Origin of the sequence: Pseudomonas sp. I2 (assembly GCF_040984075.1) — a bacterium.
GTDB classification, from domain to species: domain Bacteria; phylum Pseudomonadota; class Gammaproteobacteria; order Pseudomonadales; family Pseudomonadaceae; genus Aquipseudomonas; species Aquipseudomonas guariconensis_B.
This window is the reverse complement of sequence record NZ_JBCGFQ010000013.1, coordinates 57672-111021: the sequence shown is the minus strand read 5'-3', so window position 1 is coordinate 111021 and position 53350 is coordinate 57672. Positions and strand designations below refer to the sequence as shown.

The following is a 53350-nucleotide window of genomic DNA, read 5'->3' as shown; positions in this document are numbered from 1 at the left end:
GGCTCGAGCCGGGGGTTTGCTATCGCTTGTGGTCCGAAGCCCAGCACGAGCAACTGGCGGGCTTTGGTTCGCCGGAGATTCAACAGGCCGACCTGGCGGGATTGGCCCTGCAGCTCGCGCGGTGGGGCGTTGGGCCGGACGAGCTCAAGTGGCTCGATGCTCCCCCGGCTGCGGCCTTTGCCCAAGCATGCGATCTATTGCGCCGGCTCCGGGCCCTGCAACCGGATGGACAATTGACCCGGCATGGCCAGGCGATGGCCGAGATGCCCGCTCATCCGCGTCTGGCCCACCTGCTATTGCGTGGTCATGAGCTGGGTTTGACGAATCTGGCATGCGATATCGCGGCCTTGCTGAGCGAGCGGGATATCCAGCGCGGCGGCGGGGCCGACCTGCACGCTCGGTTGGCTGTCTTGTCTGGAGAGCAACGCGCCCAGCGTGGCGGGCAGGGGAGCGCCCAGCGAGCGAAGCAGTTGGCCAGGCAATACCGTTCGTTCTTGCGCGGGCCCACGGCTGACCGCGTGCCGGACCCTGCAAACCCGAAATGGGTGGGCTGCCTGCTAGCGCTTGCCTACCCTGATCGCATTGCACGACAGCGGCGCGCCGGTGGCGCGGAGTACCGCCTTGCCAATGGCCGGGCTGCGTTGTTCTCAGAGAGCGATGCGCTGATGAAACACCCCTGGTTGGTGATCGCTGATCTGGGGAGCCGCCAGGGGCAACGGGACGAGCGTATCTATCTCGCGGCGGATCTGGATGAAACGCTGTTCGACTCGGTCCTGAAAGAGCAGGTCAGCCAGGTGGACGCGCTGGATTGGGACGAGCGGGAAGGCGTGCTGCGGGCGGAGCGACAGCTCAAGGTAGGGGAACTGGTGCTTTCTTGCGCGCCGCTGGCCAACCTGGATGACGAAGCCCGTGTCCAGGCATTGATCGACTATATCCGGCGCAAGGGCCTCGAGCTGTTGCCCTGGACGCCCGAGCTGCGCCAGTGGCAGGCACGTGTGGCACTGCTGCGTGACCTGGATCTGGAGAGCGGGGGGGCGAGTGAATGGCCGGATTTGCGTGATCAGGCGCTTCTGGCGTCCCTACGTGAGTGGCTTGGGCCCTACATTGGAAAGGTCACCCGGCTCAGCCACTTTGGCCAGCTCGACCTGGCATCGATTCTGCGCAACCTGTTGCCCTGGCCATTGCCGCAGCAACTCGATGTGCAAGCACCCCAGACGATCTCGGTGCCCTCGGGGTCGAATATTCGTATCGACTACAGCGAGCGTCCCCCCGTATTGGCGGTAAGGCTCCAGGAGTTGTTCGGCCTGGCGGACACACCGCGCATCGCCAATGGGCGGCAGGTGCTCAAGCTGCATTTGCTGTCGCCAGCGCGGCGCCCCGTGCAGGTTACCCAGGACCTGGAGAACTTCTGGAAATCGACTTATGCCGAGGTCAAGAAAGACCTGAAAGGCCGATACCCCAAGCACTACTGGCCGGATGACCCGCTGGTAGCTGAGGCCACGGCACGGGCCAAGCCCAGGGGGACCTGAGCTCCTGTCGCCGGGGTGCTTGCGTTGGTGCAAGCACCCCGGCGCTACCGATCAGTCCACGCGCTCGATCAGGAACTCGTGGACCTCACCTTCCTGGACATTCAGCAGGTAGTAGGTCCCCGGCTCATGGTGCGGGGTATCCATGATGGCCTTGACCTGCTGGCCCTGGTGGTCCCGCCAGCGGCAATGCAAGCCTTGTTCGGTCCAGTTCAGGGTTTCCAGCTTCCAGAAGTCGGTGACCTCGGCATGCTTGTACAGCCCCAGGTAGCCATTGAGGCTGATGCCCAGTTTCTTGTCCGCGTGGCGGCCGGTGCCGCGGATGCTGAAGTGATGGCGGTTCTCGGTTTGCGACAGGAAGGTGAAATGAAAGACCGGGGAGTCGGCCTGTCCGCCTGCTTGCAGCCAATCATCCTGCGGGGCGAATCCCCAGCTGAACTTGTCGGTGCTACGGCTGAGCCGCAGCGGCACCCGTCGGTTATCGACCAGCATGTAGATCTTGCCGCGAAATGCTTCGATCGTCTCGGCGACGAGCACTGGTTCATGAGCGTCTGTCATGGGAGTCTCCTTGTCCATTCGATGGCAGCACCGTGCTGCACCGTCGGCGATTCTGGCGGCCGACGGGGATCGATGGCGCAAGGAAGGTTTGCTTCGAGAGTCGTTTCAGTCGCGGCGATGGGGCGGTAGCTGCAGCCGAGCCACGAGCGGCAGGTGGTCGGAGATCTGCAGGGTGTCCTGCTGCAGCACCTGGGCCTGGAGCCGCTGCAACCTGGGGCTGTGCAGCAGGTAGTCGAGAGTGCGGTCGGGCCCGCTGGCGGCCGGGTCGTTGGGGTAGTGCGTGAGCCAGGCGCTGCGATCGGCCCCGCTGGCCTCGGCGTTGCTGGGAATCATCGGGTACTTGTCCCAGAGCAGGTGCAGGTCGCTGTCGGCGGGGTAGTTGCCGCGTTGTGCCGGTGGCAGGCGACGGTACTGGCCCAGGGGCAGGAGATTGAAGTCGCCACCGATCAGCCAGGGCGTGCCCTGGCCTTCCAGGCGGTCGAGGACCTTGGCCAGGTGCGCCACCTGGCGCTGCTGCAGGTCGCTGCCGGGCCGGTAGGGTGAGAGCTGGGTGTTGAGCACCGCCAGGCGGCCACCATCCTGCACCGGCAGGTAGCTGACCAGCAGGGCCGGTTGCGGCTCCAGCAGGCGGTTCAAGGCATTGCTGGCGGCGGAGGGTAGTTGCAGGCGCTCGGCCTTGGCGATCGGGTAGCGGCTAAGGGTGGCCAGGGTGCGGCCAACGTTGCCGGCAATGTGCCAGTCGGGCACGAAGTCGGCCTTCCAGTCATAGGCCTGGACCGCGCAGGGGTAGAGATCGGCGAGGCGCTCGCGCAACAGGGCCAGCTGGTCCTGGTAACCGGTGGCCTTGGCGCCTTTGTCCAGCTCCTGGAGCAGGACGATGTCAGGCTGTTCGGCGCGGATCACCCGGCTCACTTCGTCGAGGTTGAAGGCCAGGTCCTCGGCACTCGGGCGGGTGTCGCTGCCGCGGCCCTGGTCGTACCAGAACACGTAGCGCTTGCCGGCCAGGTACTGCACGTTCCAGGTCATCACCTTGAGCGCCTGCCCAGGTAGCAGCGGCGGGCTGGCGCCGTGGCAGGCAACCGCCACGGGTTCGCGGGGGGAGGGCTGCCAGCCCAGGTGATCGGCAAGCAGCCAGAGCACGGCCAGCAACAGTAGCAGGGACAGCAGGGCGTTGCGCAGTAGACGGATCATCGGCTCGGCTTGTCGGTGCAGGTGGCGCCAGCATAACCGAGCCGTTCGTCGGTGAGCCAGTTCAGGCGCTGGCTTCGCTCTCCAGCAGCATGAACAGGCGGTACAGCACCACACCGCTGAACAGTTGCAGGAAGCCGCTCAGGCTGTCCAGGGCCAGTTGCAGGCCCGGCTGGGGCTCGGGGAACACTGTCAGCAGCAGCCCGTCGAGCAGCCACAGCGGCGCCAGCACGGCGAGCACGCAGGCCAGGATGCGCATGAAGTGCCCGGTGGTCATCCTGGCGCTCTCGCGCATGGCCTGCACCACCGGCAGCCCGCGCAGCACCAGCAGGTATTCGGCGAACACCAGGTTGATCATGATCCACACCCCCGGGAAGATGAACAGCGCCAGGCCCGCCATGATCAGCAGCGAGCTGATCAGGATCAGCAGCGCCAGCGCAGGCCACAGTTGTACGGCGCGGGCGAACAGGTTGCGCTTGGCGATGTCCTGGCCGTTGCTGCGGGTGTCGAGGTAGAGGATCAGGGCCGCGCTGTAAAGCGGGTAGAACAGCAGGCTCACCAGCATGCCGTAGGCGGGCGAGCCCTGGTCGCCCAGCTGGCGGTCGAGCAGTTGGGTGCACAGGGCTTCGAGCATCACCAGCGGCAGGCAGAGCTGGAGGATGCTCGCCAGATGGCGGCGGAAAAAATACAGGGAATCGCGCAGGACGCTCAGCGGGTTCATCGGTCAGGATCGCATGGCAGAAAAAGCAGGGCGTCACTTTAGCCCACAGCCTTTGCTGAAAAAAGTTTCACGGCCTCGATGATTGAATCGCGTGGCTGTGCACCCCATCCTTGACGCGTCCACACAGGCCACTGACGTATGAGGTAGCCCATGAACACTGAAGAACGAACCCTGATCGACGGCCTGTTCGGCCGCATCAAGCAAGCCGAGGCTGCAAGCCAGCCGCGTGACGCCCAGGCGCAGGCGTGCATCGAGGAGCACCTGCGCCAGCAGCCGGCGGCGCCGTACTACATGGCCCAGGCGATCCTGGTCCAGGAGGCCGCGATCGAGCGTCTGGACGAGCGGAACAAGCAGCTCGAGGCCGAGCTGAAGCAGGCCAAGGCCCAGCTCGAGGCTACCCGTGGCAGTAATGCCGGTGGCGGTTTCCTGTCGAGCATCTTTGGCGCAGGGGCCCGCAGCCCGGCTCCGCAGCCGCAGCGCCCGGCGGCCTCCGGTGGTGGCTGGCGTGAGCCGAGCGCGCCGGGCTTCAACCGGCCGGGAGCGTCGGCCTTCAATGCCACCCCCGCCCGCAGCGGCGCCGGCAGCTTCCTCGGCGGTGCCATGCAGACCGCTGCCGGCGTGGCGGGCGGCGTATTGCTGGCGCAGGGCATCAGCAGCCTGTTCAACCATCACGCGCAGCCCGAGGAAGTGGTCGAGGTCATCAAGGAAGAACCGGCGCCGGCCAGCGACAGCGGCGGCTGGAACGACCAGGAGGTCCAGCGCCAGGTCGCCGACAACGGTGACCCGGGCTATGACCAGGGCGGCTTCATGGACAGCGACTATGGCAGCGACGGTGGCGGGTTCTTCTCCGACGACGACACGTTCGTCTGAGGGCTCTGGCATACTGCTGGCCTTCAAGGGGGCCGTGCGCCCCCATCACGACGCAAGGCCGCCGTCACAGGCCTGACCTGCCAGAGGGTTCATGGTGAAGAAAATCGCATTGTTCGCCGATGTGCAGAACCTCTACTACACCGTGCGCCAGGCCCACGGCTGCCATTTCGACTATGCCGCGCTGTGGGCCGATGTCAGTCGCCAGGGCCAGATCGTCGAGGCGGTGGCCTATGCGATCGACCGTGGCGACAGCAAGCAGCAACAGTTCCAGCAGATCCTGCGCAACCTTGGTTTCGAGGTGCGTCTAAAACCGTTCATCCAGCGTAGCGACGGTTCGGCCAAGGGTGACTGGGACGTGGGCATCACCCTCGATGTGATCGATGCCGCCGCCCGGGTCGACCAGGTGGTACTGGCCTCTGGCGATGGCGACTTCGACCTGCTGCTGGAGCGGGTGATCCAGCGCCATGGCACCGAGGCCGTGGTCTATGGCGTGCCGGGGCTCACCGCGCTATCGCTGATCCGTGCTGCCAGTCGCTATGTGCCGATCGAAGGGCAGTTGTTGTTGCGGCATTGATCCCGCCCATTCGCGCATAGACTGGAACGGTCAACCACGCAACTCAGGCCTTCCTGCCATTGCTTTCCAGGTGATCGAGCGGCACGCGCCGTTCCACCGCGCTGGAGAGGATGATCGAGGTCTTGCTGAAGCCCAACTGCGAGACCTGGTTGATCAGCGCCTCCAGCTCATTCATCGAGGCGACCGCCGCCTGCATGATCACGCAAGGATCCCCCGTGACCCGGTGGCATTCGGTGAGCTGGGGAATGCGCGTCAGGGCTTCGTAGGCCTGCTGGTTGCCGTGGCTGGCCAGGCGCAGCTCGATCACGCACTGGATCGGCAAACCGATCTTCTCCAGGTCGACCTTGGCCGAATAACCGGTGATCACACCGCTGGCCTCCAGCTTGGCCACCCGTTCGGCCACCGCCGGGGCGGATAGATTCACCTGGCGCGCCAGTTGCGCGTAGGTGGCCCGGCCGTTTTCCAGCAGGGCGGCGAGGAGCATGCGATCGTACTTGTCCATGGCACTTCCAGTGGTCACTTTGTAATCGACGGAAAAGTGGTCTTACAACCATGCTTTGCAAAGTGTACGGCTGATTTAAACCTGTTTTGTAACTTAAGTTTGCGCAGGGGCCTTTCTAAACTAAGTCACCCGTAAACGGATTTCGAGTTCTTTCCCATGCCTGCCTCCCGTCGCTTCCCGCTGCTGCTCATCGGTGCCTTCCTGGCTTTGTACCTGGTCTGGGGCTCGACCTACCTGTTCATCAAGATCGGTGTCGAGTCCTGGCCGCCGATGCTGATGGCAGGTGTGCGCTTCATCATCGCCGGCAGCCTGCTCTACGGCTTCCTGCGCTGGCGCGGGGTGCCCGCGCCGACCTGGGCGCAATGGCGCGCGGCGGGGGCGATCGGTTTCCTGTTGCTCAGTTGCGGCAATGGTGGCGTGACCCTGGCCGAACATGCCGGGGTCGCTTCGGGCGTGGCCGCGTTGGCGGTGGCCACGGTGCCGCTGTTCACCTTGTTGTTCGGCCTGCTGTTCGGCCAGCGCAACTCGCGCCTGGAGTGGGCGGGGATCTTCCTTGGCCTGGCCGGCATTGGCTTGCTCAACCTTGGGTCCAACCTGCAAGCCAGCCCCATGGGCGCGGCGCTGATCCTGTTCGCCGCGGCGTCCTGGGCCTTCGGTTCGGTATGGAGCAAGACCCTGCCGCTGCCCCAGGGGGCCATGGCCAGTGCCGCCGAGATGCTGGTAGGCGGCGCTGCGCTGTTGATCGGCAGTGCCGTCAGCGGCGAGCGCCTGACCCAGATGCCCACTGCCGCAGGTTGGGGTGCGCTGGCCTATCTGGTGTTCTTCGGCTCGATCCTGGCCTTCAGCTCCTACATGTACCTGCTCAAGCACGTACGCCCGGCGGCGGCCACCAGCTATGCCTACGTCAACCCGGCGGTGGCGGTGCTACTGGGGATCGTCTTCGCCGGCGAGCGCATCGGCGCCGAGGAGTGCGTGGCGATGGCGGTGATCATCGGGGCGGTGGTGCTGATCGGGTTGCCGCAATGGCGCAAGGTGCCCGAGACGCCCGCGCCGCTGAAGGGCGAAATGTGCAAGTAGGGCGGGGCGTTGCGGTAAACTGCCGGCTTCGCTGAACCCCCTGACGGTATTGCCATGAATTTCGCCAAACTCGGCCTGATCGAACCCTTGCTGCGCACCCTGCAGCACCTGGACTACAACACCCCGACTCCCGTCCAGGCCCAGGCCATCCCCGCCGTGCTGGCCGGCCGCGACCTGATGGCCGCGGCCCAGACCGGCACCGGCAAGACCGCCGGTTTCGCCCTGCCGGTGCTGCAGCGCCTGGCGCTGGAAGGCGCCAAGGTCGCCAGCAATTCGATCCGTGCCCTGGTGCTGGTGCCGACCCGCGAGTTGGCCGAGCAGGTCCATGCCAATATCCGCCAATACGCCGAGAACCTGCCGCTGAGCACCTACGCGGTATACGGTGGGGTCAGCCTCAATCCACAAATGATGCGCCTGCGCCGTGGTGTCGACCTGCTGGTGGCCACGCCTGGCCGGCTGCTCGACCTGTTCCGGCAGAACGCGGTGAAGTTCGGCCAGGTGCAGACCCTGGTTCTCGACGAGGCCGACCGCATGCTCGACCTGGGGTTCGCCGAGGAGCTGCAGGCGGTGTATGCCGCGCTACCGCGCAAGCGTCAGACGCTGCTGTTCTCCGCCACCTTCTCCGACGAGATCCGCATGCTCGCCGGCCTTGCCTTGAACGACCCGCTGAGCATCGAGGTCAGCCCGCGCAACGCCACGGCCAGCACGGTGAAGCAGTGGCTGGTACCGGTGGACAAGAAGCGCAAGGCCGACCTGTTCTGCCACCTGCTGCGCAAGCAGCGCTGGAAGCAGGCCCTGGTGTTCGCCAAGACGCGCAACGGCGTCGACCAACTGGTGGAGCGCCTGCTCGGCGAGGGGATCAATGCCGACGGTATCCACGGTGATCGCCCACAGGCCACCCGCCAGCGCGCGCTGGACAGCTTCAAGGCCCGCGAGATCCAGGTGCTGGTGGCCACTGATGTCGCGGCCCGTGGCCTGGACATCGACGACCTGCCGCTGGTGGTCAACCTCGACCTGCCGATCGTGGCCGAAGACTACGTGCACCGCATCGGCCGTACCGGCCGGGCGGGCAACAAGGGCGAGGCGATCTCGCTAGTGTGTGCCGACGAGGTGCAGTTGCTGGCGGCCATCGAGACCCTGATCCGCCAGACCCTGCCGCGTCACGAGGAGCCGGATTTCATTCCCGATCACCGGGTACCGCTGACCGATGCCAGCGGCCAGGTGCTGAAGAAACCGAAAAAGCCCAAGAAGCCGAAGGAGAACAGCGCCAAGCGAGGGCTGGGGCGCTGGATGGACAGTGCCGAGCCTGCGTTCTCGGAGCCAGCGGTCAAGCCGGTGCGCAAGGTGCCGAGCTTCAACAGCGGGCCGCGCAAGCGCAAGTCTTGAGGTTTTCAGGGCCGCCGGAGGGGCGGCATGGGGATCGAGGGGAGCAGGGTGGGATTGGGTCTGGTCGCTGTTCAGGCGTTGACCTGGTCCATGAGCCATTTCTTGAAGCGTTCGATGTTCCGGCTGCCTTTGGCGGCGCTGCGGTAGCAAAGAAAGTGGATCTCCCGGCGCAGATGGGGCCGGTTGCCTTGCAGTATCACCAGGCTTGCGTCTTTCAACTCCGACTCGGCCAAGCGGGTCGACTCCAAGGTGATACCCAGCCCGTCAGCAGCGGCCGACAGGGCCAGCGCGGCGCGGTCGAACGACAGCCCCTTGAACTGACGTAGTTCCGCGATGCCTTCGTAGCCTAGCCAGTCGCCCCAGCGCACAGGGCAAAGCTGCGAGTCGATCAGCGAATGGGCCGGGATCGTCTGTTCGTTCAGCGTCACCGCTGGATCGAAGAAACGCGGCGAGGACATCGGTGCGAGCGTTTCCATGCCCAGCGACTCGGCAATGACGCCTGTCTTGTTTATGGGCGCGCCATAGGTGATGGCGACATCGATTTCCTCATGACGGGTCAGCTCCGGCGGGGTTGCACTGGAGGTGAGGCGAATGTGCATGGGGTCGGGTTCGCTCAGCAAGCGTGCCAGGCGTGGCGAGAGCCATTTCGAAGCGAAGCTCGGTGCACAGTGCACGGCCAGACTCAACTGTTGGGTATCCGGTATCCAGGGGGCGATAGCGTGCTCCATGGCATCGAATACCGGGGTCAGCCTGCCAGCCAGTCTTTGGCCTTCTACGGTGAGCTCTACCGAGCGTGCGTGACGGATGAACAGTTCCACCCCAAGGGTGGCTTCGAGTTTTCTGACCTGGTGACTGACCGCTGAAGGTGTCAGATGGAGCTCGTCTGCCGCGGCCGCGAAGTTCTGCAGGCGCGAGGCGGCTTCGAAGGCACGAATGGCCGCGAAGTTGGGAATTTTTCTCATTATTTTGGTATTTCCCTAGGCTGAATCCAATTCAACCTTGGGTAAAAAGGGATCGTTTGTCAACGATGCTGGGCGAACCGACTATGGAGTTCCGCACTATTACAACAACGAGGAAAACCCCATGGATTCGCTGCTTTCCATTAACCCCGCCGCCAATAGCAAACGCCGTATTTCGATTTATCAGCCCGAGCAGGCGGGGCTGATTTTCCCTGAAATCCCCGAGTTCAAATCCTTCGAAGAAGAGCGCACTTACCGCAAGAAGCATCTGGTCGCAGCATGCCGGGCGTTCGCGCAGCATAGCCTGGACTACGGTTTCGCCGGCCACCTCACCGTGCGCGATCCAGAGTTCCCGGAGTTGTACTGGACCAACCCCATGGCCGTGCACTTTTCCAAGGTGAAGATGAGCAACCTGATTCTCGCCGACCACAAGGGCAAGGTGGTCGAAGGGAACTACGCCATCAATCGCGCAGGCTTCGTACTGCATGCCGCAGTGCACGAAGAACACCCGGACATCCTCGCCATGTGCCATGCCCATACCATCTACGGGGGGGCCTGGGCGGCTACCGGCCGGCCGCTGCCGCCTATCACTCAAGATGCCGCAGTGTTCTACGAGGACCATGTGGTGATCACCGATGAGGCCGGTGCCGTTGCCGTGGAAACCAAGGCGGGCAACTCGGTTGCGGGGCACTTCAAGAACGTTCGTGCAGCGATCCACCAGAATCATGGCTTGCTCACGGCCAGCCGCCACAGCATCGACGAAGCGGCGTTCTGGTTCATCGCACTGGAGCGTTGCTGCCAGCAGCAGTTGCTGATCGAGGCCTCCGGCATCGAGCCGAAGCTGGTGACCCCAGAGCGCTGTCGCTACAGCCGCGAGAATGTCGGTAGTCCCTTCATCGGTTGGCTGCACTTCCAGGCGCTGTACGACCAGTTGGTCGAAGACCAGCCCGACATGTTCTCGTGATCTCCAGGGCGGCGCCTTATCCCGGCGCCGACCGTCATGCCGTCGAATCGCCAGACAATAACAACAATCTTGCGGAGACCAGCAGATGTCCAACGCAATCGAGGCGCCGCCCTACCGTGCAAACCTGTCTTCTGAATCCCAACTCTATGGCCGTGTAGTCCTGCGGCTGATTCCTTTCCTGTTCATCTGTTACGTGTTCGCCTACCTCGACCGGGTCAATGTCGGTTTCGCCAAGCTGCAGATGCTCGATGAACTCAAGTTCAGCGAAACGGTTTATGGCTTGGGCGCAGGCGTGTTCTTCCTGGGGTACTTCATCTTCGAAGTGCCGAGCAACCTGATCCTGCACCGGGTAGGTGCCAGGCGCTGGATAGCGCGGATCATGATCACCTGGGGCCTGCTTTCGGCCAGCATGATCTTCGTCCAGACACCCACCACCTTCTACATCATCCGCTTCCTGCTCGGCGTCGCTGAGGCCGGTTTTTTCCCAGGGATCATCTTGTACCTCACCTACTGGTTCCCACCCTCGCGGCGCGGCAAGATCACCGCGATGTTCATGACGGGTATCCCCATGGCAGGGGTAATCGGTGGGCCGCTGTCGGGTTGGATCATGGCCACGACCCACGGCTGGCATGGATACTCGGCATGGCAGTGGTTGTTCTTCCTGGAAGCACTGCCTTCGATTATCGCGGGGGTCGTGGTGCTGTTCTATCTGGAAGACAAGATCGATGATGCCAAGTGGTTGAGCGACAGCGAAAAGCAGGTGCTCAAGCGAAACCTGGAGAACGAGACAGGGCCGCGGGAGGTGCACTCGGTGTTCGGTGCTTTCCGCAATCGACGCGTATGGGTGCTTGCCACTGGGTACTTCGGTTTCATGATGGGCCTGTACGGCATCAGCTTCTGGTTGCCTTCACTGATCAAGGCGTCAGGTGTGCAGGAAGCTTCCACCGTGGCCATGCTCACCACCATTCCGTATGTCTGTGCGACCGTTGCGATGGTGCTCACCGGCCGTAGTGCCGACCGCTGGAAAGAGCGGCGCTGGCATGCGGCGGTACCGGCGATACTCGGCGGGCTGGGCTTGGTGCTCAGCACCCTGACGGTACAGAACCCGATGGTGTCGCTGGTGTTCTTGTCGCTGGCCACCATGGGCATCATGACCGGGCTATGCCAGTTCTGGTGCCTGCCGCCAGCGTTCCTGGGCGGCATGGCGGCGGCCACGGGCATCGCCATGATCAACTCGTTCGGTAACCTGGCAGGGTTTCTCAGCCCCTACATGATTGGCTGGGTGAAGGATGTCACCGCCTCGACCGATATCGCGTTGTATTGCATCGCAGGGTCGTTGGTGTTTGCGGCTAGCATCTGTCTGGCGATGCCCAAGGCCGTGGTAAACCGCTGAAAGGGCAATGGGGACTCTGTGGGAGCAAGCGAGCTTGTTGGAGCGCCGCTCCCACAGAGGTCTCTGCAAATTCAACGCGTTACGTCTCGTTCTGTAGACGTGGGCTTTTCCGTGAGGGCGCGGGTCAGGAAAACACCGTTACTGCGCCAGGTACTGGCTCAGCCGCTCGATCAAGTTTTCCCGTGCATGGGTGGTGTGCAGATCGGACAGCTCACCGGCCTTGACCACATCACCCGCAGAGATGGCCTGGGCAATCGCCTCATGCTCGAGCCAAATGCTTTCGCGTTGTTTGGACGACTGCAGTACGGCACCCATCGCACGACGCAAATGCACCCAGTACACCTGGGCGCTCTGGGCAATCAGGGGGTTGCCTGATGCTTCGTAGATCGCGTTGTGGAATGCCATGTCGGCATCGATCATGGCCTTGATGTTCTTGCCCTTGGAGATTTCTCGTCCTCGGCTCACATAGACCGGATCGATGGCGGCACCGCGGGCGGCCGCCATCTTCGCCGCGAGGTTGTCGAGCGCGCCGCGAATCAAGTAGAGGTTGCTGATCGACTCGATGGTCAGCGGTGTGACCAGGACGCCGCGTCCAGGAGCGTCCTGAACCAACCCATCCTTCTTCAGCAGCCGCAACGCCTGCAACACCGGCGAACGGGACACCTCCATCTGTTCGGCGATCTCTTCCTGGGTCAGGCGGGTGCCCGGCGCGATCGATCCATCACTGATAGCGTCGAGCAATGTCTTGTAGACCTCGTCCACATAGTCGATGCGCGTCTGCACGCGCTTGAGCTTGGTTGTCATGGATTGGCCTGGCTGCCTATCGGTTTCCCTGAGTTCGAGCTGCATTGTCCACGTTCTCCACAGTGATTCAAATTTTTCCTTGACTTGGGCTGAGTGTAGGTCAAGACTCTGAACTCTGTATACAGAGTTCTAAATACATAAAGGAAACCGATGCGATGAAGGTGTTCTACGACAAAGATGCGGACATGACCCTCGTGCAGCAGCGCAAGGTCGCCGTCATTGGTTACGGCGCCCAGGGTCATGCCCATGCGCAGAACCTGCGTGACAGCGGGGTCGACGTGGTGGTAGGGCTGCGCGAGGGCTCCGCTTCAGTGAAGAAGGCCCAGGCGGCTGGCCTTGCGGTCTGCGCGGTGGGTGAAGCGGTTGCCCAGGCCGATCTGGTAATGCTCCTGCTGCCGGACGAGCGTATGGCCGAGGTATACCGCCAGGCGGTCGAGCCACACTTGCGACCAGGTGCCGGCCTGGCCTTCGCCCACGGGTTCAATATCCACTACGGACAGATCCAACCGCGTGCCGACCTGGATGTGCTCATGGTTGCGCCCAAGGCGCCGGGTCACACCGTGCGCTCGACCTACCAGGCAGGGCAAGGCGTGCCGGCCCTGATCGCGGTGCAGCAGGATGCCTCGGGCCTGGCCCGTGGCTTAGCCCTGGCCTATGCCTGTGCCATCGGTTGCGGCAAGGCCGGAATTCTCGAAACGGATTTCCGCGAGGAAACCGAGACCGACCTCTTCGGCGAGCAGGCTGTGCTGTGCGGCGGTACCGTCGAGCTGATCAAGCTGGGCTTCGAGACCCTGGTCGAAGGCGGTTATTCACCCGAGCTCGCTTACTTCGAGTGCCTGCACGAGCTGAAGCTGATCGTCGACCTGATCTACGAAGGCGGCATCGGCAACATGAACTACAGCATTTCCAACAACGCCGAGTTCGGCGAATACCGCAGCGGCCCGCTCATCGTTCCCGCGCAGACCAAAGCACGGATGCAGGATCTTCTGACGAGCATCCAGAGCGGTGAGTACGCCCGCGACTTCATCCTCGAGCACAAAGCCGGCAACCCGACCCTGAATGCCCGCCGTCAGCAGTTGCAGCGCCATCCGATCGAAACCGTCGGTGCCCAACTGCGCGCGATGATGCCGTGGATCCATAGCAAGCCCCTGGTCGACAAGACCCTTAACTGACCCTTTCCCAGCAACGGAAAAACAGCAACACCTGCGGCACCCTTGCGTTCCAACAATATGTATACAGAGTTCGGAGTTCCGAATTCATGTATCGAACAAGAACGGAGCAATGCACGATGAGCCAGAAACTCGATAAGCATGATGAGCAACGCAGCGCCGGCACCGGCCCCGCTGTAGCACAGAAACTGATCGCCTACGGCGGTTACTACACCAACAAGACACCCGGCCATGATCCCGAGCTGACCGAGACCGGCCCCGGCACTCCCATGGGCGAGTACATGCGGCGCTTCTGGCACCCGGTCTGCATGTCTCTGGAGCTCACCGATACCCCGCGTTTCCTGAAGATCCTCGGCGAAGAACTGGTCGCCTTCCGTGATGGCAGCGGTCGGGTGGGCGTACTGCACGCCCACTGCGTGCATCGCGGTGCCTCTCTTGAGTACGGCGCGATCCAGGAGCGTGGCATCAAGTGCTGCTACCACGGCATGGTCTTCGATGTGGATGGTGCCTGCCTGCATGTACCTTTCCCGGCCGGTGAAGAAAAGGAAGCGGACAAATACGCCTGTTCGATCCGCCAGGGCGCCTACAAGGCCTTCGAGCGCCACGGCCTGGTGTTCGCCTACATGGGGCCGCCTGACGAAGAGCCGCCCTTCCCAGAGTGGGAGCAGGACTTCACCGTCCTCGAAGGTGACGAGTTGGTACCCTACAGCAACTTCCAGCACTGCAACTGGCTGCAGGTCCAGGACAATGCAGCCGACAACTTCCACCCCACGGCGCTGCATGCTGCCAAGAACGTGGTCGGTGAAAACTTCCAGGGCACTACCTTCGACGAGGTGGGCGCAGCATCCATGGAGGTTGCCCCGGACATGCAGTTCATCCCTGTGCACCAGGGCCGTAGCCTGGCGTGCGCCGGTGCCCGGCGGGTGAACGACGATCGCATGTTCCTGCGTATCCAGCACCAGGTCCTGCCTAACCTCAGCCTGCACGCCTACACGTCCGAAGACGGTTCGGCGAAAAAGCTGTTCAGCCGCTTCCATATCATCCGCTGGACCGTGCCGGTGGATGACGAAAACAGCAAGATGATCGGTTGGCGAGTCATGGGCCCGGGTATCGACACCCGTGGCGTCGGCAACAAGGAGATGGTCGGCTACGAGACCATCGACTTCCTCGAAGGCCAGGTGGCTATGCGTCGGCCCGAGCGCTTCGGCAAGTACAAGCTGGAGGACATCCCGCCAATCCCCTCCAACCACCGCGAGCGCCACGACTATAAGCAAGCTCAATATGCACCGGGCGACTACGAGGCGATCATCAGTCAGCGACCGATCGCGGTCCATGCCCTGGAGAACCCGACCAAGTTCGATGCAGGCCTGTATGCCTTCCGCAAGATGCTGCGCGATGGCCTGCGCGGCAACAACCCACAGGCTTCGGCGCAAGGCTTTGCCCAGTGGTTGCGTGACATGGGTGGCGAGCCCAACAGCTACTGCAGCGGCAACGTTTTCAATCTGCCGCGGGCTGCAACGGTCGAACAGGAGGTTGCCAACCGTCGACGCCTGGCCCGCGAAGCGGTGGCCATCCTCACCGAGGCCGATGGGCTCAGAGGCGAGGAGCGGGCAGCGTTCGTCAAGGCGCGGTTCGAACAGCTCGAACAAAGCTTCAACCAACAATAACAGAACGAGGCGCCCCACCTGGTGGGGCGCCTGCCAAGTTCGAGGTATACATCATGACATCGCTGATCAAGCCTGCTGCCACCACCCTGGAACTGGTGGTTCGTCGTGTCACCCTGGAGGCCAAGGGCATCAATTCCTACGAGCTGGTCGATCCTGAGCGACGGGAGTTGCCGGCGTTCACTGCCGGTGCGCACATTGATATTCATCTGCCCAACGGGCTCGTTCGGCAATACTCGCTGAGCAACTCACCGCTCGAGCGCCATCGCTACGTCATCGGTGTGCTGCGCGATCCAAATGGGGCGGGGGGCTCGGCAGCGGTGCATCGGTTGCATGCGGGCGATATCGTCCGGGTCAGCTCGCCGCGCAACAACTTCGAGCTCGATGCCGCTGCACGTCGATCCATCCTGCTCGCTGGAGGGATTGGCGTAACCCCGATGAAGTCGATGATGCACCATCTCGAGCAAGCCCAAGCCGAGTACGAGCTTCACTACTTCTGTCGTGGTCCGGAGTTTGCCGCGTTCTCCGATGAATTCCAGGCGCGGATCGGGCGTGGTTGCGTTCACCTTCATTTCGATGGTGGCGACCCGGCGAAGGGATTCAGCATCGCCTCCCTGCTGCAGGAAGCGCCCGAAGGATGCCATGTCTACTACTGCGGGCCGGCAGGCTTCATGGAGGCGTGTAGGTGCGCCGCCGCCCACTGGAGCGAAGGTACCGTGCACTTCGAACACTTCAAGGCGCCTGTCGACAGCGCGCTCGGCAGCGACCTCGTGGTCACCGATGGCTTTGTGGCGAAGATCAACAGCACCGGGGAAGAGTTGGTGGTCCCGGAGGGAGAAAGCCTGGCTGACGTGTTGCAGAACGCGGGCTACCCGGTGGAAACCTCGTGCCAGTCTGGTTTGTGCGGAACCTGCAAGGTCCGCTATCTCGCCGGCGAGGTGAATCACCAGGACTACATCCTGGACGACTCAGAGAAAGGTTCTTGCCTGACGGCCTGTGTATCACGAGGAAAGTCCGGAGTGCTTGTGCTGGACTTGTGAACCATCCGCCCTGGTGACCGGAGTAATCGCATGAACCTGCGCTGGCTCGAAAGCTTCATCGCCACCCACGACTGTGGGTCCATTGCCAAGGCAGCGGTGGTGCTGAAGGTTGGCCAGCCCGCAGTGAGCAAGCACATCATGTCCCTGGAGCGCTGTTTGGGGGTTCCCCTGTTCTGCAAAAAGGTTCGGCCGGTTCAGCTGAGCTCTGCCGGCCGAAGGCTCTTGCCCGTTGCTCGAAACGTCGTAGCAAGCTTGAAAGACGTGGTGGTGGAACAGCCGAGCGACTGATCCAGATCCCGCTCAGCGCCGCAGCAACCAGTCCGCCGCCGCACGTCCTGCCCGCAATCCGCTGGCGAAGCAGGCCGTCAGCAGGTAGCCACCGGTCGGCGCTTCCCAATCCAGCATCTCCCCGGCACAGAACACGCCAGGCAGTCGCTGGATCATCAGCCCTTCATCCAGCGCCTCGAAGCGTACGCCACCGGCGCTGCTGATCGCCTCGTCCAGCGGCCTTGGCCGTACCAGCTCGATCGGCAAGGCCTTGATCGCCCGCGCCAGCGCCTGGGGGTCGGCAAAGGTGGCTGGGCTGGTCAATTCGCGAAGCAGCGCCGCCTTGACGCCGTCGATCCCCAACTGCCCGTGCAGGTGCTTGGCCATGGAACGTGAGCCACGTGGCTTGGCCAGGGCCTGGACGATCTTGTCCACAGGGCGGTCCGGTAGCAGGTCGAGGAGCAGCGTGGCGCGGCCGTCGCGGTTGATGGCCTCGCGGATCGCGGCCGACCAGGCATACACCAGGCTGCCTTCGACCCCTTGCGCGGTCAGGATGAACTCGCCCTTGCGCGGCGCGCTGCCGGGCATGCCCAGGGCGATGTTCTTCAGCGGGGCGCCGGCGAACTTGTCTGTGAGCAGGGCGCTCCAGCTTTGCACTTCGAAGCCGCAGTTGCTTGGCTGCAGTGGCGAGATATCCACACCCCGCTCGGCCAGCAGCGGTAGCCAGGCACCGTCGGAGCCCAGGCGTGCCCAGCTGCCGCCACCCAGGGCGAGTACCACGGCGTCGGCGCGAAGCTGCAGCTCGCCTTGTGGATAAGTGATGCGCAAGGTGCCATCGGCGTTCCAGCCATGCCAGCGGTGGCGGGTGTGGATAACCACGCCGCTGTCACGCAGGCGCTTGAGCCAGGCGCGCAGCAAGGGCGCGGCCTTCATGTCGCGGGGGAAGACCCGCCCGGAAGTGCCGACGAAGGTCTCGATGCCCAGGCCGTGGATCCACTGGCGCAGGGCCTCGCCGTCGAAGTCGCGCAACAGTGCATCGATCTCGCGATGGCGCCGGGCGTAGCGTGAGACGAAGGCCGGATAGCCTTCGGAATGGGTGATGTTCATGCCGCCGACACCGGCCAGCAGGAACTTGCGCCCCACCGATGGCATGGCGTCGAACACCTCGACCGCCATGCCGGCCCCGGCCAGCGCCTCGGCGGCCATCAGGCCTGCTGGGCCGCCACCGATGACGGCGACGAGGGGAGGGGAAGCGGGGCGTTGGTCGGACATGGTGGGCGGCAGGCTGTGGAAAAGAGCCGGCATTCTACCCCAGCACGGCCCGCGCAGGCACTGTGCAAAAAATGATCAGCGCCTTGCGGATCAGGCAGTTGAAGGGCTCGGGCGGTTTTCCCGCAGGTTATCCACAGGCGGTTCCACAGTCATTGTGAACAACCCAGTACGCGTGCGGCGCTGTGATGGAGAATGCCGTGGCGCTTGGCCAGGGCCTCGCGGTCCTTGCTGTAGCCGCCACCGATCACGCCGACCACGGGAATGTCGCGTCCCAGGCACTGGCGTAGCACCTGTTCGTCGCGGGCGGCCAGGCCGGCGTCGGTCAGTTGCAGGTAGCCCAGGGCATCGTCCTTGTGCACGTCGACGCCGGCGTCGTACAGCACCAGGTCTGGCTGGTACAGCGGCAGCAGGTAGTTCAGCGCATCCTCGACCACCTTCAGGTAGGCCGCGTCGCCCATGCCGCGCGGCAGCGGGATGTCCCAGTCGCTCTGGGCCTTGCGTGCCGGGAAGTTCTGCTCGCAGTGCAGGGACACGGTGATCGCCTCCGGGGTGTCGTGGAGGATGCGCGCGGTGCCATCGCCCTGGTGTACGTCGCAATCGAAGATCAGGACCCGGTGCACCCGGCCGGCCTCCAGCATGTAGCGGCTGATTACCGCCAGGTCGTTGAAGATGCAGAAGCCGGCGGGGTGGTCGTGATGGGCATGGTGGGTGCCGCCGGCCAAGTGGCAGGCGATGCCATGCTGCAGAGCCAACTCGGCGCTGAGCAGCGAGCCGCCCACTGCGCGCACCGTGCGCCGGGCCAGGGCCTCGCTCCAGGGCAGGCCGAGGCGGCGTTGGTCCTCGCGGGACAGCTCGCCGCTCAGGTAGCGCTCGATGTAGCTGCGGTCGTGGGCCAGGGCGAGGATGTCGTTGGGGCAGATGTCCGGTCGCAGCAGGGCCTGGTCGGTGGCCAGGCCGCTATCGACCAGGTGATCGCGCAACAGGCGGAACTTGTCCATGGGAAAGCGGTGCTCGGCGGGAAAGGCCGGGCTGTAGTCGTCGTGGTAGATCAGCGGCAACGGCATGGTGGTTTCGGTGGTGTGGGGCCAGCGCTGATCTTGCCAGTTCGAGGCCGGCCTGTCGCTTGCCCCCTGCAATGGGCCTGGCAGCCTACGCTGTAGAGTGTGAACCCGCGATTCACGGAGCCTTCTCGATGACTTCTATCCTCCAACTGGAAAGCGCACGGCTGGTGCTGCGCCAATGGCAGGACGACGACCTGCGCGAGTTCGCCGCGCTGTGCGCCGACCCGCAGGTGATGCGCTACTTCCCGGCACCGATGACACGCTTGGAGACAGCCGCGCTGATCGGGCGGATCCGCGGTCATTTCAGCGAATACGGCTTTGGCCTGTGGGCCCTGGAGCGCAAGGACAGTGGCGCGTTCATCGGCATGACCGGCCTGCTCAACGTCGACTTCGACGCCCCCTTCACCCCTGCGGTGGAGATCAGTTGGCGCCTGGCGCGACGGCACTGGGGCCTGGGCTTCGCCAGCGAGGCGGCGTGGACTTGCCTGCGTTGTGCTTTCGCCCAGTTGCGCCTGGAGGAAGTGGTGTCGTTCACTACCGAGGGCAACCTGCCTTCGCAGAAGGTCATGCAAGCCATCGGCATGCTCCAGGACCCGCAGGGCAGTTTCGAACATCCCCGCCTGCCGGCTGGCCATCCCCTGCGGCGCCATGTGCTGTATCGCATCGACCGGGCGCATTGGGAGCGGACCCTGCATGGCTGAATGACAGGTCATGCGCGGAGCGGATGACAAACCCTGTATCATTTGCCCCCATAACAGCGTTGTAGCGCCGTGATGCCTTGCTAGGAGAATCCCCCCATGAGCCACGTATTGGACGACCTGGTCGACCTGTTGAGCCTCGAGCCCATCGAGGAGAACCTGTTCCGCGGACGCAGCCAGGACCTGGGCTTCCGCCAGCTGTACGGTGGGCAGGTGCTCGGCCAGTCGTTGTCGGCGGCCAGCCAGACGGTCGAGGAGGCTCGTCACGTGCATTCGCTGCACGGCTATTTCCTGCGTCCGGGTGACGCCAGCATGCCGGTGGTCTACTCGGTCGACCGCGTGCGCGACGGCGGCAGCTTCAGCACCCGGCGGGTGACGGCGATCCAGAAGGGCCAGACCATCTTCACCTGCAGCGCCTCGTTCCAGTACGACGAGGGCGGCTTCGAGCACCAGGTGCAGATGCCCGATGTGGTCGGCCCGGAGAACCTGCCCAGCGAAGTCGAACTGGCCCGCGCCATGGCCGACAAGCTGCCCGAGCGTATCCGTGACAAGGTGCTGTGCGCCAAGCCGATCGAGATCCGGCCGGTCACCGAGCGCGACCCGTTCGACCCCAAGCCGGGCGATCCGATCAAGTACGCCTGGTTCCGCGCCGATGGCAACCTGCCGGACCTGCCTGCCCTGCACAAGTACATGCTCGCCTATGCCTCGGACTTCGGCCTGCTGACCACCTCGCTGCTGCCCCACGGCAAGTCGGTATGGCGCAAGGACATGCAGATCGCCAGCCTCGACCATGCCCTGTGGTTCCACCACAACCTGCGTGCCGACGACTGGCTGCTCTACGCCACCGACAGCCCCTGGGCCGGCAATGCCCGTGGTTTCGCGCGTGGCAGTATCTTCAACCGCGCCGGCCAGTTGGTGGCCTCGTCGTGCCAGGAAGGTTTGATCCGCCATCGCCAGGACTGGGCATGAGCCTTCGCCGCATGCGCAACTGGGTGTTCGACATGGACGGCACCCTCACCGTGGCGGTGCATGATTTCGCCGCCATTCGCCAGGCGCTGAGCATCCCGCAGGAGCACGACATCCTCACCCACCTGGCGGCGTTGCCGGCCGAGGAGGCGGCGGCCAAGCATGCCTGGCTGCTGGAGCACGAGCGCGACCTGGCGATTGCCTCCAAACCAGCCAACGGCGCCGTGGAGCTGGTGCGCGAGCTGGCCGGGCGGGGTTGCCGCCTGGGTATCCTCACCCGCAATGCCCGCGAGTTGGCCCATGTCACCCTGGAGGCCATCGGCCTGGCCGACTGCTTCCCGGTGGAGCACATCCTCGGCCGCGACGAGGCCGCGCCCAAGCCCAGCCCCGATGGGCTGCTGAAGATCGCCCGGGCCTGGGGCGTGGCGCCGGGCGAGCTGGTGATGGTCGGTGACTACCGTTTCGACCTGGATTGCGGGCGAGCGGCGGGGGCGCATACGGTGCTGGTCAACCTGCCGGACAACCCCTGGCCGGAGCTGGCCGACTGGCATGCGGCGGACTGCTGGGCATTGCGGGCGTTGTTGGGCTGAGCGCTGGCCTGCATGGCGCTTGCAGACAAGCCAAGCACGACTTCTGGCGTGCCTGGACATGGCCTGTCGTGATCGAACACCTGCAAGACGTTCTCGAATAATTTCCCCCAGGCTCTCAGGGCTTAAATGAACCCCCGAATCCAGCTGGCGCGTCGCTCGGTGAAACCTGTAGAACGATCACAATAGAGCGTGAGCGACGTACCTACCCATTGTTTCCAAAGGAGTTTTCTTCGCTTACGCCTGCCCGTCCTTTCCTTGTGTCAGCAAAAAGAGAACAAGATCAATGAACACCGTGGGATCCGATGGTAGTAACCTTGCGCAAGGGTTCAAACCACGTCATGTAACGATGCTGTCCATCGCGGGCATCATCGGCGCCGGACTTTTCGTCGGCTCCGGGCACGCCATCGCGGCGGCCGGGCCAGCCACCATAATCTCTTACTTCGTGGCCGGGACCCTGGTGGTGCTGGTCATGCGCATGCTTGGCGAGATGGCCGTCGCCCATCCCGACACCGGGTCGTTCTCCACCTATGCCGACCAGGCCATCGGCCGCTGGGCCGGCTACACCATCGGTTGGCTGTACTGGTGGTTCTGGGTCTTGGTGATCCCCATCGAAGCGCTGGCTGCCGGGCATGTGCTCAACGCCTGGTTCCCCCAGGTCGATAGCTGGATCTTCGCCTTGCTCTCGGTCGTGCTGCTGGCGGCCACCAACCTGTTCAGTGTGGCCAAGTACGGTGAGTTCGAGTTCTGGTTCGCGATCCTCAAGGTCACGGCGATCCTGGGCTTCATCGGTCTGGGCTTCGCGGCTCTGCTGGGCTGGTTGCCCGACCGCGAGGTCAGTGGCCTGGGCAGCCTGATGGCGCAACATGGGGGCTTCGCGCCCAAAGGCGCGGCTGCAGTGATCGCAGCTTTCATCACGGTGATGTTCAGCTTTATCGGCACCGAGGCGGTGACCATCGCCGCCGCCGAATCCAGCGACCCGGCGCGCAACATCGCCAAGGCCACCCGTTCGGTGATCTGGCGCATCAGCACCTTCTACATCCTGTCGATCTTCGTGATCATTTCCGTGGTGCCGTGGAACGACCCGCAACTGGCGGTGGTGGGTTCCTACCAGCGTGCCCTGGAAATCATGAATATCCCCAACGCCGCGTTCATGGTCGACCTGGTCGTGCTGATCGCCGTCACCAGTTGCATGAACTCGTCGATCTACATCGCCTCGCGGATGATGTATTCCCTGGCCAAGCGTGGCGACGCCCCGGCCTTCCTCAACAAGACCTCCAAGGTCGGTGTACCGCGCGCGGCCGTGTTCGGCAGCACGCTGATCGGTGCGGCCATCGCCATCCTCAACTACTTCGCGCCCAAGGGCGTGTTCGAGTTCCTGCTCGCCAGCTCCGGCGCCATCGCCTTGCTGGTGTACCTGGTCATCGCCATTTCCCAGTTGCGCATGCGTGCCCGCCTGGAGCGGGAGAATGCCGAACTGAAGTTCCGCATGTGGCTGTTCCCCTGGCTGACCTGGGCGGTGATCATCTTCATCTCCTGTGCCTTGGGCGTGATGATGTACACCGAGGAGCACCGGGCGGAGGTGAGCGCCACCCTGAGCCTGGCGATCGTGATTTCCTTCCTCGGGATCGTCACCTCCCGGGGGCATGGACGGACGGCCGTGGGCGTGCGTTCGATGGGGTAAGCGGGTATTGGATGTAGTGCAAAAGGGCATCTGGAAACAGGTATTGCCGGTCGGCCATTTGGGGCTGCGCAGCAGCCCCAGGCCTCACCCTGCTACACCTTCCTGCTGTCGCCGCATGGCGGCGAAATCGAGGAAGCTCATGTCAACCCAATTGAGGGCAATGCCGGTGCTCAGAAATCAGTCGTTCTCACAGGGAGGGGCGCAGTGCTCTTGTGAATTTGGTGGCTTAGCTCACTCCTGCTCCTGACGTTGCAGCAGCTTGCAAACCTCCACATTCACCTCTACAAACGCCTCCCAGCTGAACTGCTGTGCGTAGTGCACCCGGCAGATATCCGGCCGGGTCTCATAGATCAGGCAGTGCTTGTCGGCATCACTGTAATGCCGACAAGCCCCATCCCCCGACCCTCCACAGCCTGCTGCATCCAGCACGTATTCTTGAAGAACAGCAGGCAGAAGCTCTCCACGCCAGGGCATAACCCTGGCCAACCCGCTCGGCAGTGGCTTTGGCACGCTGCTTGGATCCAGATATGAGGCACGTGCTGCCTCGGGCATTTCCGCCAAGAACGACGGTATCTGCTCGTGTGTGGTCATTGCTCATCTCTCTCAGAGAGAGCCCGAGTGACTCCATCACGCTCGCTGATCTTGCTCTCCAGCCAGGCTTCCACCTCCGCGACGACGAAGTAAACGCCAGCCTGTTTGCTCGGGCCAAATTGGATAGGGCGAGGGAAGCTGGGGTCGCTTTCGTGCAGCTTCTCGAGGCCAGAGCGGCTCTTGTCAAAGCAGTGCTGCAGCGAGGCGTGACTGATCAGGTACTTCTTGGGGGCATGTGTGGGTCTCTGTGTAAGCCGACACAGATTTAATACCCCTGCCAGACCCCTGTGGCTCGATTTCAAACCGAAAAATCGTCGGAAAACGCAATGACGGTTGATGCGATGGGGGCATAGCCGCAGATGTGGAATGGGCTAGGAAGGCTGTCATAAAGCTGGCATTACCGAGCCAAAACAACCCATTTAGGCACAAAAAAGGCACTTGCGAAATTCGCTAAGTGCCTGATTTGTAGGGATTATTTGGTGGAGCCGGGGGGATTTTAAATGCGTTACTAAACTATTGTTTTAGCTAGCTTTATTCAATAGTTTCTTACTAAGTACCCCCATCGGTGCCCCCCTGAACTTATTTCCGATGAGCGGCTCTTTTAGGAGTTGAACTGGCGTCCTGAATTATCGTTTTGCGAACGTCGAGGCCAGCTCAACCACTGGGGAGCATTCACACTGTCACTCGAGTACAGCATAACCTCGATTATCTGGCCAGGAAGGTTTGAGCCTAGCTCAGACCAGGTGCTGGGTAGATGTCAGGTCTCGCAGTTGGGGTTTTTCCGCAGTAGCGCACCATGGGTTCATCTAGGACGATTTGAGCTGAGGTGCGGTATGAGACACTCGATGGTTACCTGCCACAACTGTGGCAAAGCGATGGTTCCGAGAGCGTCATATAGCCGTGGTTTCTGGGGATATTCGCCTTCATCCAATCATTGCCCCTTTTGTCTGAGTGAGAACTGGCACGGCGGAAACCCAGGCTTAGGGGCTTGGTTGTTCGCTTTGGTTGGTCTGGCTCTTGGTGTTCTCGCCTGCGTGTTGGTGGGAGCTCTTCTGTTCAAGGTGCAGTGGTGGCTTGGTGTCGAAGGACAGTGGCCTCTATTGACGCTGGGTACATGTGCTGTGTCGGTTAGCGCGGGATACCGTTTTTACAACTGGTTTGTTGATTGTTGACCGATGATCATGCTGTGAAAGGCAAAAATCGGCCAGAAGCAGGCAATCAGAAGTGCCCACAAAACCCAGGGCGATTCACTCTGCTAAGAGCTTCTAACCGTAATCCTATTGTGTCCCACTTGCGAGTCGGAGAAGGCCTCTGCAAAGGGCTGTCAGTGAGCGCTGCCAGGACCCAGGCAAGCCTCGATCATTTCCGCGACGTCAAGCAAGCGCTCGCGCAAAGCGGGAAGCCAGACCACTGCCACGGACGAGTTCCGCTGTGTCAATTCAAGCACTGCCTGGAGCGCATGGTCAGAATGCCGCATTAATTCAATCAAATGAAGGCCGCTTGGACCATGGCTACCCGCCAGCCAGTGTTTAGCCGTGCGTTCACTGGCGTCGGTCCAGTGGCGCAGCGTCTTGATTGCGCGATGTGACGTGCCCAATTCGGTGCGTAAGGCAGCAGCTACGGCATTGGCGTAGGTTTGTGCACAGATTGGAAATGAATTACCCATTTTCGCGATCATCTTTCCGTATCTCCTCTTTATATTCGTGAGTAGCGCATCTGATGTAGGCCGATAGGTGTGGTGCAGTCTACGGCTTGGCATGGGTGTCGACCCCAAGTCGCTGAGGGGGCATCGATCAAGAAATGAGACAATCACATCTATCCACGACCGAGGGCGGCAATAGAGCTGCTGCCTATGTCCGCATGTCGACGGAGCACCAGCAGTACTCCACTGAAAATCAGCTGGATGCCATTCGCGTTTATGCGGCAGCACATGAGCTGGAGATCGTCCGGGTGTACACCGACGCGGGTAAAAGTGGCTTGAGCCTGGATGGTCGGGAAGCTCTCCAGCAGCTACTTCGAGATGTCGACGCGGGTCAGTCCGAGTTCTCTGTAGTTCTGGTCTATGACGTAAGTCGCTGGGGGCGCTTTCAGGACCCTGATGTTAGCGCCAGCTACGAAGTTCGATGTCGGCAGGCGGGTGTCAGGGTCGAATATTGCGCCGAACAGTTCGTTAACGATGGCTCACCGGTGTCCAGCATCATCAAGAGTGTTAAACGCATGATGGCCGGTGAGTACAGCCGTGAGCTATCCGTCAAGGTGTTTGCGGGGCAGTCGCGCTTGATCCAGCTGGGATACCGACAAGGTGGCCCGGCTGGATATGGATTGCGTCGTCAACTTGTCGATCAGACAGGGCAGCCTAAAGCAATCTTGGATCGGGGAGAGTACAAAAGCCTTCAGACGGATCGGGTGATTCTTACGCCAGGTCCGGAGTCCGAACAACAGGTCGTTCAAGACATTTACCAGGCCTTTGTCAGGGAAGGTCGAACGGAAGCTGAAATTGCAACTCAACTGAATCGGCGTGGACTGCTTACAGACTTCCAGCGACCGTGGTCACGGGGCGTAGTGCATCAGGTCCTGATCAACGAAAAATACATCGGTAACAATGTCTGGAATCGCACGTCTGGCAAACTGAAACAGCCCCGAACTTCCAATCCGGTTGATCAGTTGGTGCGGGCCGACGGTGCCTTCTCCTCTGTGGTCGACCACGCTTTGTTTCTCGCGGCACAGGCCATCATCCGAGCGCGGTCACGGCACTGGACTGACGAGCAAATGCTGGCGACGCTGAAGCAACTATTTGCGGAGCGAGGTTGTCTGTCTGGGTTGATCATTGATGAGCAAGAGGATTGCCCCTCCAGCAGTTGTTATCGCCAGCGCTTTGGTAGTCTGCTACGCAGCTACAGCCTGATTGGCTATTCCCCCGCACGGGACTACAGCTTTCTGGAGGCCAATCGTCGGCTGCGAGAGCTGTATCCGCACATCTTGGTCGACACGCAGGAGCGCATTCGTCTTGTCGGTGGACACATCTCGGTCGATCCCAAGACCCAACTGGTTTGGGTTAATGATGAGTTCTCGATCTCGGTGGTGCTCTGCCGCTGTCAATGCTCAGAGTCGCCGCGCAGACGTTGGCAGCTACGCTTCGACTTCGGTTTGTTACCTGACCTGACGGTCGCTGTTCGCATGCTCCCCGGTGAGAAGGAGGTGCTTGATTACTACCTCTTTCCCATGATCGATTTGGCGGCCCCTCACCTGCGTCTGGGAGATACTAATCCGCGTGAATTCGAACTCTACCGGTTCGACAGCTTGGACATCCTGGCGGCCCTGAGTCGACGTATACCCTTGGGGAGCGCTGCGTAATGGCTGCATCGGGAGAGCATCTTGCACTTCATGTGGCTCAGGCGGCACCAATTGCGCAGATCCCACTCGCGGATATTCGCGTGCTCAACCCGCGTAGTCGCAATCAACAAGTGTTTGCACGCCTGGTAGAAAACATTGCGAGTCTGGGGTTGAAACGACCGATCACGGTGACCCGCAACGGTTCGAGTTTCGACCTGATCTGTGGACAGGGGCGCTTCGAAGCCTTCAAGGTCCTGGGGGAGGCGGCGATTCCAGCGGTCGTGGTGACGGCAGCTGAGGCGGACCGCTATCTCATCAGCTTGGTAGAGAATCTGGCGCGGCGCAAGCACTCGAACCGCGACTTGCTGATGGCGATAAACGTACTGCACGAGCGTGGCTACTCCATTAGGCAGATTGCCCAGAAAACCTGCTTGGACCGTGCCTATGTCGGCGGCATTCTGATCTTGTTAAGGCAAGGAGAGGAGCGCTTGATTGCTGCCGTCGAAAAGGGCTGGCTACCGATCAAGGTCGCGATCCATGTGGCACGGTCTGACGATTCCCAGGTCCAGGCCGCCATGGTCGAGGCCTATGAAAGTGGGCTGCTGAAAGGAGATGAACTCATCAAGGTACGCCGTCTGATCGACCGTCGACGCGTTCTTGGGAAAGATTATGGTAAGCATCAGGGAGGCGAGCGCATGACCACTCCCCGCCAGTTGCTGACTGCCTATCAAACTGAGGTGCGCCGTCAGCGCCTAATGGTGAAGAAGGCAGACATCAGCGAGCAACGATTGCTATTCGTCGTGACTGCATTACGTCGGTTACTAGCTGATGAATTTTTTCGGTCAATGTTACACAGCGAAGGCATTGATGATATGCCGCAGGTATTGGCCGAGCGTATTCAGGGGGACGCATGACTGTCGTCAAGCGTGCCTTTGGGCCTGATTTGATTACCGTCCGCCTACCGCTGATCCTACCCTCTCGCCAAGTCACCCACGATATGCTGACCTCCGTCAAGTATGCGGCGATTTTAGCTTCCATCCGCGAGCTGGGGGTGGTCGAACCGCTCGCGGTGCATCCCGAGCCTGTACACGGTGTGGGAGAGGAACCCCGTTATCTGTTGCTGGATGGTCATTTGCGACTGGCTGCGCTCGTACAGCTGGGAGCAAAAGACGCGTTGTGCCTGTTGGCGACAGATGACGAAGGATTTACCTACAACCGGCAGATCAACCGACTTACCCCAATTCAAGAGCACAAGATGATTCTGGAGGCCATTCGCAAAGGAACGACCGCCGAGCGGATTGCCGAAGTCTTGAGCGTCAACGTTGGACGCATCCGCGAGCGCCAGCATTTGCTGCGCGGGATTGCGCCGGAAGTCGCTGAGATGCTGAAAACGCGAATGGTCAGTCAGGCGGTCTTTCGCGTGCTGCGCAAGATGAAGCCAATGCGCCAAATAGAATTAGTCGAGATGATGATTTCGGCCAACTGTTTTACTGGGCGCTACGCCGAAATGGTTTTGGCCGCAACGCGTCCTGAACAGCTGGTCGAGGCAAAGAAAGTCAGTGAGGGCGTGACTGCTGAAGACATTGCACGCATGGAGCGGGAGATGGAAAAGCTCTACCACGACTACCGGTTGGTTGAGGACACGCTCGGCGAAACCATGTTAGTACTCGTGGTTGCCAAGGGCTATGTGTCTCGCATGCTGCGCAATCAGACTATCGCAGCTTACCTGGAGCGCTTCGAGCCTGACCTGGTGCGGGAGCTGGCCGGAGTTGTGGAGGCGGTCACCGCAGATGCTCGCAGTCTGGAGCGTGAATAAACCTACCTGCTGTGCTGAGAGGGAGGTCATCATTCGCTTTTGGGACATATCGTCAGTGCCATGTTGGCGAGGGCATGGGCTCTGGCTGAAATCGCGGCTTCGTTCCACGCAGAAGTAGCAATTAGTGGGACATTGAAACCAAGGCTGGCATTGACATCAGCTTGTCGCCTTTCGCCGCGAAATCGCAGTGTTGCGCCGTCCTATTGACGCTGAGCTTCAGCAGCGTCAAGTTGCCTAGCATCGGGATGCTCTCATGCTGTTCACTAATCATGAACTGCCAGGGCGTCAATGTGCCGCAAGAGCGCATTATCATTTCGATATCCGACTCGTGACTCGTCGCTGTCGGCTGCCACGCTGCCTTCTTTCAGCGGCCAGTGGGACGTTTCAACTCCGCGGTAAAATATGGCCTATCTCAAGTGCTGATAGGTCTGGTACTTCTGGCTCTTCGCATTTTACGGATAGCCGTAAACCGCCCTCGAGTTCCGTTAGCAGCGAACAGGTTTTTGCGGTATCCAGCCGGTCTGGATAACGTGCGCTGATGCAGGCGTTACGGAAATTCACCGATCCCCATCAGCTGTAGTCGAACGTGATGAAGGACTGCGCTGGGTCGAATGCAGCGTTCGTTACGAGCAGCTTTTGGCCGGTAGTTGCCTGTCGCAATCGGCGGTTTGGGTCGATCCTAGCCTCTCGTGACGGCTAGAGTCCGCACCGGAGTTACCCTTAGCATAGGGTAAGTAACCTGCGAGACCGATCAGTTAGCGAAGTGTCACTATGCTATCACAGATGTTCCGTTTATCTTTGAGCTGGGTTTGCTCACGCCAAGGATTGCCGCATGATTGAAAAAATTCTGCTTCGCAACGTCTCCAGCTACTCTCCAGACTCAGCGGTGTCCATTGCCCCGCTCAAGCGCGTGAGTCTGTTCTATGGCCATAATGGGACGGGCAAGACCACTATCAGTAACTTCCTTCAGGCCCCTGCTGAGGCCTGCTACAGCGTTTGCGGAGTGGAGCCAGTAAAGGTTGGCCGGGAGGTCCTAGTCTACAACTATGCATTCATGGAGAAAAATTTCCATGAAGCCGCATCCCAGCCAGGGGTCTTCACCCTCAATGAGGGCAACATTGAGGCGGAAGCTGCCCTGGCAGCGGCCGAGACAGCAATCGCTGAATTGACGATCGCCCATGATTCTGAAATGGAAAAGGGCGTTAACTGCAAGAAGGCCCAGGAGCAAGCTCATCAGGCGCTGCTGGACAATGTATGGAAGCCTAAGCGTGACTTCGATAACACTGCTTTGGCCTACTGCTTCAGGTCGCTCAACACCAAAGAGCGTTTACTTGACGCAGTCCGACGCGTCCAGCTTGTGGAAACCACTGACACCGCTCAGGGGCTGCTCAGCGAGGCAGCAGAACTTAACGAGGCCAGTGATCAGGAGCTGCCCGGAATCGCGTCAATCACCTTCCAAGCGGGTAAGCTAGAAACCGATCCGATCATGCAGGAAGTCATCACTGGGTCAGGCGACTCCTACCTTTCCGCGTTCATTCAGCAACTGGGAAATTCGGATTGGGTTAAGCAGGCACTGCGCTATGAGGTCGAGGCAAAAAACCAGTGCCCACTATGCCAGCAGCCCTTGCCGCAGGATTTCTATGCTGAAATTCGTAAAGTTTTCGATAAGACCTATGAGCAGCGCCTTGGTTTGCTGCAACAACTCGAAAGCCGATACCGAGACGCGGCGGATCAATTCCTGCGAAGGTGCGAGGCTCCGGAATATCAGCTGCAAGCCATAAAGCTCCGTATCACCAGGCTTCACGCTGTGTTCCAGAAGAACCTGCAATCCCTTGCTACGAAGCTCGCCAGTCCATCCCTCACGGTTACGCTGGAGTCCACTGCAACATTGGTAGCCGAGTTGAACAGTGAGATCGCGGCTGAGCAACTGAAAATCGACGTTATCAATGCGAGGATAAAAAACAAGAAGCAGCATGAGGAGGACGTCAAGCGACGCTTCTGGAGCTGGTACAGAGCTTCGTGCGAAGCGGCTTTCGTGGCATTCGAAAAGGTCGATAAGCAGCAGGGGCGCCAACGCCAGGCCGCCAAGGATGAGGTTCAGTCTCTGCGGGATCGCATTCAAGCACAACGCGATATCATTGCCCAATCCAGGGCGGCTATCACGAACATCGACCAGTCGGTCGAGAGCATCAATAATTGGTTGCGGGTGCTGGGCCTGAAGGGCTTCGCGCTGATTAAAGAAGAGGGCCTGGTGCCGCAGTATCGTCTTGAGCGCCCTGGCCAGACTGAAGGGGTGTTCAGAACCCTAAGTGAGGGCGAGAAAACGCTGATCTCGTTTCTTTACTTTCTTGAGGTCTGCAATGGCGAGCTGGACACAGCTAGTGGGAGGCTCAAGCGTGATCGCGTCATCGTCATTGATGACCCAATATCGAGCCTCTCCCATAACTATGTTTATGATATTGCATCGCTGATCAGGCGGCAGGTGCTCATCCCGAGAGACCGGTTCAAGCAGGTGATCATCCTGACGCACAACCTTTTCTTCTTCCACGAAATGGTCAAGCTCTTGAAGGATGACGGAGAAAAATCCTTGGCAATGTTCCGGATCACCAAGTCCGAATATAGCTCGGTCGTGGCCATGGAGGAGCGCGAAATCCAGAACGACTACCAAGCCTTCTGGCAAACCATCAAGGACGCGTTACAAGGCCGAACTTCCCCTAATGTGATTCCGAACATGATGCGCAATATCTTAGAGTACTACTTTAGCTTCGTGCATCAGACGCACAGCCTGCGCCAGGCGTTGACTGATCTTAGCGAGGAGAATCCAGAGTACAGAGCGCTTTACCGATACATCAACCGTGAATCACATGCTGACTCGGTTAACCTCACTGATTTCGGCGAGATCGATCCGGCGATCTTCGTCGCGCGGTTTAAGGATGTGTTCATCAGAACCAATTTCGAATCTCACTTCGACAAGATGATGGCATAGCTAACCATGCATTCTGGGAGGGCTGCGTCAACGCGTATGTGATCGCTCCTTCTACCGGGAGCGACCGGATGGCCCGGAATTGATGAACGCTGATCTTTCCGTGTTCGGCATCAACTGATAGCATTTGGCCTGCAGCTACCACCAAAGGGCTCTCCTTCCTGCCTGGCACTCATCTGCTCGCTTTGCACTTGGTGTGTAAAGGCTATCAGCGGCCCGCTGAGATCAGATGGAGAATACGCCATGACCGATCATGGGAAAGTTGTCCTGGTTCGCCAGTACAACCGTTTCCGGTTTGGGCAATGGGAAACCGTGTGCATGCACATGCGCTCCCTACCGCGCCGGTAATTGAACGTACCTAGGTGGTAGCTGCACTTCTTTTTCTACACCTACTTCGCTCTCTGATCAGCGTTCCTTTCGATTTGCCTCCAGCGCGCTACAGACAGCAATCGAAGGACTGCTTCCAACATGTTGATCTTGTTCCGCCAGGGGCGAGGCTGCCGTCGTCATCTGTTGTGCATCATTTGCACGTTATGTTTTTCTGCGGCTGACATGTAGTCATCCGTCTATCATCTTGGCGCGACGTAGGGTGACGGCCTGAGCCAGACTACCCCCTTTCGGTAGATTTCCGACGGCAGAACGGTCTGAAATCGAATTCCGCGTGCTCAGCGATCGGTCACCATTTTGGCTCTTATAGCGAAGAGAGCCTTAATGATGAGTAAAGAAGCACAAACGATAGTCACCCTCCTGGATCAGCAGTACGAGCAGCTGCTTGCGGATGCGAGACGCCTGGCCGCAAGCTACATCGAAGCGTCCATGAAGATATACAAAAAGACTGGGGTCAAATCTGTCGTGGCTGCTGTGTCAATCAAGCAAACGAGCCCGAACGCGTACTCGATTTACTGGTGCAGATTGGTGCCATTGCAAGGGCAAAAAAATAATTTCGCACCCCTGACTATTCCTAAAGGCAACGGCAAGTACAAATACCCGGCTTCCTCGTTTGAGTTTGTCAAATTCCCTTACCGTCGCCTCGTTTTACAGGTCGAGGAGCGTCTTGCTGAGATTCGCAGCATCGCCAGCGAGAATCGTCAGCTGCGTCGGACGTTGGTCGCCTATGAGAGGAAGCTATCTCGATATCAGGCGCTCGATCATGGCGATTTCTACTCGGAGGAGTAGGGGCTGAGTGCACTATAAGCAGTTCCGAATGGATCTGAGCCGATTTCAATGCCCGAAAGCTCCGTGTAGCATGGTCTGACGGGGCTTTCTCGTATCAGCAGTGAATTTCGGTGAGACATGCTGCTGCGCTTCGTCAGGAAAGGCGACGGGTACGGGCTATAAGCAGTATAGGGCGCTAAATCTAAGCGCCGTCAACAAGCAGGCCCCTGCAGGCAAGCGGGCGGAGACCATATTTGCTATTAGCAGTCACGCCTACGAACAAGTCAGCCGGCGAACTGTGATGTGTATTAGTAGTGAAGGGCTTCACTTTCATAAAATAATCTTTGGTAGGTGCCGGCCTAGCTGGTACCCGTGTCGCGTAGCGGGTGGTGACGGTAACGCGCTACTCCTCACTGGCTCGCTGCTGTTCGAATGCAATGCGGTTCATCACGCACATGGGGATGGGGTAGCCCTGTATGTGCGTCGTGAGGGCCTCGTTACCTTCGATCACCATGATGCAGGATAGGCCCCTGCGGAAGCGCATTCCTCGTCCGGAGTAGTTGCGCGGGATGATCTCCCAGGATTCGCCGTCGTAGTAACAACCAATGATTTCTGACCAGTGCAATTGAATGCCCGCACCTATGATGCCTACAGGGGTAAGGCAGAAAACTTCTACCTGGGATTCCTGCCCAAGAGGCACAGCGTAAACCCGACCGTTTGGTGCAATAGGTGGGAAGTAATGCCCGATACCGAGGTGACGAAATTCCATGGTGATGCTCCGGGTGGATGAGGTCGCTAGGCACTCTCCGGTAGCTTTCGGAAAACCCAAGATGAGGTGTTGCTTGCGAGTCGGCGGACGAGTTTCTGCGTGTTGGGCAAGCTAGCTCGCCACATGGCGGGTGTGCATGTCGCTGAACTAAACGCTTCGGCGCTCAGGTCACTTTCGCTATGGCGAGGAAACTGCCAGCCCTTCCAGATTCGTTCCATGACCTCATAGACTTGGGCGAATAGTGCTTGTCGCAGCGGTAGGATGCCTTGCCGATGGGGTGTGTAAGCGCCCGCTGCCAAGGGGCAGCGGACAATTTTTTGCAGGGATCTGGTCGTTCCGCTGAAGGCTCAATCGTCGTCGTGCTTCTTGTCCAGGTGCGCTGCGACCAGATAGCCAATTACACCTGTGATAATCAGCGCACTGATGACGGCAAGCACGGCGTATACAAGCAGCTCAAAACCATCCATACCCTGACTCCTTTGATTCGAGGTCTGTCAAGGATAAGGGCGTCTGATGTAGTCCCAAACTGCTGTGATGGCTTAGCGACCGGTAGTGGCAGCTTCCTTTCGCAGGTTAGCTCGGGCACCGACGTATGCATCAGTTTCCCATATACGCAATTTCCCAAGCTCGTAGGCGACGTGATGTCGCGCCTCTAGATCCTCGATATTAGGAGCGCGCCCTCCAAGAATCGGGGCTTCATGACCGGACCACTGCTTGTAAAGCTCACATGCAAACGCTGCTCGGCAATCACAGAAACTCAGCCCATGAAAAAGCAAAATATCCTTGGCAGCAGGTAAGCTGTTCTGCTTCCAGAACCGCCATGTCTGCTTTGTTTGTGGATAGCGATGAACATCTTGGGCGGCGGATGCCGTCTCCAAAACGGCGATCTGCTTTGGCATCGAGATGTTAATTATCCTCTGTGTATACTTCCCTTCTTTGCCGCTTTCCAGGGGAATAAATCCATCCCCCTTGGCTGCCTCTAGAGCCGCTTGGGCGTCGAAGAAAAAAGCTTCACGTATTGATATGCCGAGATGGCGCACTAACATCAACACCACCGCCAGATGCTCTGATACGCGGGCCTGAACATCTTCTACTGCGGCTTCGAACTTCGCTTGATCAAGGCTGTGTGGGGCTGTAATCCGTGCATGGCCAGGAACGCCGATATCAGGCATCACGACATTCCAGTCACCGCTGGTTGCGAGGGCCATAACTGAACTCACTGTCTCAAGAAGGCCCTCCGCGGTCTGCACCGAAAGATTCCCGTGGTACACCTGCGTACAGAGTTCTTCGCCGTATTGCCGCACCAGTTTTTCATTGACGAGCTCCAGGACATCCACCTCATGAGACTCCTTGGCGTAAATACTAAACTGTGCCCACTGATGGTCGTGGATCATTGCCTCGTGTTGACTGAGGAGCCCGCGTCGGACTGCCTCATTGAGGTTCGCCGAACCGGCCCTCGCCAAATCCCGGTCAAAATGTGAGTAGAAACTCTGCTTCATGGTCATTCCTCCGTTCAGCTCGGGTGCTGAGCTGCTAAAAAGAAATGTTGAGCGAGAAAAAATATTCTGAGGTTCGTTTTCGGTCGCTTTCAGCGCCTGAAATTGACGAGGCCGACAATCCGTAAACGGTCGTTTATGGCACACCTATTCCAGACGAGCTTCTGGGCTTGGGATTTCCCACCTAACTGTCACCTTTCTCATACCGAAATCAGTGTGAGAAAAACGTATGGGAAAGCGGACTGGGTACGCACGAGTGTCAACTGATGATCAGAACCTCGACTTGCAGCGAGATGCACTTGCACTGGCTGGGTGCTCCGTGGTCTACGAAGAGACCATGAGCGGCAAATCAGTAGATAGGCCGGAGTTGGGGCATTGCCTCAAGGCCCTGCGCAGCGGTGACACTCTGGTCGTGTGGCGACTGGATCGTCTCGGCCGTTCTCTGGCTGACCTGGTTGGGATCGTCAGTCGTTTGGAGCAGGAGGGAGTGTCCTTCGAATCCATCAACGAACGAATCGAAACTACCAGCGCTGCGGGTAAGCTGATATTTCATGTATTCGCTGCGCTGGCAGAGTTCGAGCGCAACCTCATTCGCGAGCGGACCCGCGCAGGATTGGCTGCGGCTCGGGCTCGTGGGAGGAAGGGGGGGCGCAAGCCTGTGCTGGATGAGCGTCAGGTACGTGAGATACGGGCTCTTCTCAGAGATTCTGAGATACAGGTAACCGATGTTGCCCGACGGTATGGCGTTTCTCGAACAACGCTTTACCGCTATGTTTACTCGCCGAAATCATCTGTAGTCGTTTAAGTGGTGGTGGTATTTTCCGATGAAGTTGCCCAGTTAAGTTTGGGCACTATGGGCTGGCTGGCAAGTGAAGGATGCCCCAGACGTACTACTTGTGCTGGGCTACCACTGAATAAATAGGTCGTTTTCATGTCGGTGCTTTTTTTTGTCAAGGGATGCGTTGGTACGTTGCTATTGGCTGCGCTGGTCGGTTGCTCCAGTACCCCGAAGGTCACGTTGCCAGAACCTAAAGATGTTCCTCGCGAGAAGTGGTCCGATGCCATGCTGGTTCTGGAGGCTATGCGCATCGATGGTCAGCGCGATATTCCAAGGGAAATGGTCGGGAAGGAAGTAGATTACCTGAGCGTGCCGCGGTCTACGGGAAGCTCTGGAGGTCTAGCGACAGCAGGTTTGGGATACGTGTCGCCTCCAACTGGTTTTAGCAGCGCGGGAGCAGCCTCTCTTGGCATCGGGTTATTTTTGCTGGGTGGTGGGAGTGCTGGCCCTGTCTATCACTACCAAGTTGCTGCATGGGTGCCTGAGGATCTCGCGTCTAACCCAAAGGAGGCATCTGCATTGGTCAGATCGGCCTGGCTTGATGCGAGAGAAAAATACTTCGGTGGAAAAATTTCAAAGTTGCGTCATGAGCCGGCTAAGTATGCTGACGGATCAGGCAAGAAATACGACAGACTTGCAGATTTGGCTGCTGGGAACCCTACGCAGTTCGACGCTCCGGCGAGCGCTGCGCCTGCATTCATTTCGGCCGAGAAAGCCTACGGCCCGATTTTCCTGACCGATCCCTCAGGCGAACTATTTGCTGACGCTAGCAGAGCTAATAAGGACGGCTTGGATGCGCTGGCGGGCATTACTAGCCACCTGCCCGAATGGATGTATGCATACTATCCTGGACGGAATTGGCCTAAGGATTTTCGGCCGGCCGCGATTTACAACAAGAACGGCAACCTCTATTTCATTGGCAAGTAGTTTTTAGCTGAACTGCATGGCTGGCGGTGAGCCCGCCAATCATGACAGGCTTTATCTATACGATCATTGACAGAATTTACCTAGGGAAGGCCGGGAAAATGCTCGAAGTGACAGGTGCCGATATTGGCAATCTGGGCGATGCCGATTTGCGCACCCTCGTCGCCCGTCTTGCCCTGGCGGAGCTGCGAAAACAGGGCTGTCCCCTTTCGGCGGTCACCGCAGGCGGCAATCAGGACGCCGCGGATGGTGGGCTCGATGTGCGCGTACAATGTTCCATGCCGCTTGCAAACCCCGACTTCGTACCGCGGTCATGCACCGGTTTTCAGGTGAAGAAGCCGGACATGCCGGCGAGTGCCATCGAAGGCGAGATGCGGCCGAAGCCCAAGGGCGGGGGCGACGGGAAGCTGCGGCAAGTCATCCGCGAGCTCGCCGCAGAATCCGGTGCCTACATCATCGTCAGTTCGCAGGGGTCGGTCGCAGATAAGCCGCTTGCCGATCGGCGTTCGGCGATGCGCGCCGCGCTGCACGACCTCCCCGAAGCCAGTGATCTCCAAACCGATTTCTACGACCGCGATCGCATCGCGACCTGGGTCAACGAATATCCGGGCATCGCCGCCTGGGTCCGCAACCGCGTCGGCCTAGGTCTGTCGGGGTGGAGCAGCATCGGGGGATGGACCGGAACGCACGTCGCCGAGGTAACGTCCTATCTGTTCAACGACAAGGCTTGTCTGACCGATGAGCGCTCGCGTGAACGCGAACAACTGACGATCGCCGAAGGTATCAAGGGCCTTCGCGCCGCGCTTCGCACGCCGAAGCAATGTATTCGTTTGATCGGCATGTCTGGCTTGGGCAAGACGCGCTTGGTCCAGGCGCTGTTCGAGAGCGAGGTCGGTGAGGAGCCGCTTGATCCGAGCCTCGCAATCTATACTGACTACTCAGCCGAAACCGACCCCACCGCGCGCGACATGGCACGACAGCTCGTTCTGCGGGGGCAACGAGCCATCCTTATCGTCGATAATTGCAATCCGGCCACTCACACCGAGCTCACGCGCATCTGCTCGGAAAGCACGAGCAACGTCAGCCTTCTCACTGTCGAATATGATGTTCGCGAGGACGAGCCCGAGCGGACTGAGGTCTTCCGTCTGCAGTCCGCCTCGCCCGATCTGGTCGCAGAATGGCTCAAGCAATCCTTCCCGGGTGTGTCCGAAATCGACCGGCGAACCATCGCCGACTTCAGCGATGGCAACTTCCGCGTGGCCCGCGCCCTGGCCGAAACGCTCGGTAAGGGGGAGACGCTGGGCAAGCTTAAGAGCCGCGAGTTGTTCGAGCGCATCTTCCAGCAGCGCAACCAGCCCGACCAGAATTTGTTGTTAGCGGCGGAAGAGCTGTCGTTGCTTTACTCGGTCGATGGCGAGGACACCTCATCCGATGGCGAGCTCGCGCGCATCGGCGGCCTACGGTCGGTGAGCGCGGCGACGCTTTACGCCGCGCTTGCGGAGCTTCGCCAACGTGGCATCGCGCAAGTACGCGGCCGCTGGAAGGCGCTCCTCCCGCACGCGATTGCGAACCCGCTTGCCACATTCGCGCTCCAACGGATCCCGCCGTCGGACTTCGAACGGTTCAGCGCCTCGCTGACGCCGCGCATGCAGAAGTCGCTCTCCCGCCGTCTGGGCTACCTTCATGATAGCCCAGAGGCTCAGGCTGCGGTCGCGCGCTGGCTGCTAAGCGACGGGCCGCTCGGGGACCTCATGGCGCGCGGCGAGGAAGGACTCCAGATTCTGAACAACATCGCCCCAGTTGCTCCCGAGGCGGTGCTGGCGAAAATCGAACACGAACTGGATGGTCCCAACGGGGCAACATTGCTGTCGCCGATCGAGCCGACCCGGTGGCAGTGGATCCGTCTAATCAAGGCGCTCGGCTATGAGCAGCACATGTTCGAGACCGCGGCGACGGTGCTCGCCCGCTTCCTCGCCGCCGAGCCTGCCGACCATAATCAGAACTCCGCCCGCGACGCGTTTGCCGAGCTCTTCCGCCTGTATCTGTCCGGGACCCAGACTCCGCCCGAGCAACGGCGCGCGTTCGTGCGGTTGCTGGCAAACTCCGATGATGCAGACAAGCGCCGCTGTGCATCCGTCGCGCTTGACGCGCTTCTGACCGCGCACAATTTCATCTCATCCAGCAGCTTCGATTTCGGAGCACGGTCGCGCGACTGGGGATGGCGCCCGAAGCTGAACAAGGACGTGTGGGATTGGTACGACGGCGCTATCGATCTCGCCGTCGAGTTGTCGTCAGTCCTGGCTGACGCGCGCAGCACGCTTGCCGGCAACGTGCGCGCCCTGTGGCATTTCGGCGCATGCCACGACGCCCTGGACCGCGCAGCGAGCGCGTTCGTCAAGGTGAAGCCATGGATCGAGGGTTGGATCGCGTTCCGCACCTCCCTCCGATTCGAAGGCAATGCAATGCCCGAGCCAGTGCGAAAGCGCCTCGAAGCGATTATTCAACGGCTCAAACCGTCCGACCTCCTGCACCAGGCACGCGCGGTCGTGCTCAAACGTACCAGTGGCGGTTGGGACGTTGCTGACGGCGAGCCGGACGATGAGGACGTGATGAGGCCGTGGCACAAGGCCGCCCAAATGGCTCAGGATGTCGGCCGACAATTGGCGCAAGATTTCGAGACGCGCGCCGAATTCCTGGCCGAGCTGATGAACGAGCCCCATGCCCAGCGTGCGTTCGAGTGCGGGCGCGGCCTCGCCGAAGGTGCTAGGGACCTTGCCGAGATCTGGCGCGATTTGGTCGGTCATTTCGAAGCGGCGGAACCTAAGAACCGCAATGTGATTGTTCTCGGCGGGTTCATCTACGAAGCGCATCAGCGCGATGCTGGCTTTGCCGAAACCAGCTTGGATGCCGCGATCGAGAACCTGGCATTGGCCCACTCGCTTCCTTATCTTCAAGCGCGGATAGGAATCGACGCGAGAGGAATCGCGCGGCTGAGACGCGCGATCGAGAAGGGCGCGCTTCAGTCCTTTGACTTCATGAACATCGCCAACGGCATCGTCGGCGATTCACCGCCGGAGGCATTAGCTCTCCTACTGCTCGATATTGCGGCTCTGCCGGACGGGGTCCAGATCGCGCTCGATATCCTGCACATGCACTTCTATCGCGACCGCGAAGCAGGCCGGCAGGGAAATTCGACGTTGATCGCGCTCGGCCGCAACCTGCTGCGCCGCGCCGATTTCGGCAAGGAGGGTGCTTTGCGCGACTATGGCCTGCACACGATCATTCGGGTCTGCTGTGCAGGGAGCGACGGTGAAGCGACGGCTCGCGATGTCTGTGCGCATATCCGCGGCGCGATGGAGGTCAGCTATCTTCCCCATCATGATTTGAGCCATGTGCTGAAAGCGCTGTTTGACACCCACCCCGCTGCGGGGCTCGATATGTTCCTTCTACCCGAGATGACATCGCGAAACCGCCGGCTGTTCGACGCGGACTTCGGCTTCGGCACACCGGTTGAGAACATGGACCCAGCGGTGCTGCGCCAATGGGCGGACCAGGATGCGGCGACGCGCTATACGTTGCTCGGCCGTGCCATCTCGATGTTCAGGCGAAAGGATGACGACGAGGAGGATAACGGCATCTCGCCGCTGTTTCTCGAATTGCTCAATTATGCGCCGGACAGGTGCGCCTTTCTCGGCGATTTCTGGACTCGTCTCCATCCTCGGAGCTGGAGCGGCTCGCTTGCCGACATCTTTGCCCGTCGCAAGGCTCAGGTGTTGACGTTTCGCGAAAGCCCGTATGCTGATGTCCGGCAATGGGTGGATGCCATCCTCCCCGAGCTAGACCGGCGTATCGATCATGAGCGCAGCCGCGACCGCGAGGGCGAGGAAAGTTTTGAGTGACGTCATTCGGAACTGGAACAAGCTGTACAGGCCGCCGTCACCTCCGTCGCCGAACGCGCGCATCATCGAATGTTCCAGTACCTTGAGCGTCGTCGCCTCTGCGCGAATGGCGTCGATCGTCAGCAGGGCATGGTCGCCGCCAGCGATCGCGATCTCGAGTTCTGACTTCGTTTGCCGCATGCGCAATGACGACGAGTGGTTACGCCCATTCGGCAGAGCGGTTTTCACCACCGCTAGCCGTTTTGCTCTTTGTCACGACTGCGCATTCTCGGGCTGTATAAATATTAGGATTTCCCTGGTCGTGAGGCGAAGGCGCTCAATAAAACGAAGGTGCTCAACACTAGTGTTGAGCATCTTCGGGGTGAGCACCTTCAGGGGGCGGTGGGCAGCTCCCATACCCATCCGCCTTGCATGCCCACCTTGCATGAGCGGATACCTAGCTGTTTCTGCGCTCTACGAATTGATGCCCAAGAGATGCATGACTCCTCAGCTAAAGACTGCAGCGCAGTGATTGAAACAGGACCTGCTTGCAGCGTGGTTTCAAGAAAGCTGCAAGCTTCCTGAGTCGCTGATACTGCTCTCGCCCCACCCGTTCGCTCGATATCCGCCAAAATAGTTTCAGCGCTTCCTTCGACGGCCTGCCCCCACCGGATACAGGTTGTTTCCAGCTGCTTGTCTATCACGATGGGCTCAACGAAATACTCTATCCCCCCTATATCGATCGAAACGTTCGACTTGGCACGGACAAGCACCCGAGCTTCAGAATTATTAGCTTTCCCGGCCACCAGTACCGTGCGAGCAAGTGCTGAGAATGCCTGGCTGCCGATGACTCGATCAGCTACAGAGGACTGAGAGGCGCTTTTGCTGAGGTGAGATATACCGAGCACGGAGCAGCAATGCTGTTTGGCAAAATCCACCACCATTTGTAGTCCCTGCCGAACTTCGTTGGCTCGGTGCATGTCCCCACGAATGAGATTGATCAGTGGGTCGAAAATCAGCAATGAAACGCCGTCAATCCGTGCGGCTGCCTCATTCAAAAGGGCAAAGTTGGCTGCAGGATCAAACTGTCGTCTGTTCCCACGCTGATCACTGAGCCCCTCGATGATGTGCACGCGGGTTAGGTCGGCACCTGCAGCCGTAAGGCGAGGAATGATCGTGTCAGCTATACCATCCTCGCCGCTCCAAATTACGATGTTGCCTGCGATCTCACATTTGCTGCCGTCTGGCCAGTCACCACCTCTACTGAGTGTGGCGGCCAGCGATATCGCAAGTGTGGTTTTACCGCATCCACCTGCGCCGGCAAGAATGGAGAGCTTTGCCCTTGGCAACCAGCCTGGCCATATCCACTGGATTTTTTCCACTGGGATATCTACTGCCGCGGTGAGTTCTACCATCCAGGCCGGCTGTTGAGGTGTTCGGAGCTGCATTACAGCGCCTCCCTTTGCCGAATCCAAGCCTGGATTTCACTGTTACGCCAGCCGACGCTGGAGCCGCACAAAAGGCGTTGGCGCGGGAAATGGCCCTCCGATATTTTGCGATAAATTGTTGAGCGTTTTAAGCCGACGATTGCCTCGACATCGCGTAAACGAAGAATTTTGTCATCGTAGCCGACGTCGTCAAAATTGCTAACGTGCATTGCCATAGGTTTGAGTCCTAGTCCTGAAGCGTGACGCAGCGTCCTCCGGCACTACTGCTAAAAAGGGTAAAAGACGGATATCGGCTGGCTATATAGCGAGCACGGGCATTTGCCATACGCATAGGTATATGCGCGTTTCCGAGATTAATGTTCGGTAGCGTCGGAGGTCGTTGTGGGCTACAGAAATTCTAGGGCCGTAAGGCTTCTAGGGGCAGAACGGACTGAGGGCGTTCATGTCAGATGCGCAAATCAACCGATGGCAGTTGATGCGGCCCGATCAGCGAATGCGAACGAGGCAAAAGTTTTTAACGTCGTTACCAAAGCGACGTGGCGGACCGTTGCGGATCGATAGGGACCGCTTGGGACGAACGATTTTTAACATGCGAGCATGTTCGATAGCAACTCGCATGCTCCTCTCCTTGGTTGGGTAGATATTGGCCTGACCAAGGGCACAGTTGACAGAGCGTTTAGCTCTTTATCGAGTCTAAATAGTCGGCCCATGTCTGCATCATTTCGCGGCGCTCCGGCAAGAAAGTGGTTCGATCGTACGCACGTCCCAGCGGATTTTTAACTGTGTGAGCGAGTTGATGCTCCAGGAGATCTGGGCGAAACCCCAACACTTCAGCACCTATGGTTCTCGCTGTCGCACGAAAGCCATGCCCTGTCATTTCGTCGCCGCTAATGTCCATGCGGCGCAACGCGCTGAGGACGGCATTGTTGGACATCGGTCGGTCGCCTCCTCGAGCAGAGGGAAAGGCGTATCGGTGCCTGCCAGTGAGTGGTTTCAGCTCGCGCAGAACCACAATTGCTTGTTGGCTGAGCGGGACCAGATGGTCCGGTCGATCCTGTTTGGTGACAGTGAGCCCTTTCATCTTGTGACCGGGAATCAACCACTCGCCAGCATCCAGGTTGACCTCTGACCACTCCATGTGGCGCAGGTCACCGGGCCGGCAGAACAGCAACGGGGCCAGTTTGAGTGCACAACAAACAGGCAGTGTCCCCGTGTAGCTATCCAGCGCTTTGAGCAGTGCACCGAGTTTTTCAGGATCAGTCACGGCAGCAAAGTGTTTCACCCGCTTGGCTGGGAGCGTACGAGAGAGATTCCCAATCTGGTTGGGTGGGGTGATACCGGCAGCTTCGGCGAACTCGAAAATCTGTTTGTAGATCTGGGCAACACGACGCGCAGTCTCGCGAGCGCCACGCTTGATGATGCGCTGCAGGTTTTCGACCAGCATGGGTGTGCTGATGCTGCTGATCGGGAGTTTTCCCAACCAGGGGTAGGCATTGAGCTCAAGGCGCTGCCGTACCGTGCGGGTGTACTCCGGATTCCAGGTTGACTCGCGAATAGTGAGCCATTGCTTTGCGACCGATTCAAAGGTGTGTTGGTGATCGAGCTGGCTGACCACCTTGGCCATGCGTCTTTGCAGCGAAGGGTCTTGGCCACCGGCAAGCTGAACGCGAGCGTCATCACGCTTGCGCCGGGCCTCCTGCAGGCTGACCTCAGGATAAACACCAAGCGCTAGGCGCTTTTCCTTTCCCAGAAAGCGGTACTTTACGCGCCAGTAACGGCCTCCGTTGGGCTGCACCTCTAAGTACAAACCTTGTTCGTCGTACAGGCGGTACGATTTCTCCTGGGGCTTAGCGTTGCGGCAGTTGGTGTCTTTCAGGGGCATTGGGGGCACATCCTCTACGAGCGAGCTGATGAGCGTTTTATGCCCCCATATATGCCCCCGTCAACTGTGGGATGCCCTGGGATTAGGTGGGAAAGCGTGGGCAAGAAAAAAGCCGTAAAGCTTTGATTTCTCTAGACTTTACGGCTTTTCTGGGTCTTCCTGGGAAGAAAAATTGGTGGAGCCGGGGGGATTTGAACCCGCAGCCAACCTTTGATTCATAGGGCTTACAGGCGGAAAGCTGGCATAAGGCTGTCATTTTTGAGGCTGTTCACGAGTCGCACGATACTGGTTGCATGTACAGTATTTGTGGTATGATTCTCTCCTGAACGAGGCAGGGCTCGCATGTCAAGCAAAAATTGACATACTCCCTTGACTTAGGCAGACTCGCGCCTCATTTTTGATGAACTAGGTTGACTAAGGAGGGCAAAAAGATGAGTAGAGATGCACGCGCCGTTGCCCAGCAAATCCTTAATGAATGCCGGGCAGCTGGAGACCCAGCGGTCACTCCTATGCAGCTATTGAAGCTTGTGTACGTCGCCCACGGCTATATGCTGGCCAAACACGGCGTACCGCTGATCAGCGAGCCTGTGGAGGCTTGGCAGTATGGTCCTGTCGTTCGCAGCGTGTACCAAGCCGTGAGGGATTTTCGGTCGTCTCCGGTCTCTCACGTGCCTTCCGCACCAGCGGTCATGTTCGACCAGAACGAGCAGGCGGTGATTCAAGAAGTTGCCAAAATCTATGGGCGCGCGGACGGTATAACCTTGTCAGCGGCTACACACCAGCCTGGAACGCCATGGAGCGTGACCTGGAACAACCAAGGCAAAAATGCGGTGATTTCAAACGATATGATCGAAGGATTCTATCGTTGGATTCTGTCGCAACCTACTCACTCGATGTTGTGAGTTGAATTGGAGATGGCGAGGATTCGCCTGAAGGTCAATTGAGCGAATTCTTGCCACCCTCCCCATCAACTACATCTCCGATTGCTGACACTGCCGCGGGTCACGAGGCTGAGGCGTTTGCGACTAATGCCGAGCAGTCCCAGAGCGCATTCCGCCCCCCTGTCGCTTCTGCTCAATCTCCGCTTCTCGATCAAAAAATCGCTGAGGAGATGCAGGCATTTGCTAATAACGAAGACCAGGCCCAGAAGCGTAAACACGCCAATGACATCCATGGCATGCGGATGTCACATTCCAAGTTGTTGCTTGGTCTGGCTTTAGTGTGGATCTTCGTTATTCTGGTGGTAGTCCTCCTACAGGGTTTCGGACAGTGGTTCACACCGCTTTTCGACGGCTATGTTTATTTGAAATTCAAATTGTCAGATACCGTAGTGATAGCATTTATCACATCTACAACAGCCACTGTCCTGGGACTGTATGGTATTGCCGCGTATTGGCTATATGGCAAGCCCCCACCTGATAAAAAGACTGTACCCGCCAAAGACAAGAAGAAGTGATGCGATACCGTTTCTAAAGTATTTTTTTTGCCATCGTTTCGGCGCTGCCGCTCATCCATATCTCTTCTGCCCTACTGCCGGCTTCAACGTCAGCTGATGGCATCCATCGGCCGTACACCCTGGCAATCATTGTCCAGTCGCTGTGCCCCATCTGCATCGCTACCCACATCGGATGCTCGCCGGCTGATAGCATCATCGAAGCATAGGTGTGCCGGGTCTGATAAGGGCGACGATACCGAACTCCCGCCTTCTTCACTGCATGAGCCCACATGGTTTTCCGAATCGGCTGATCACCTTTCCATCGCTCCTGCGTGCGAGGATTCTGGAATACTTCGTTGCGGGCCAGGAAGGTATAGGCCTTCTGTGCAACCAATGCTTCCATGGCTGGTGCCAATAGCTTTATGGGGCGTTTGCCAGATCTTGACTTAGTCACCTCGGCTTTACCGTTTGCGGCCTGAGTCATCGCCCTAGTGACGTAAGCCTCGCCACGTACCCAATCAATGTCCTCCCAGTTCAATCCGACCATTTCGCTGGTACGCATACCTGTCCAAAATGCGAATTGCACCAGGTTCTTCGCCTGGCCATCGAGCGCGGCCAGGATGGCGCGTTGTTCCTCTGGGCTGAAGGGGTCGACATCATCTTCCTTCACCTTATCCTTGCGCGAGAAGGCCCAGCCGGCCAGCGGGTTCGTATCGATCAGCTCGTCATTGTCTACTGCGTCGTTCAGTGCCGAGCGCAGGCAGCTCTGGATGTTACTCAGGGTTTTGTTGGACACCTCCAGCGTGCTCAGCCAGTCGCGCACAGTCTTTCGCTTCAGGTCGACCAACAGGGTAGGGCCGAGCGCCGGCACCAGGCGCAGCTCGACCAGCTTCCTGTACCCCTCGAATGTACTGCTCGATACGTGCTGCTTCTTGCTGGCCAGCCATTTGGTCAGGAAGCCCGCGACAGTCTCCTGACTGGCCTCTGGCTCGAACTTCGCCGCCCTCGGCGAGCTAGGGAAGGTGACGGCATAGTCGAACGTGCCATTGGCGATTGCGTGCTCGACCGCCGCCTTGTGCTGCTCAGCCCGCTTCAGGTTAGTGGCGGTGGGCTTGAGCGAGATCCGCTCACGGCACCGAATGCCGCGATACATGAACGTGATTTCGATACTCGACTCGGAGACTGCCCGAACTCCCCGCCCATCTCTACCCACGACTCATATCCCTCCACATCAATTAGTACTCGGCCATCTGGGGCCTTGATCCATATCTCTCCGAGCCGCCAAATCCCGTCGCGAAGCTTCGAGCGGATAGCGTCTTCGGAGTAACCAGACTCGCTGGCAAATTTCCTCACGGTTACGTAGCGCATGCGTCGGTGTTCCTGGCTATTCAGGGGTAACGATTGCGCATACGTCGCGTATCGATTTGGCGTAGAGGGATTGCTCATGCGAGCAGCGTCTAACAATTCTGTTGGTCATATCCGACTTCCGTTAACTACTCGGATACAGCCTACGGACGGTTTCCCAGCGTGGGTTTCGCTTTCACGCAACAAAAGCGACGGAATTAGATCTCTGAGAAACTCCCTACCAGGGTATGGGCGAGCCACACGACGTAGTCAGGCTGCTGGTTGCTCTGAAAGACCAAAGCCGCCATCAGGTCTGATGCAGTTTTTTCTGCTCGAAAGCAATGCGGTTCATTACGCAGATTGGGATTGCGAACCCTTGAATATTTGTTTCGAAGGTTTCGCAACCGTCCTCAACGATTCCACAGGGCACTCCTCGGCGGAAACGCATTCCCCTGCCGACATAGTTGCGCAGGATGATTTCCCAGGACTCGTCGTCGTAATAGAAACCTGTGATCTCAGCCCAGTTGGCCTTGACTCCGCTTCCAATGAGCCCTTCAGGTGTCAGGCAGAAAATTTCTACTTGGTTTTCCTGGGTGACTGGTACGGCGTAAATCCGGCCATTCGGTGCTACTGGTGGGAAAGTTCGCCCGTTCCCAAGGCCGATAAATTCCATGATGGTGCTCCGTGTGCATGACGTTGCATGACACGCTATGCCAGGTCTTGGAAATCCCAAGCCGGCGCTCTCGCAGGGTTGTGCCATTGGGTTTTCCGCAAGCCGCCGTAAGCTGTGGTGATCACAACAGGGAGCAGCGCCATGGGTAGTACATCAACAGTGATTCGAGGCCACGTGCTGGCTGCGGCAGTAGCTTTTCTGGTTGGGTGCTCTGCCACTCAATCGCCGAAGACTGTTCAGCTTCCTGAGCCAAATGATGTGCCGAAAGAAAAATGGTCGGATGCGATGCACGTTTTGACTGCCATGGGGATTTCCGGGCAGCGTGACGTTCCAATCGAGATGGTAGGGGGAGTTGATAGGGTGAGCCCCACCAACAGCTCAGTGGCAGGGCTGGGGGATGCTGGATTAAGTGCGATTGCATATGTGTCACCACCTCCAGGCATGAGCGGTGGTGCAGCCGCAGGTGTTGGCTTGGGTTTGATGCTACTGGGTGGATCAAGTGATCCGGCTCGGGCAACTCAGGTTGTTGCCTGGGTACCTTCCAATCAGGCCGGCTCACCAGAGGAGGCATCGGCTCTGGCCCTGCAGAAGGTGGAGGAGGTTCGCAGAGAGATTTTTCCAGGTGGTTTGTCAAAGGTGGGTATGCAGACCGGCCGTTACCCTGATGGTCATTCGCGCTCGTACGCAACACCAGCCGATATCTTTGCGGAACGTCCTATCCCATTCGCGGATATACCCGCTGCGTCACCAAGCTTCTTGGCGTCGCCTCGCAGCTACGGGCCGATATTTATCCGGCACAACCAGTTCACGCTTGATGCCTACAAGAACGACATAACGACTTCGGAAGCCATGCTAAAGGCATCGAAGTACCTACCCGAATGGATCTACATCTACCATCCTGGTCAGCGACTGAGGAAAGATTCAATCCCTGCTGCCATCTTCAACCAAGGCCGAGCCCTCTACTTCGTAGGGAAATAGTCCTGTTAGTCTTACGTTGCTGGCTTTCGCAAGTCTGCGACGATTTTTTTGGGTATGCCTTAGCTGATACGTCTGGGAGCACAGTTTCCCTGGCGCTCGAATTTGTAAGTAACGGTCTAACTGATACGCCCGAAAAAAACCACCCAAACTGATACGCGAAAGGAAATCTGATGTTCGTACGCGCTTACCTTCGTGCATCAACTGCCGAGCAAGACGCCAATCGTGCCCGAGAGGCTCTACAGCAGTTCGCTGCCGACCATGGCAGGGCCATCGCTGCGCAATATGTTGAGAACGCCAGTGGTGCCAGAACTGACAGAGCAGAGCTGTTGAGACTGATAGCAGATGCCCATGCGGGAGACATATTGCTCCTGGAAAGCATCGACCGGCTTTCTCGATTGCCGGTTGCTGATTGGCAGGCACTCAAGGCTGCGATTGACTCCAAAGGGCTGCGTATTGTCGCCCTGGATCTTCCGACCAGCCATCAGAACATGAGAGATAAGGCTGGTGACGAATTCACTGACCGAATGCAGGCGGCGATCAACGGCATGATGATCGAGATGATGGCAGCTATCGCGCGCAAGGATTACGAGCAGCGTCGTGAGCGTCAGGCCCAGGGAATTCATCGAGCCAAAGCTTCCGGTGCTTACAGGGGGCGGCCGGCTGACAAGAACCTGCATCAGCGCATCGGTGAACTACTGGGCGCTGGCCTGGGTATTCGCGCGACTGCTCGCCATGCAGGCTGCAGTACCACGACAGTGCTTAAAGTTCGCGATCAGATGACCGGCAGCAACGTGGTTTGAAGGGGGGCAAGACGAGCCGGTTTAGCGTCTCAAGCGCTGCTTTAGCGCGCTGATAATTCTGCTGCGTAGGAAGAAAGCTGCGACCGATACAGCAAGCACTATCCCGCACCCCAGCTCTCCGAGGCGTACGAAGGCAAAGATGTTTACTAGGGCAAGAGCCATAATGCCGTAGAACTCTGCATTGGCCTTGCCTGCGGCCAGAGCCTGGTGCTCGGTGAGCATCCATTTCGGCGACAGACAGAAGGGGCATACAGATGACTCGGGATCACCACCGCCTAGGGGAACTCCGCTCACATAGAACGGCGCGCTGGTGATCACCTTCGGAACCATCATCTTTCTACAGCACTGGCATTCAACTTTGCTCACGATGTCATCCTCCCTGACTGGGCACGTGCTTTAACGTGACCTGATCGCTCACTTGATCCAATTACTCGGCAGTCGAGTTTGGGTGTGTTCCGTTGCGTCTGCTGTTGTCGTGTTGCTTGTCCAGGTAAGCGGCAATCTTGTAACCAATCGCAGCGGTAATCCCCAGGGCGCAGAGCACGCCGAACACTGAGTAGATCAGTAGCTCAAACCGGTCCATGTTCTTCTCCCGTGCTGGTGGCCATCAGAGTCTAAACGACTCGTTCACTGTACAGAAACTCACAGCAAATTCGCATGCTGGTTCAGCGTTCTAGCGCCGACAACTGGCGGGCACTGATTTAGTCTGCGAACGTGCCGCTGTGATCGAACCACAGACCGTCGCTCATCGAGTCTATGCCGTACGCATTTCCCATGACATCGACGCAGCCATCCATCATCGGCAGCCCGTTGGCCGGGTTGACCCAAGTGTTGTCCATCTGATCCACGAAGCTGCTCAGCAGGCTGTAATTGTCAGCCTGAGTCTGCATGACGGGCTCGACCCAGGCCGCGTTATCGTCGATATGAAGGTCGAGCGGATCGGTCGACTTCTCTTCTTCGCCGGTCAGCGAGTCGGGATGTTGATACCACATGCGCTCACTGCAGATGTTGAGACCGTCATGCAACACGACTGCCTTCCCCTGGGTGGGATATACCACTGTGGTGTACAGCGGTTTTGTCGGGGAGGCGATTGAGGTCATCAGGTTGGCAATGGTGGCGAGCAAATTCATGGTAGTGCTCCTCGAGGTAGGTGAGCTCAGTTTCCCCCCGCTCTCGGAAAACCCAAATCTCTGATCAGGCGCTTTTGGGTGGCCCTGACCTCCGCTTCGCGACACATCGTAAAAAAACAGGGCTCACCTCCCATCACTTGCTTATGGGAGTCTGACGGTTCACCTCACATAGAGAGAATCTGCCGATTTTGGCCGAAGGGGTGTCGTGAAGAGGTGTGCGGCTGCAAGCCGCATGAATACTGGGTTTTCAGCATATTCACTGGCTTTAGCTGGGCGATTGGCGTTGTGAAGGGGTGTCGTCAAGAGGTGTTGTGAAAGGGTGTTGCCGCTGTAAGCCTCATGAATACTGGGCTTCAGCGTGTTCACTGGTTCTAGCTGGGCAATTGGCGTTGTAAAGGGGTGTCGTTAAGAGGTGTCGTGAAGGGGTGTTGTGGCTGCAGGCCGTATAAATACTGAGTTTCAGCGCTTTCACGGTCTTTAACGGGGCAATCGGCGTTGTGAAGGGGTGATGTCAGTATGATGCCTCCCCCGAGGGAGTAATCTGTTCGCGTGGGAGCCCCAGTGGTAGCAACAAACCAGCATCAGATGACGATCCGGCATCATAAGGTTTAAGCACATGGCTCCGGCTGCGAAGAGAAACGGACGGCAGATGACGGTGTGTCTTCCTGAGTGCAGGGCCAGTACGGTGAATGGGCAACGAATGACGACGGTGAAGGGCGTTCATGATAGTCAGATAGTGATTGGTAGACCGAGCCGGTCAAGAATGGCTGCCAAAGGTGGCTGCTTGCGGCAAATAATGATATTCCCACATCCTATTATTCTTGATCGGAACGTAGCGTGGGTCGTGTGAACGTTCGCATGATGTTTGCTATCGAGGCCCCCTTGAAAGCAGCCACCCCGATTCGGAGGACGGAGCTCATATTAGGTGAACACTATGGATGGTCAAAATCAGGAACGTGTTTCAAGCCCTACTGCCACCGGCGGCGCAGGTGTTTATTTCGAGCAACACGTTCAGACGTATTGGCTGGCCCAGCTACTCGTCCGCAGCATCCCACCGATACTGACTGATAGGGGGGTTGCAGAGGTTCACTTCCAGACAGAGCATCTCGGTTTCAATACAGATGACTTCCTCGTCGTCTGCGAGCGGGAAGGTGAAGCACCGGCACAACTTGTCGGGCAAGTGAAGCGCAGCCTCACGATTAGTGCCGCCGACGATGAGTGCAAGAAGACTGTTGGAGATTTCTGGAAAGACTTCAAGAAAGCCGCCCCGTTTAACTCCCAACACGATCGCTTTGTCCTCGTCACTCTACGTGGTACGAACACGCTCCTCGAAAACTTCTCTGGGTTGCTCGACTGCGCCAGGGGGGCCGCTGATGGCAAAGAATTCCAGAGGCGACTGTCTTTAAGCGGATTCATCTCCAAGAAGTCAGTCTCCCAGTGCAACGAACTCTGCACGATTGTCAGTGCACTAGAAGACACGCCTGTCACTGCCGAAGATCTGTGGCCGTTCCTGTGTGTGTTACACGTCCTGAGCCTCGATCTGCACACATCGACACGTCAGACCGAAGCACATATCAAGACACTGCTCGCTCTCAAGTCCACTGACTCGGATCCGCTCGCAAGCGCAACTTCAGCTTGGAACAGGCTTCTGTCTTTTACCAGCGAAGCCAATCCAGCCGCTCGAAGCCTGAAGCGTACTGACCTTCCAGATGCTCTTGTTCTTTCCTATAGCGAAGTGGGAACGCACGAGAAAAACGTACTGACAGCCCTGCGAAACCATACGGATTTCGTCCTAAGGAAAATCCGCAAAACGATTGGGCCGACCTTACACCTGCAGCGCGCTGGCATTGTCCAGAAAATTCTTGAAGCCCTCGAAGTGAAGCAAGTTGTCCTGATCACGGGGCCAGCTGGTAGCGGCAAGTCAGTCATTGGCAAGGAAGCAGTGTCTTTTCTTTCCCGCGAATTCTTCGCGTTTGGCTTCCGGGTTGAGGAATTCGCCGTCGCCCACATTGATGAAACCCTGCACAACAGTCAGATTCCTGTACGCGCTTCAGAGCTACAGGCCATTCTCGGAGCGCAAGATCGCAAGGTCCTCCTCATTGAGAGCGTCGAACGCCTGCTCGAAAAACCCACACGCGACGCTTTCAGTGATCTGATGACGCTTGCCCAGGGAGACAACGGTCTCGGTATCGTAATGACCTGTCGCGACTATTCCGTGGAGCAGGTACAGGCCAGTTTCCTTCTACCTGCAGGAATTGATCATGCTGTCATCGAGATACCAGCACTCGACGACTCCGAACTAGAAGAGATCCAGACAGCGTTTCCATCAATGGCGATCCCGCTGGGTAATCCAGCTCTACGCAAGATCCTGCGCAACCCCTACTTTATCGACAAGGCACGCCAGATTTCCTGGGATGCAGGACGTTCACTTCCAGAAAGCGAGCGGGATTTTCGGGCAATTTTTTGGCAGCAGATCGTACGTGCGGATCACTGTCCCGCCAACGGCATGCCGCGTCTGCGCGAAGAGGCCCTGCAGGAGCTAGCTGTACGACGAGCGCGGGCCCTTTCAGATCATGTAACTGCTTCTGGACTCGACCCTGTAGCCGTCACTCTGCTGAGACAGGACTCCCTCATTGCGTCTCCAGAGGGAAAACCCCTACTCGTTGCGACGGCGCACGACGTACTTGAAGACTGGGCCATCCTGCAATGGATCGAGGAGCAGCACCTCACGGATGAAATGGTATTCAAGGCGCTCTCCTCCGCGATTGGTCCGCATCCCGCACTGCGCCGCTCTTACAGGAAGTGGGTTGCCGAACTGGTCGACCGCGATGAGCCTGCTGCAGACCGGATCTTCCGAGCAGCCATCACGCAAGCAGATGCTCCCGCTCAATTCCGCGACGACACGCTGGTTTCGCTGTTGAAGGCACCGTCTGCCCCGGAATTTCTG

General features: G+C 59.2%; 50 protein-coding genes (1 of these 50 running past the window's edge). 28 read left to right on the top strand and 22 right to left on the bottom strand.

The features are described 5' to 3' along the window. A partial coding sequence (gene hrpB / locus WCE05_RS09140; protein WP_368815792.1) for an ATP-dependent helicase HrpB occupies positions 1–1529 on the top strand: 1529 nt, incomplete at its 5' end. A gap of 51 nt (positions 1530–1580) precedes the next feature. On the opposite strand, the gene WCE05_RS09135 is transcribed toward hrpB, so the two are convergent. The 3 genes from WCE05_RS09135 to WCE05_RS09125 all read right to left on the bottom strand — a co-directional run bounded on the left by WCE05_RS09135 (position 1581) and on the right by WCE05_RS09125 (position 3993). Then, positions 1581–2084: a hypothetical protein gene (locus tag WCE05_RS09135; RefSeq protein ID WP_253081526.1), complete on the bottom strand. Its 504-nt coding sequence runs from the start codon at positions 2082–2084 to the stop codon at positions 1581–1583. A gap of 105 nt (positions 2085–2189) precedes the next feature. Beyond that, positions 2190–3275 (bottom strand): endonuclease/exonuclease/phosphatase family protein, encoded by a 1086-nt coding sequence (locus tag WCE05_RS09130; protein ID WP_368815791.1) that lies wholly within the window; start codon positions 3273–3275, stop codon positions 2190–2192. 61 nt (positions 3276–3336) lie between these two features. Next, positions 3337–3993 carry a YciC family protein gene (locus WCE05_RS09125; RefSeq protein ID WP_225790716.1) on the bottom strand — a complete coding sequence of 219 codons (657 nt, stop codon included), beginning with the start codon at positions 3991–3993 and terminating at the stop codon, positions 3337–3339. A 150-nt stretch (positions 3994–4143) separates the two neighbouring features. On the opposite strand from WCE05_RS09125, the gene WCE05_RS09120 reads away from it, so the two are divergent. Beyond that, positions 4144–4863: a DUF2076 domain-containing protein gene (locus WCE05_RS09120; RefSeq protein WP_368815790.1), complete on the top strand. Its 720-nt coding sequence runs from the start codon at positions 4144–4146 to the stop codon at positions 4861–4863. A 91-nt stretch (positions 4864–4954) separates the two neighbouring features. After that, positions 4955–5437, top strand: a complete 483-nt coding sequence (locus WCE05_RS09115; protein ID WP_225790718.1) for an NYN domain-containing protein — start codon at positions 4955–4957, stop codon at positions 5435–5437. Positions 5438–5480: 43 nt separating this feature from the next. On the opposite strand, the gene WCE05_RS09110 is transcribed toward WCE05_RS09115, so the two are convergent. After that, a complete protein-coding gene (locus WCE05_RS09110) occupies positions 5481–5939 on the bottom strand; it encodes an Lrp/AsnC family transcriptional regulator (protein WP_225790719.1) in 459 nt (152 codons plus the stop codon). Between the two features lie 156 nt (positions 5940–6095). On the opposite strand from WCE05_RS09110, the gene yedA reads away from it, so the two are divergent. Continuing rightward, positions 6096–7016: a drug/metabolite exporter YedA gene (gene yedA / locus WCE05_RS09105; RefSeq protein WP_225790720.1), complete on the top strand. Its 921-nt coding sequence runs from the start codon at positions 6096–6098 to the stop codon at positions 7014–7016. 54 nt (positions 7017–7070) lie between these two features. Beyond that, on the top strand, positions 7071–8402 hold the full coding sequence (locus WCE05_RS09100) for a DEAD/DEAH box helicase (RefSeq protein ID WP_225790721.1): 1332 nt from the start codon (positions 7071–7073) through the stop codon (positions 8400–8402). Positions 8403–8473: 71 nt separating this feature from the next. Here the strand turns inward: WCE05_RS09100 and WCE05_RS09095 are convergent, their stop codons facing one another. After that, positions 8474–9364 (bottom strand): LysR family transcriptional regulator, encoded by an 891-nt coding sequence (locus WCE05_RS09095; protein WP_368815789.1) that lies wholly within the window; start codon positions 9362–9364, stop codon positions 8474–8476. Positions 9365–9485: 121 nt separating this feature from the next. On the opposite strand from WCE05_RS09095, the gene WCE05_RS09090 reads away from it, so the two are divergent. After that, positions 9486–10325: a class II aldolase/adducin family protein gene (locus tag WCE05_RS09090; protein ID WP_368815788.1), complete on the top strand. Its 840-nt coding sequence runs from the start codon at positions 9486–9488 to the stop codon at positions 10323–10325. A gap of 85 nt (positions 10326–10410) precedes the next feature. Continuing rightward, positions 10411–11718: an MFS transporter gene (locus WCE05_RS09085; RefSeq protein WP_368815787.1), complete on the top strand. Its 1308-nt coding sequence runs from the start codon at positions 10411–10413 to the stop codon at positions 11716–11718. Between the two features lie 138 nt (positions 11719–11856). Here the strand turns inward: WCE05_RS09085 and WCE05_RS09080 are convergent, their stop codons facing one another. Then, positions 11857–12567 (bottom strand): GntR family transcriptional regulator, encoded by a 711-nt coding sequence (locus WCE05_RS09080; protein ID WP_368815786.1) that lies wholly within the window; start codon positions 12565–12567, stop codon positions 11857–11859. Positions 12568–12677: 110 nt separating this feature from the next. Between WCE05_RS09080 and ilvC the strand changes: the two genes are divergently transcribed. The 4 genes from ilvC to WCE05_RS09060 all read left to right on the top strand — a co-directional run bounded on the left by ilvC (position 12678) and on the right by WCE05_RS09060 (position 16683). Then, entirely contained in the window at positions 12678–13694 is a 1017-nt protein-coding gene (gene ilvC / locus WCE05_RS09075; RefSeq protein ID WP_368815785.1) for a ketol-acid reductoisomerase, read from the top strand. Between the two features lie 116 nt (positions 13695–13810). Continuing rightward, entirely contained in the window at positions 13811–15358 is a 1548-nt protein-coding gene (locus tag WCE05_RS09070) for a Rieske 2Fe-2S domain-containing protein (RefSeq protein ID WP_368815784.1), read from the top strand. Positions 15359–15411: 53 nt separating this feature from the next. Next, positions 15412–16395 (top strand): 2Fe-2S iron-sulfur cluster-binding protein, encoded by a 984-nt coding sequence (locus WCE05_RS09065; protein ID WP_368815783.1) that lies wholly within the window; start codon positions 15412–15414, stop codon positions 16393–16395. A gap of 30 nt (positions 16396–16425) precedes the next feature. After that, a complete protein-coding gene (locus WCE05_RS09060; protein ID WP_368815782.1) occupies positions 16426–16683 on the top strand; it encodes a LysR family transcriptional regulator in 258 nt (85 codons plus the stop codon). 12 nt (positions 16684–16695) lie between these two features. Here the strand turns inward: WCE05_RS09060 and WCE05_RS09055 are convergent, their stop codons facing one another. Then, the gene (locus WCE05_RS09055; protein WP_368815781.1) at positions 16696–17934 is read right to left on the bottom strand and encodes a TIGR03862 family flavoprotein; all 1239 of its coding nucleotides are present in this window, start codon (positions 17932–17934) and stop codon (positions 16696–16698) included. A gap of 149 nt (positions 17935–18083) precedes the next feature. Continuing rightward, positions 18084–18998 (bottom strand): histone deacetylase, encoded by a 915-nt coding sequence (locus tag WCE05_RS09050; protein WP_225790723.1) that lies wholly within the window; start codon positions 18996–18998, stop codon positions 18084–18086. Positions 18999–19126: 128 nt separating this feature from the next. Between WCE05_RS09050 and WCE05_RS09045 the strand changes: the two genes are divergently transcribed. The 4 genes from WCE05_RS09045 (at position 19127) to WCE05_RS09030 (ending at position 22930) form a co-directional block, all read left to right on the top strand. Continuing rightward, positions 19127–19696, top strand: a complete 570-nt coding sequence (locus WCE05_RS09045) for a GNAT family N-acetyltransferase (protein ID WP_225790724.1) — start codon at positions 19127–19129, stop codon at positions 19694–19696. A 96-nt stretch (positions 19697–19792) separates the two neighbouring features. Continuing rightward, the gene (tesB, locus tag WCE05_RS09040; RefSeq protein ID WP_225790725.1) at positions 19793–20662 is read left to right on the top strand and encodes an acyl-CoA thioesterase II; all 870 of its coding nucleotides are present in this window, start codon (positions 19793–19795) and stop codon (positions 20660–20662) included. Next, positions 20659–21249, top strand: a complete 591-nt coding sequence (locus WCE05_RS09035) for an HAD family hydrolase (RefSeq protein WP_225790726.1) — start codon at positions 20659–20661, stop codon at positions 21247–21249. The genes tesB and WCE05_RS09035 overlap by 4 nt, the downstream gene beginning before the upstream one ends. A 283-nt stretch (positions 21250–21532) precedes the next feature. Beyond that, complete coding sequence (locus WCE05_RS09030; protein ID WP_253081518.1) at positions 21533–22930, top strand: amino acid permease; 1398 nt, start codon at positions 21533–21535, stop codon at positions 22928–22930. Positions 22931–23161: 231 nt separating this feature from the next. Here the strand turns inward: WCE05_RS09030 and WCE05_RS09025 are convergent, their stop codons facing one another. Together WCE05_RS09025 and WCE05_RS09020 are read right to left on the bottom strand one after the other, a co-directional pair. After that, the gene (locus WCE05_RS09025; protein WP_368815780.1) at positions 23162–23521 is read right to left on the bottom strand and encodes a YkgJ family cysteine cluster protein; all 360 of its coding nucleotides are present in this window, start codon (positions 23519–23521) and stop codon (positions 23162–23164) included. A 1324-nt stretch (positions 23522–24845) separates the two neighbouring features. Further along, positions 24846–25199, bottom strand: coding sequence for a hypothetical protein (locus WCE05_RS09020; protein ID WP_368815779.1), 354 nt, complete (start codon positions 25197–25199; stop codon positions 24846–24848). Positions 25200–25321: 122 nt separating this feature from the next. Between WCE05_RS09020 and WCE05_RS09015 the strand changes: the two genes are divergently transcribed. The 3 genes from WCE05_RS09015 to WCE05_RS09005 are packed head-to-tail and all read left to right on the top strand — an operon-like array spanning position 25322 to position 28670. Beyond that, a complete protein-coding gene (locus WCE05_RS09015) occupies positions 25322–26875 on the top strand; it encodes a recombinase family protein (RefSeq protein WP_082438034.1) in 1554 nt (517 codons plus the stop codon). Then, positions 26875–27768 (top strand): ParB/RepB/Spo0J family partition protein, encoded by an 894-nt coding sequence (locus WCE05_RS09010; RefSeq protein ID WP_054881513.1) that lies wholly within the window; start codon positions 26875–26877, stop codon positions 27766–27768. Before WCE05_RS09015 ends, WCE05_RS09010 begins: the two co-directional genes overlap by 1 nt. Next, entirely contained in the window at positions 27765–28670 is a 906-nt protein-coding gene (locus WCE05_RS09005; protein ID WP_054881514.1) for a plasmid partitioning protein RepB C-terminal domain-containing protein, read from the top strand. Before WCE05_RS09010 ends, WCE05_RS09005 begins: the two co-directional genes overlap by 4 nt. Positions 28671–28791: 121 nt before the next feature. Here the strand turns inward: WCE05_RS09005 and WCE05_RS09000 are convergent, their stop codons facing one another. After that, positions 28792–28911: a DUF1524 domain-containing protein gene (locus WCE05_RS09000; RefSeq protein ID WP_240523159.1), complete on the bottom strand. Its 120-nt coding sequence runs from the start codon at positions 28909–28911 to the stop codon at positions 28792–28794. Positions 28912–29502: 591 nt separating this feature from the next. Between WCE05_RS09000 and WCE05_RS08995 the strand changes: the two genes are divergently transcribed. After that, positions 29503–31656, top strand: a complete 2154-nt coding sequence (locus WCE05_RS08995; RefSeq protein WP_054881515.1) for an AAA family ATPase — start codon at positions 29503–29505, stop codon at positions 31654–31656. A 708-nt stretch (positions 31657–32364) separates the two neighbouring features. Beyond that, positions 32365–32829: a conjugative transfer protein MobI(A/C) gene (mobI, locus tag WCE05_RS08990; RefSeq protein ID WP_240523156.1), complete on the top strand. Its 465-nt coding sequence runs from the start codon at positions 32365–32367 to the stop codon at positions 32827–32829. A gap of 382 nt (positions 32830–33211) precedes the next feature. Here the strand turns inward: mobI and WCE05_RS08985 are convergent, their stop codons facing one another. Continuing rightward, complete coding sequence (locus WCE05_RS08985; protein ID WP_054881516.1) at positions 33212–33577, bottom strand: hypothetical protein; 366 nt, start codon at positions 33575–33577, stop codon at positions 33212–33214. Positions 33578–34116: 539 nt separating this feature from the next. After that, positions 34117–35076: a hypothetical protein gene (locus WCE05_RS08980; protein WP_054881517.1), complete on the bottom strand. Its 960-nt coding sequence runs from the start codon at positions 35074–35076 to the stop codon at positions 34117–34119. Between the two features lie 226 nt (positions 35077–35302). Here WCE05_RS08980 and WCE05_RS08975 point away from each other — a divergent pair, with 226 nt between their 5' ends. The 3 genes from WCE05_RS08975 (at position 35303) to WCE05_RS08965 (ending at position 40734) form a co-directional block, all read left to right on the top strand. Then, positions 35303–35878 (top strand): recombinase family protein, encoded by a 576-nt coding sequence (locus WCE05_RS08975; RefSeq protein WP_368815778.1) that lies wholly within the window; start codon positions 35303–35305, stop codon positions 35876–35878. A gap of 126 nt (positions 35879–36004) precedes the next feature. Next, positions 36005–36838: a hypothetical protein gene (locus WCE05_RS08970; protein WP_368815777.1), complete on the top strand. Its 834-nt coding sequence runs from the start codon at positions 36005–36007 to the stop codon at positions 36836–36838. A gap of 98 nt (positions 36839–36936) precedes the next feature. After that, positions 36937–40734 carry a hypothetical protein gene (locus WCE05_RS08965; protein ID WP_368815776.1) on the top strand — a complete coding sequence of 1266 codons (3798 nt, stop codon included), beginning with the start codon at positions 36937–36939 and terminating at the stop codon, positions 40732–40734. Here the strand turns inward: WCE05_RS08965 and WCE05_RS08960 are convergent. The 4 genes from WCE05_RS08960 to WCE05_RS08945 form a co-directional block, all read right to left on the bottom strand. Then, entirely contained in the window at positions 40672–40962 is a 291-nt protein-coding gene (locus WCE05_RS08960; RefSeq protein ID WP_368815775.1) for a hypothetical protein, read from the bottom strand. The genes WCE05_RS08965 and WCE05_RS08960 overlap by 63 nt on opposite strands. A 143-nt stretch (positions 40963–41105) precedes the next feature. Next, complete coding sequence (locus WCE05_RS08955) at positions 41106–42161, bottom strand: AAA family ATPase (RefSeq protein ID WP_368815774.1); 1056 nt, start codon at positions 42159–42161, stop codon at positions 41106–41108. After that, on the bottom strand, positions 42161–42376 hold the full coding sequence (locus WCE05_RS08950) for a helix-turn-helix transcriptional regulator (protein ID WP_368815773.1): 216 nt from the start codon (positions 42374–42376) through the stop codon (positions 42161–42163). Before WCE05_RS08950 ends, WCE05_RS08955 begins: the two co-directional genes overlap by 1 nt. A 461-nt stretch (positions 42377–42837) precedes the next feature. After that, the gene (locus WCE05_RS08945; RefSeq protein ID WP_368815772.1) at positions 42838–44043 is read right to left on the bottom strand and encodes a tyrosine-type recombinase/integrase; all 1206 of its coding nucleotides are present in this window, start codon (positions 44041–44043) and stop codon (positions 42838–42840) included. Between the two features lie 431 nt (positions 44044–44474). On the opposite strand from WCE05_RS08945, the gene WCE05_RS08940 reads away from it, so the two are divergent. Together WCE05_RS08940 and WCE05_RS08935 are read left to right on the top strand one after the other, a co-directional pair. Beyond that, complete coding sequence (locus tag WCE05_RS08940) at positions 44475–44945, top strand: Panacea domain-containing protein (protein ID WP_368815771.1); 471 nt, start codon at positions 44475–44477, stop codon at positions 44943–44945. A gap of 38 nt (positions 44946–44983) precedes the next feature. Continuing rightward, a complete protein-coding gene (locus tag WCE05_RS08935; RefSeq protein ID WP_368815770.1) occupies positions 44984–45499 on the top strand; it encodes a hypothetical protein in 516 nt (171 codons plus the stop codon). A 13-nt stretch (positions 45500–45512) separates the two neighbouring features. Here WCE05_RS08935 and WCE05_RS08930 read toward each other — a convergent pair whose 3' ends face one another. Together WCE05_RS08930 and WCE05_RS08925 are read right to left on the bottom strand one after the other, a co-directional pair. After that, positions 45513–46631, bottom strand: coding sequence for a tyrosine-type recombinase/integrase (locus tag WCE05_RS08930; protein ID WP_368815769.1), 1119 nt, complete (start codon positions 46629–46631; stop codon positions 45513–45515). A 498-nt stretch (positions 46632–47129) separates the two neighbouring features. Further along, the gene (locus WCE05_RS08925; RefSeq protein ID WP_368815768.1) at positions 47130–47495 is read right to left on the bottom strand and encodes a hypothetical protein; all 366 of its coding nucleotides are present in this window, start codon (positions 47493–47495) and stop codon (positions 47130–47132) included. A 141-nt stretch (positions 47496–47636) separates the two neighbouring features. Here WCE05_RS08925 and WCE05_RS08920 point away from each other — a divergent pair, with 141 nt between their 5' ends. Together WCE05_RS08920 and WCE05_RS08915 are read left to right on the top strand one after the other, a co-directional pair. Then, positions 47637–48473 carry a hypothetical protein gene (locus tag WCE05_RS08920; protein ID WP_368815767.1) on the top strand — a complete coding sequence of 279 codons (837 nt, stop codon included), beginning with the start codon at positions 47637–47639 and terminating at the stop codon, positions 48471–48473. Between the two features lie 170 nt (positions 48474–48643). Continuing rightward, a complete protein-coding gene (locus WCE05_RS08915) occupies positions 48644–49273 on the top strand; it encodes a recombinase family protein (protein WP_368815766.1) in 630 nt (209 codons plus the stop codon). A 21-nt stretch (positions 49274–49294) separates the two neighbouring features. Here the strand turns inward: WCE05_RS08915 and WCE05_RS08910 are convergent, their stop codons facing one another. The 3 genes from WCE05_RS08910 to WCE05_RS08900 form a co-directional block, all read right to left on the bottom strand. Next, positions 49295–49639: a hypothetical protein gene (locus WCE05_RS08910; RefSeq protein WP_368815765.1), complete on the bottom strand. Its 345-nt coding sequence runs from the start codon at positions 49637–49639 to the stop codon at positions 49295–49297. A gap of 61 nt (positions 49640–49700) precedes the next feature. Continuing rightward, entirely contained in the window at positions 49701–49856 is a 156-nt protein-coding gene (locus WCE05_RS08905) for a hypothetical protein (protein WP_368815764.1), read from the bottom strand. A gap of 118 nt (positions 49857–49974) precedes the next feature. Continuing rightward, positions 49975–50403 carry a hypothetical protein gene (locus tag WCE05_RS08900; RefSeq protein WP_368815763.1) on the bottom strand — a complete coding sequence of 143 codons (429 nt, stop codon included), beginning with the start codon at positions 50401–50403 and terminating at the stop codon, positions 49975–49977. A 934-nt stretch (positions 50404–51337) separates the two neighbouring features. Between WCE05_RS08900 and WCE05_RS08895 the strand changes: the two genes are divergently transcribed. Then, a protein-coding gene (locus tag WCE05_RS08895) for an AAA family ATPase (RefSeq protein WP_368815762.1) crosses the window boundary here: on the top strand, positions 51338–53350 show its 5' portion. 3069 nt of this gene lie beyond the right edge of the window; the window shows 2013 of its 5082 coding nt (coding positions 1–2013); the start codon lies at positions 51338–51340; its stop codon lies beyond the right edge, outside the window.

Coding starts and splice junctions, on each gene's coding strand:
- tesB (WP_225790725.1), top strand. CDS start 19,793: ATGAGCCACGTATTGGACGACCTGGTCGACCTGTTGAGCCTCGAGCCC.
- WCE05_RS09060 (WP_368815782.1), top strand. CDS start 16,426: ATGAACCTGCGCTGGCTCGAAAGCTTCATCGCCACCCACGACTGTGGG.
- WCE05_RS09000 (WP_240523159.1), bottom strand. CDS start 28,911: ATGCTAGGCAACTTGACGCTGCTGAAGCTCAGCGTCAATAGGACGGCG.
- WCE05_RS09010 (WP_054881513.1), top strand. CDS start 26,875: ATGGCTGCATCGGGAGAGCATCTTGCACTTCATGTGGCTCAGGCGGCA.
- WCE05_RS09085 (WP_368815787.1), top strand. CDS start 10,411: ATGTCCAACGCAATCGAGGCGCCGCCCTACCGTGCAAACCTGTCTTCT.
- WCE05_RS08930 (WP_368815769.1), bottom strand. CDS start 46,631: ATGTATCGCGGCATTCGGTGCCGTGAGCGGATCTCGCTCAAGCCCACC.
- WCE05_RS09045 (WP_225790724.1), top strand. CDS start 19,127: ATGACTTCTATCCTCCAACTGGAAAGCGCACGGCTGGTGCTGCGCCAA.
- WCE05_RS09015 (WP_082438034.1), top strand. CDS start 25,322: ATGAGACAATCACATCTATCCACGACCGAGGGCGGCAATAGAGCTGCT.
- WCE05_RS09110 (WP_225790719.1), bottom strand. CDS start 5,939: ATGGACAAGTACGATCGCATGCTCCTCGCCGCCCTGCTGGAAAACGGC.
- WCE05_RS08945 (WP_368815772.1), bottom strand. CDS start 44,043: ATGCCCCTGAAAGACACCAACTGCCGCAACGCTAAGCCCCAGGAGAAA.
- WCE05_RS09050 (WP_225790723.1), bottom strand. CDS start 18,998: ATGCCGTTGCCGCTGATCTACCACGACGACTACAGCCCGGCCTTTCCC.
- WCE05_RS08915 (WP_368815766.1), top strand. CDS start 48,644: ATGTTCGTACGCGCTTACCTTCGTGCATCAACTGCCGAGCAAGACGCC.
- WCE05_RS08940 (WP_368815771.1), top strand. CDS start 44,475: ATGAGTAGAGATGCACGCGCCGTTGCCCAGCAAATCCTTAATGAATGC.
- WCE05_RS08965 (WP_368815776.1), top strand. CDS start 36,937: ATGCTCGAAGTGACAGGTGCCGATATTGGCAATCTGGGCGATGCCGAT.
- WCE05_RS08985 (WP_054881516.1), bottom strand. CDS start 33,577: ATGGAATTTCGTCACCTCGGTATCGGGCATTACTTCCCACCTATTGCA.
- WCE05_RS08980 (WP_054881517.1), bottom strand. CDS start 35,076: ATGAAGCAGAGTTTCTACTCACATTTTGACCGGGATTTGGCGAGGGCC.
- WCE05_RS09005 (WP_054881514.1), top strand. CDS start 27,765: ATGACTGTCGTCAAGCGTGCCTTTGGGCCTGATTTGATTACCGTCCGC.
- WCE05_RS09020 (WP_368815779.1), bottom strand. CDS start 25,199: ATGATCGCGAAAATGGGTAATTCATTTCCAATCTGTGCACAAACCTAC.
- WCE05_RS09090 (WP_368815788.1), top strand. CDS start 9,486: ATGGATTCGCTGCTTTCCATTAACCCCGCCGCCAATAGCAAACGCCGT.
- WCE05_RS08995 (WP_054881515.1), top strand. CDS start 29,503: ATGATTGAAAAAATTCTGCTTCGCAACGTCTCCAGCTACTCTCCAGAC.
- WCE05_RS08925 (WP_368815768.1), bottom strand. CDS start 47,495: ATGGAATTTATCGGCCTTGGGAACGGGCGAACTTTCCCACCAGTAGCA.
- WCE05_RS08905 (WP_368815764.1), bottom strand. CDS start 49,856: ATGGACCGGTTTGAGCTACTGATCTACTCAGTGTTCGGCGTGCTCTGC.
- WCE05_RS08920 (WP_368815767.1), top strand. CDS start 47,637: ATGGGTAGTACATCAACAGTGATTCGAGGCCACGTGCTGGCTGCGGCA.
- WCE05_RS09065 (WP_368815783.1), top strand. CDS start 15,412: ATGACATCGCTGATCAAGCCTGCTGCCACCACCCTGGAACTGGTGGTT.
- WCE05_RS09130 (WP_368815791.1), bottom strand. CDS start 3,275: ATGATCCGTCTACTGCGCAACGCCCTGCTGTCCCTGCTACTGTTGCTG.
- yedA (WP_225790720.1), top strand. CDS start 6,096: ATGCCTGCCTCCCGTCGCTTCCCGCTGCTGCTCATCGGTGCCTTCCTG.
- WCE05_RS09030 (WP_253081518.1), top strand. CDS start 21,533: ATGAACACCGTGGGATCCGATGGTAGTAACCTTGCGCAAGGGTTCAAA.
- WCE05_RS09035 (WP_225790726.1), top strand. CDS start 20,659: ATGAGCCTTCGCCGCATGCGCAACTGGGTGTTCGACATGGACGGCACC.
- WCE05_RS08975 (WP_368815778.1), top strand. CDS start 35,303: ATGGGAAAGCGGACTGGGTACGCACGAGTGTCAACTGATGATCAGAAC.
- WCE05_RS08900 (WP_368815763.1), bottom strand. CDS start 50,403: ATGAATTTGCTCGCCACCATTGCCAACCTGATGACCTCAATCGCCTCC.
- WCE05_RS09055 (WP_368815781.1), bottom strand. CDS start 17,934: ATGTCCGACCAACGCCCCGCTTCCCCTCCCCTCGTCGCCGTCATCGGT.
- WCE05_RS09100 (WP_225790721.1), top strand. CDS start 7,071: ATGAATTTCGCCAAACTCGGCCTGATCGAACCCTTGCTGCGCACCCTG.
- WCE05_RS09025 (WP_368815780.1), bottom strand. CDS start 23,521: ATGACCACACACGAGCAGATACCGTCGTTCTTGGCGGAAATGCCCGAG.
- WCE05_RS08970 (WP_368815777.1), top strand. CDS start 36,005: ATGTCGGTGCTTTTTTTTGTCAAGGGATGCGTTGGTACGTTGCTATTG.
- WCE05_RS09080 (WP_368815786.1), bottom strand. CDS start 12,567: ATGCAGCTCGAACTCAGGGAAACCGATAGGCAGCCAGGCCAATCCATG.
- WCE05_RS09115 (WP_225790718.1), top strand. CDS start 4,955: ATGGTGAAGAAAATCGCATTGTTCGCCGATGTGCAGAACCTCTACTAC.
- WCE05_RS08955 (WP_368815774.1), bottom strand. CDS start 42,161: ATGCAGCTCCGAACACCTCAACAGCCGGCCTGGATGGTAGAACTCACC.
- WCE05_RS09095 (WP_368815789.1), bottom strand. CDS start 9,364: ATGAGAAAAATTCCCAACTTCGCGGCCATTCGTGCCTTCGAAGCCGCC.
- WCE05_RS08950 (WP_368815773.1), bottom strand. CDS start 42,376: ATGGCAATGCACGTTAGCAATTTTGACGACGTCGGCTACGATGACAAA.
- ilvC (WP_368815785.1), top strand. CDS start 12,678: ATGAAGGTGTTCTACGACAAAGATGCGGACATGACCCTCGTGCAGCAG.
- WCE05_RS09125 (WP_225790716.1), bottom strand. CDS start 3,993: ATGAACCCGCTGAGCGTCCTGCGCGATTCCCTGTATTTTTTCCGCCGC.
- WCE05_RS09135 (WP_253081526.1), bottom strand. CDS start 2,084: ATGACAGACGCTCATGAACCAGTGCTCGTCGCCGAGACGATCGAAGCA.
- mobI (WP_240523156.1), top strand. CDS start 32,365: ATGATGAGTAAAGAAGCACAAACGATAGTCACCCTCCTGGATCAGCAG.
- WCE05_RS09120 (WP_368815790.1), top strand. CDS start 4,144: ATGAACACTGAAGAACGAACCCTGATCGACGGCCTGTTCGGCCGCATC.
- WCE05_RS09070 (WP_368815784.1), top strand. CDS start 13,811: ATGAGCCAGAAACTCGATAAGCATGATGAGCAACGCAGCGCCGGCACC.